This window comes from Flavobacterium sp. (genome assembly GCF_032153895.1).
Lineage (GTDB): Bacteria > Bacteroidota > Bacteroidia > Flavobacteriales > Flavobacteriaceae > Flavobacterium.
This window is the reverse complement of the sequence record NZ_JALDYN010000008.1, coordinates 1-57,671: the sequence shown is the minus strand read 5'-3', so window position 1 is coordinate 57,671 and position 57,671 is coordinate 1. Positions and strand designations below refer to the sequence as shown.

Here is a 57,671-nt window from a genome sequence, read left to right as displayed (position 1 = left end):
AATATCGTGAGATTTACCAGTTCCTTTATCAACAGCAGTTACGTGGATGATACCGTTCGCATCGATGTCGAAAATAACTTCAATTTGAGGCACTCCTCTTGGTGCTGGCGGAATTCCGTCTAAGTGGAAACGACCGATAGTTTTGTTATCGTTCGCCATTGGACGCTCTCCTTGTAACACGTGAATTTCTACTGATGGCTGATTGTCTGCAGCAGTTGAGAAAACCTGTGATTTTTTAGTTGGAATTGTAGTGTTTGCATCGATTAATTTCGTCATTACGCTTCCCATAGTTTCAATTCCTAAAGAAAGTGGTGTAACGTCTAATAATAATACGTCTTTTACATCTCCTGTTAAAACTCCACCCTGAATTGCAGCTCCAATTGCTACAACTTCATCAGGATTTACTCCTTTTGATGGTTTTTTTCCGAAGAATTTCTCTACCTGTTCCTGAATAACCGGAATACGTGTAGAACCTCCAACCAAGATTACTTCGTCGATGTCTGAAGTTGATAAACCAGCATCTTTCAACGCTTTAGCAACCGGTTCCATAGAACGTTTTACCAAAGTATCAGCCAATTGCTCGAATTTAGCACGCGTTAAAGTAACTACTAAGTGTTTTGGTCCTGAAGCCGTAGCCGTAACATAAGGCAAGTTGATTTCTGTTTGTGCAGAAGACGACAACTCGATTTTTGCTTTTTCAGCAGCTTCTTTTAAACGTTGCAAAGCCATTGGGTCTTTACGTAAATCTACACCTTCAGCAGCGTTGAAATCGTTTGCTAACCAATCGATGATTACCTGATCGAAATCGTCACCTCCTAAGTGTGTGTCTCCGTTTGTTGACAATACTTCAAAAACACCGTCACCTAATTCTAAGATAGAGATATCGAAAGTACCTCCACCTAAATCGTAAACCGCAATTTTCTGATCGTGTCCTGCTTTATCCAAACCATACGCTAACGCTGCAGCAGTAGGTTCGTTGATGATTCTGCGTACTTTTAAACCAGCGATTTCACCAGCTTCTTTAGTAGCTTGACGTTGCGCATCGTTAAAATATGCCGGAACTGTGATAACTGCTTCAGTAACAGTTGTTCCTAAATAATCTTCAGCCGTTTTCTTCATCTTCTGAAGCGTCATCGCTGATAATTCCTGCGGCGTGTAAAGTCTTCCGTCGATGTCAACACGTGGTGTGTCATTGTCTCCTTTTACTACTTTATAAGCTACAGTTGATGCTTCTTTAGCGCTTTCGGTATATTTATTACCCATGAAACGTTTGATTGAAGCAATAGTCTTCGTTGGGTTCGTTACCGCCTGACGTTTTGCAGGGTCACCAACCTTAATTTCGCCACCTTCTACAAATGCGATTACAGATGGTGTTGTTCTTTTTCCTTCGGCATTAGCAATTACAACCGGTTCTCCACCTTCCATTACAGAAACACAAGAGTTGGTTGTTCCTAAGTCGATACCAATAATTTTACTCATAATATTAAATCTCCTTTATTGTTCGTTTTGATTGCCCCTCTACGAGTTGGCAGTGTTTTAACACGGTATCTGAAAAGACAAGGATTGTGCCAAGATGAAAATTGATAAAAAATGTCAGATTAGACTAAAAACGCAACTTCAAATACTGACAGGTTGACATTTTTAAATTATTTTTTCATGTCAAACCGATATAAAACCGGAGCAACAACCTTCGAAACATCCAACTGAAAACTCCTGTCATAAAATTTCCAAGGCGAATTTGAAAAGAAGTATAATTTATTTTGGATACTACTTATCAAAGCAGGTTCGTCAAATTCCGGACGATTATTGTCTATCACTTTAAAACTGGAAATTGAATTCTGATTTAGTTGATATTGAACAACCCGAATCGGAAACACGCCATTGTGAACCGCAAAAAGTGAATTATTATGAAATACCAAACCATCAATTCCTTTTGCAGTTACGCCTTTCGGAAATTCCATCCAATTTCTTGTTTCAGGATTTTTCATGTCAATTTGAAGGATTCCCTTCAGATAATCAGCAATAAAAAGCTTTGATTTATAATGATTAAAAGTGATTCCCTGCAAATTAAAAGCTTCCGTTTTTAAATCGAGCCAAACAGACATTTTATCATCCGAAATCTTATAAATCAACGTTTCTCCACTATCGGATATATAAACATTGTCTTGGTTATCAAGAATTAAGTCTCCAAAAATATGATTTCCTTCAACTGGAAAACGTTTTGTAATTTGCCTCGTTTTAACATCAATCTTCAAAATTTCGGCTTTGTTTTCAACCTCTTTCGAGAAACCAATCATTTCTGGCATTGAAGCCGTTGCAACCCAAAGATATTTTCCTTTGCTGTCAGGTTTCATTGCGAAAACGGAGTAATTACTGTCCAAAAACCAGTCGGAACAAACTCCGGTTTTTAAATCAAAAGCAACAATTTTCTTTTTTCGAATGCTGGAAGCTAACCAAATCTTCTGCTTTTCAAGATAAATTACACTTTCCGGATGCAAGTCTTTTTCACTTAATTGAACTACCTTTTGCGAAGTTTCAACTGGTTTATTGAGTTCCGATTTTAATTGAATTAATTGCTGAAAAGTATCCGTTTGTTTGACATTATCGAAATCCGGATCATTTTCAAAATCGACTTTGGTGTTCATCAAAGCAATTTTTTCTAAAATCTTCAGAGCCATTACTTTGTCATCGGTTAAAGCATAAGCCGCCGCCAGATTATAGGTAAACGTTGGATGCATCGGACGAAGACTGTCCAACTTCTCATTAATTTTTAAAAACTCTACGTAATTTTTAGCCTTATAAGCCGTAACACTTTGATTGTATAAATCCTTTTGTGTCTGCGAAAAAGAAGCTGTAACACAAAAAAATACAGCTGAGATTGAAAATAAAAAGTTCTTCATGATTTTTGATTGATATGTCAAATGTACAGTTTTTAAACAAATAGCATTACAATGGTTATTATAAAAATGATAAAGGATAACCAACTCTCAAATTATCGGATTATCTTTGTCTTAAACAAACCAAATCAAACGTTTATTATGGAATGTATTTCCGTTTTTGACATGCTTAAAATCGGGGTTGGACCGTCGAGTTCACACACCCTTGGCCCTTGGCGTGCTGCCGAACAGTTTTTAGCCGAAATCCGTGAACGCAAACTTATCGACAACATCAATAGAATTAAAGTTGATTTATACGGTTCTCTTTCCTTAACCGGAAAAGGCCACGCAACAGATTTAGCTGTAATGTTGGGATTAAGCGGTGCCGATCCGGAATATATTCCAGTGGAAAGCATCGATGTTATCATATCGGCTATCAAAAACAAAAAGGAAATCTTTTTAGGCAATGAAATTATCATTCCGTTTGACGTGGAAACTGATATCGTTTTCAATAAAAATTTCCTTCCTTTTCATGCCAACGGTTTGACTTTTACGATTTTCACTGATTCGGAAGAATACAGTTCTACCTTCTACTCTATTGGTGGTGGATTTGTGGTTAAAGAAGATGCAAACAATTCCAAAGAAAATTCAGAAATCAAATGTGCATTTCCTTTCCCGATTGATAAAGCCGATGAGTTATTAGCTTTCTGTCAAAAAGAAAATAAAAAGATTTCGGAAATCGTTTACGAGAATGAAAAATCGATGCGTTCCGAAGAAGTTATTCATTCTGAGTTACTTCGCATTTGGGACACGATGCTCGAATGTATGTACATCGGCTGTCACACCGAAGGCACGCTTCCAGGCGGATTGAATGTTAGACGACGCGCTTACGATATGCACAAAAATCTGATTGGTGTTTTACCCTACGACAACCCGCATTCTTGGTTACAAATCATTCGTCAGACAGAAGTGAAATTCCGTCAGATTTTGAAATGGGTATCATGTTTTGCTTTAGCCGTTAATGAAGTAAATGCTTCTTTAGGACGCGTAGTTACAGCTCCAACCAACGGAAGTGCCGGTGTAATTCCAGCCGTTTTAATGTACTATATGGTGATTGAAAACCACGAAGCCAATGAAGCGCAAATCAAACAATTTTTGATGGTAGCCGGAGAAGTTGGAAGTATTTTCAAAAAAGGTGCCACCATTTCAGCTGCGATGGGCGGATGTCAGGCAGAAATCGGCGTATCGTCAGCCATGGCAGCAGCAGCTTTGTGTGAAGTCATGGGTGGAACTCCGGAACAAGTTTTAATGGCAGCGGAAATTGCCATGGAACATCATTTGGGACTAACCTGTGACCCAATTGGCGGATTAGTACAAATTCCTTGCATTGAGCGTAATACGATGGGAGCAATTAAAGCAATCAACGCAGCAGAATTAGCTTTAGAAACCGATCCTAAAAACGCAAAAGTTCCTTTGGATAAAGTTGTCAATACGATGTGGCAAACCGCTAAAGACATGAACAACAAATACAAAGAAACTTCGGAAGGCGGATTGGCGATAACCGTTAATCTTGCTGATTGTTAAAATAAAAAAGGAAGCTGTTTAGCTTCCTTTTTACTACATTGTAATTTGTCATAATCTAAACAAAACTGCAAAAATTAAGCGGTTTTCCATTTTTACTAAATCTGGTTTCCAATCTGTAGGCAAAGGTGTTGTGGTATATCCTGTTGGGGAAGTGACACCGCCTGCCCCCGCAAAATACGGAACATTGGCTTCACGATGAACATATTCAATTCTGAAAGTTATATTATCTATTGGCATAAAATCAAAATTTGTAGAGCAATCCCATCCTCTAAATCTATCCCCCGGATTTGCCGAAAAAGGATGCGTACCTTCCGTTTGTGTTGGATCATTAGGATTTGGCAACGGGCTTGCGTCTCCAGTTGGATATAGAACTAAATATCTCCCGGGATTAGTCATCATTCCGCCTCCAACAGTCCATGCAAATTTGTTTTTATTAAACCATACACGATGGTAAATCATACCGCTCAAAAAATACTGGGAAGGTGTTTCTGAATTTCCATTAAAACCTCGCACGCCATCTCCTGTTTCAAAACCAATATCAAATGTTGACGAAAAAGCAATTTTACTAATCCCTTTAGATGTTGGCTGATTAAAATAACGTACTAGTAAACTGTTATCTGAATGAAAGCGTTTTCGGTTGGGCAAACCCGCTGCATCAGTTCCAAAATAATCATTGGTCAAAAGTTTAACAGCTTCAGTAGGACACCATGTCACATTAAACCCTAATCCGGGCATACTGTTAAACTTCCCGTAACTCTGCCATCCGTTAATTAACCAACCTTCCAATTTCAACTTTTTGGTTGGATATATCTGAACACGCATTCCATTAAAAAACCAAGGAGTATTGTCTGATGTAAACGAAGCCTGATACTCCCAATTTTCAACTTGATAATAAGAGTTTAACCCTATATATGACATAAACATTCCAAAATCTACATTTATACCATACCATTTATTAAAATGATATCCAGCATAGGCTTCAGATAAGTAACCATAAACATTGTTTAAGTTATACTGACCACGATAAACACTATAATCGTTTCTGGGAACAACTGTACTTCTAGTCCCAAATTGAAGCATAAGTTTTGCGCGAGCACCTTCATAATTAAATTCTCCGCCGATATTTGCGCTTGATAACTGCATTTCATTGTTTCGAGCCAAGGCTGTTGAACCAACAACGGTGTTATCTACTGGATTGTTAAACGAATGTGTGTAATTTGCATCAATCATTACACTTCCGGTAAAATATTTTGTAGCTAAAACAGAGGGAGAGGTTCTTCTGTCTGAGCCATTCTGCCAACTCATGTCCATCCCTTCAAAAGGAATTTTTAAAGAGTCGGATTGTGTTTGTGAAAAAGCGGCAATGGAAAACAGAGATGCCGCAAGGGTTAAAGTTTTTTTCATTAGTATTTATTTTAATTTGATTTTCGCTCCAATACAACATTTCCAACCGGATGATACACCATCGGAACATTTTCTATGGTTACATCACTTTTATCCAATCCGAAGGCTTTTTCATCGGAAATAGAAAGTCTTTTTAAAATGAAATACGATTTTAAAAGCCAGTCATGCTTAATTGAAAACTCATTTTCAACAGAAAGGAATTTTTCGATAATCACAAATTTGAAATCTGGACTTGGATTATATTTGGTGGAACCGTCAGGACGGATATGAAGATTAAGTTCTTTTCGTTCAACCAATTCCTGCACAATTTTTTTGAAATATAATTCTACTCTTGGCTGAATTCTGAACCCGACATTCAAGATTAGTTTGATTACTTTATCATCCAGAATTTCAATTACTTCATAATTTAAAGTATAAGGTTCATTGGTTCGGTTGATGTGTAAAAACCAATAGACATCGGCTCTTTTCGGTTTTTTAGCGAATATGGATTTGACGATTTTCTCTTCAATTTCGTAAGTTCTGTCTGCTTTAGACAAGTAAATTAAGTGAGTAGAATATTTCTGAATGTTGTCGTCTTCGCTTAATTCATTTAATAGTGGAGATTGCTCGGCAAGATTGATAAACTTCAAATACTTATTGTTGAGTTTTCTTGAATAATACCAAACGTACATCACCATAAAGATGAACAGTTCAAAGAACAAGAACATCCATCGTTCTTTGATTTTTACCACGTTGGCAATAAAAAACGAAACTTCAATGGTTGAGAATATGATAAGCAGTATAGCAACCCAACCAATTTTTACTTTTTTGATAAAAATCAGGTAATAAGTCAAAAGAAAAGTCGTCATCAGCATGGCAATTGTAATGGAAAAACCATACGCCGCTTCCATATGCGCTGAATTTTTGAAGTATAAAATCATCATAACACAACCAATCCATAAAATAGTATTGATCGATGGAATGTAGATTTGACCTTTCAATTCCGTTGGATTTTTTAAGGCTACTCTAGGCCAAAAGTTTAACGAAATAGCTTCATTAATAAGTGTATACGAACCACTAATCAAAGCTTGTGATGCAATAATAGCAGCTGCTGTTGCAATTATGATTCCGAAAAGTAAAAACCATTCTGGCATAATTGCGTAAAATGGATTTCGCCCTCCCAATAATGGATTTCCCTGAGACATTAACCAAGCGGCTTGTCCAAGATAATTCACTAATAATGAAACTTTTACAAAGCCCCAAGTAATACGGATATTCTTTCTTCCGCAGTGGCCTAAATCGGAATATAAAGCTTCAGCTCCGGTGGTACAAAGAAAAACGGCTCCCAATAACCAAAATCCTTGTGGATATTCCACTAAAAGACGATAAGCATAAACGGGATTCAGCGCTTTAAAAATCTCAGGATGATGAACAATTTGCGAAACTCCTAAAACAAAAAGCATTGAAAACCAAACCACCATTGCTGGTCCAAATAAGCTTCCAACTTTTTGAGTTCCAAAACGCTGAAAGAAAAACAAAGCGGAAAGAATCCCAATCACAATAGGAATTGTCGGTATTCCCGGAATAATAACATCCAAACCTTCAACGGCAGAAGCTACAGAAATTGGCGGGGTAATAATTCCATCTGCCAAAAGGGTTGTTGCTCCTAAAATGGTAGGAATCACGAGTTTTCCTTTTCCGAAGCGTTTTACTAAAGCGTAAAGGGAAAATACACCACCTTCACCATTGTTATCCGCAGAGAGCGTTAAAAAAATGTATTTGAAAGTGGTCTGAAACGTCAAGGTCCAGAAAACGCAGGAAATCCCACCGTAAACCAATAATTCAGATATTGGCCGATCTCCTATTATCGATTTCATCACGTATAAAGGGCTTGTTCCGATATCTCCATAGATAATTCCAAGTGCGACAAGCAACGAAGCAGCAGTAACCTTATTTACATTTTGTGTGCTCATTTTAATTTAAAACATTGATTAGAAATAATTTATATTGATTTTAATTTGAAAAATTCAGGCAATAGAAAGACTGACTATGAAACAATTGCTCATAATCCTGAAATGATTTTATGATGATTTAATTAGCTGATGTTGAAACGATACCCTATTCCCGATTCGGTTAAAATATGCTTCGGACGGTTGGGATCTTTTTCGATTTTCTTTCTAAGTTGGGCGATAAAAACTCTTAAATATTGGGTTTGATCGATATAACTCGGCCCCCAAACATCTCTTAAAATATGTTGATGAGTAAGTACTCTTCCTTCATTTTTAATAAATAAAGAAAGTAGCGTGTATTCTGTAGCGGTAAGTTTTAGAACTTCATTATCAACTTTTACGATTCTTGCAGAAAAATCAATTTGAATGTTGTCTATCGAAACAATTGGTTCATTGGAAGCTCCCGCAATATTTCTAAGTACAGCTCTAACTCTGGCAAGTAATTCCTGTGTACGAAATGGCTTGGTAAGATAATCGTTAGCGCCATTATCTAAGGCTTTCACGATTTCTTCTTCGGCACTTTTTACTGATAAAATGATAATTGGATTATTAAACCATTCCCGAAGCTGAACTAAAACATTTTGACCATCATCATCTGGAAGTCCCAAATCTAAAAGAACTACATCCGGCGGATGGCTCGCAGCTAATAGCAGACCTTCTTTTGCATTAGCGGCAAATTCCGTTTTGTAACCATTGGCTTCCAAAGTGATTTCCAATAGTTTACGAATTTGACTTTCGTCGTCTATCACTAAAATAGTTGCGCTATTCATGACTAATCGAATTGGTTTGCATTACTACTGCCGGGAATGAAATGGTAAAAATTGCACCACTTCCTTCTTCTTTATTTGTTACGGAAACTTCGCCTTTTTGAGCTTCTACAAATCCTTTTACTATGGAAAGTCCTAAGCCGGTTCCTCCTGTTTTAGAATCTTTCAAGCGATAAAACTTATCAAAAACCCTATCGATTTCATCTTCCGGAAAACCATTTCCATCGTCTGTAATTGTTATGACACAAGTCTTTACATGTTCATCATCTCCATCAATATTAACATCAGGATTGTATTCGATTCCTATTTCAATTAAAGCACCTTGAGGCGTATATTGAGAGGCATTAAAGGTTAGGTTATAAACAATTTGTTCTGTCAATCCATAATCTAATTTAAAGAGCGGAAGATAATCCGGAGTTTTCACTTTCACCCGATGATGCACCAGTTCTTCTTTAAGATGATTCAAAACATTGTACACCAATTCCTTTACATCACACCAATCCATTTTAGGTCGAATATATCCGGATTCAAGGCGTGACATATTAAGAAGATTTTCAACCTGATGGTTCAGTCTTAAGGACGCTTTTTCCATTTCACTTAAGAGTTTTGTACTGTTTTCTTCGGATATTTTCGGCTTTACCTGAAGTGTTCCAACTGCTCCCATAATGGTTGAAATAGGCGTACGTAACTCGTGTGATAATGAATCTAGTAACGTATTGTAAAGTTTCATGGTTTGTAGCTTCGCTTCTTTTGCATGAGCCAATTGATTGGCCTTTCTGATCTTAAACGTCAACACAGCATTAATCAAAGCAATAATAAAAAAGAGAAGTAATAACAAACCGTCTTTAGCGGTTTCAATGTGAAGTGTATAATAAGGTTTGATAAATAGAAAATCCATTAGCAACGCACTTAAAACTGCCGCTAAAAGTACTGCGTAAATATCCAGGAAAATGGCCAAAATTGATACCAGCACCAAAAGCAAATATCCAATAACCGTATAATCGAGATAATCCCGGGTAAACAATAATAATCCTGAAATCAGTAAAACAGAAAAGAAACTAAAAAAGTATTGGTTTTTAGCTCGCGTATTTTCAATAAATGCCTTCACTTTTTCTCGATGTTTAAATACAAGACAAAGTTAAGTCATAAGTTGTAAGTATTTTATAAGATGAAATGTGAGAAGTATAAAGATTTTATAAAGATTATTTTTTCGGTTTTCTTCGCGTATCAATAATATGAACGATTTTCCAAACGCCATTCTCCTGAATCATCGTAAATGAATTCACTCCGGAATGACTTAGTTTGCCGTTAATGTAGAATTCATAAGACGTCCAAGCGTTCGCCATAGTTCCGTCAATCTGGATGTTGTAGCCTAAAATTCTTTCCTCAAATTTCATGTCTTTTGGGAAAGTTGAAAACGATTTGTAAAATTCTGAGATATTTTCATCGGTTAATCTAGTTCCCTTCTGTCCTTCCGTTATCGACTGCAACATCATTTTCTCATGACAAACCGATTTAATCTTCACGGTATCTTTGGCGTGAAATCCATCGAAAAAAGTTTTAACCGTATTTTCCACATCTGCCTCTTGAGCAAACGAAGCAACTGAAAAACAAATTGTTAGCAATAAAAACATTTTTTTCATAACGACTATCTTTTAAATCATAAGTAGTATTTATCGCGATATTGTTACGCTATTCTGTAAATTGTAGTAATTTTACATTTATTAAACAATTAAAACATAAGTTTACAGTCAGTGCTTTTCAATTCTGACTTTTAACTTCTAACTTTATAGGACCATGTCTGTAGCTAAAAAAGATTACAAAAGAATTACCACAAAATCATTGATTGATATGAAAGCCAATGGAGAAAAAATTTCCATGTTAACGGCTTACGATTATACGATGGCAAAGATTGTCGATAGTTCAGGAGTCGATGTTATTCTGGTTGGTGATTCTGCGAGTAATGTGATGGCGGGACATGAAACAACCTTACCAATTACTTTAGATCAGATGATTTATCATGCTTCTTCGGTGGTTCGTGCTGCGGAAAGAGCTTTGGTTGTTGTCGATTTACCTTTCGGAAGTTACCAGTCTGATCCTCGTGAGGCGCTTCGTTCTTCCATCAGAATTATGAAAGAAAGTGGCGGCCATGCTGTAAAATTGGAAGGTGGTAAAGAAATCAAAGAAAGTATCAAGAAGATTCTTCATGCCGGAATTCCGGTTATGGGACATTTGGGCTTGACACCACAATCCATCTATAAATTCGGAACCTATACCGTTCGTGCCAAAGAAGAAGCCGAAGCTGAAAAATTATTAGAAGACGCCAAAATGCTTGAAAAAATTGGATGTTTCGCCTTAGTTTTAGAAAAAATTCCAGCTGCTTTAGCACAAAAAGTTGCCGAAAGCATTTCCATTCCTGTCATCGGAATTGGTGCCGGAAGCGGTGTTGACGGTCAGGTTTTGGTTTTACATGACATGATTGGTATGACACATGAATTCAGTCCGCGTTTCTTACGTCGTTATATGAATTTATATGAAGATATGACCAAAGCCATCGGGCAATATGTAACCGATGTGAAAGCCGTTGATTTTCCAAATGCGAATGAACAATATTAGTATCGATACGGAAAGAGTCTTTTCCAAACCACTAAATTTTGCTGATGCTTCGTTTATCTACGAATTACTTAATACGGAAGGTTGGAAACGTTTTATAGGCGATCGAAAAATAGATTCGCTTGAAGATGCAGAACTTTATATCGAAAAAATTTTAGATTCTAAAACAGTTACTTACTTCGTAATCATTGAAAAAGTTTCGAATGCTAAAATTGGTCTTTTTACCATAATTCAAAGAGATTTTTTAAAGCACCCTGATATTGGTTTTGCTTTTCTACCAGAATTTAACGGAAAAGGATTTGCTTATGAAACGGCTTATGCATTTATGCAAATTTTGTCTAAAAAGTATAATCATTTATCTGCCATTACAGATTTAGACAATACTAATTCCATAAAACTTCTTGAAAAATTAGGCTTAAAATTCAAAGAAGTAATTAATGAAAATGATCAAAAATTAAACCTTTTTGAAATTGAGTTCGGATCAAAATAAAATAATTTCCACAAAAGATAATCTTCAGGTTTTACACGAAGACAATCACATTATTGTGGTTAACAAACGTGTTGGCGATATTGTTCAGGGTGACAAAACCGGCGATAAGCCCTTGTCTGATGTCGTAAAAGAATACATTAAAGAAAAATACAACAAACCAGGCGAAGTTTTCTTAGGTGTTGTGCATCGCCTTGACCGACCTACTACCGGAATTGTGGTTTTTGCAAGAACTTCAAAAGCATTAACCCGATTAAACGATTTGTTCAAAAACCGTGAAACGCAAAAAACGTATTGGGCAGTTGTAAAAAATCAACCTGCTAAAACAGAGGACAATCTGGTGCATTTTTTGAAACGTAACCCGAAAAACAATACTTCTAAAGCCCATACAAAAGAAATTCCTGATAGTAAAAAAGCTAGTTTAGATTATAAAATCATTAAGAAACTGGATAATTACTATGCTTTGGAAATCAATTTACATACGGGAAGACACCATCAAATTCGTAGTCAGCTTTCTGCGATTGGTTGTCCGATAAAAGGCGATTTAAAGTACGGTTTTGACCGAAGCAATCCTGACGGCGGTATTCATCTTCATGCCCGAAAATTAGTTTTAACACATCCAGTTACTAAAGATATTTTGGATATTATTGCACCAACTCCTAACGAAACCATTTGGAATTGTATCTGATTTTTTGTTAATTTATCGCTTGATATTTTAACATTTACAGATGAAAAAACAACTACTTTTCGGATTTGCCCTACTAAGTCTAACTGCTTTTTCCCAAGAACATTTTTCTGGAATCAACATTTCCAAACGTGGCGGATTGCTTAATGCTTCCATCAACCCTGCTGAATTAACCAACATGAGTAAAAAATACGATGTTAATGTTTTTACTTTTAGTTTGAACTTTTCCAACAACAAAATTGGTTTTAGCGATTTAACTGGCGGTGAAGATATAGAAGATAAAATTTTCAGTGGTTCCGAGCCTACTTCTGCCCGATTGGATGCTTTAATTCAAGGACCTTCCTTTGCAATGAAGTACAAAAAATGGGGTTTTGCTTTTTGGACAGCCGGAAATGTAAAAGCCAATGCTATCGATGTTGATGTTAACTTCGGTAACGCCGTAACCAATTCATTTTTAGGAACAGCCGATATCAATTCCAATCACAATCAGCGTATGAATGCTGCTGCCTGGGGCGAAATCAACCTTTCGGCTGCTCGTGAAATTATCGAAATCGGAAATCATAAACTTAGCGCCGGAGGAACTTTAAAATTATTATTTCCAGGTTCTTATATGAATATGGGAGTTAATCAATTACAAGGAACCGTAACAAACGATCCAGTTACTGGTGATGTGTATTTATATGATGCGACAGCAAGTATAAACTTTGCTTATTCCGGTTCTTTAGCTAACAGTTACGAAGACAGTTCTAATTACAGTAAATTATTTGCCGGCGGATTAAGTGGTTTTGGAGTTGATTTTGGATTCAATTATCAGATGAAAGAAAAAGTTCAGGAAACAACAGATGGTGGCGATTACACGGTTGACGGATATAAATTAAATGCCGGACTTTCTTTCAGAAATATGGGAAGCATGACTTTCAAAGATGACAATAACAATTCATCCAACTATGCTTTAAACATTCCTACTTCTGATCCTTTAAATCTTGCAGATTTTGAAGAAACAGAAAGTATCGTCGATATCGAACAAACTTTAATTGATCGTGGTTATCTAACCAAAGAATCCTCAAACGGCGATTTTAAAGTAAAACTTCCTGCGGTTATCAACGCTTATGTAGATTATCGTATTTACAATAAATGGTCGGCTTCGCTTTATATGCAACAAAAAATTTCAGATGATTCAGAAAATGATTTTACAACCATTCAGAACATTTATACTTTAACACCACGATTTGGCGGCAAAAATTACGAATTGTATTTACCCCTTTCCAGCAATGAAGTTTCAGGATTCACAACTGGTTTTGGTTTCCGTTTAGGAGGCTTTTTCTTAGGTTCTGGTTCTATCGTGACGGCTGCTTTAAACGATTCGAAACAAGCTGATATTTATATGGGATTCCGTTTCGGAATTTAATTTTCACTCTTATTTACAAACAAATGAATTCAAAAATTGATAAATTAAAAAGAGACGGCTATTCTCTAGACTTGGGAAGCATTATTTCCCAAATGTTTGAAAACTACAAAAAAATTGCACTTAATGGCGGCTTGGTGATTCTTATCGCTTCCGTAGCGCTTATCGTTTTAATCTTTGGTGGCGTTGGAATTATTTATGGCTTCAGTGACTTTACCCAAAGCATGATGGATTTACAACCAACTAACTTTTCTTCCGTTGGATTAATTGGTTATATCGTTGGAGCTACTTTAGTTGGGGCTTTAATGTATCCGTTAACGGCAGGATTAATCCAAATGGCACACGAAGCCGAAATGAACAGAGAACCGAATGTTTCAATCGCTTTTGAACATTATAAATCTACTTATTTTAAAGAACTTTTTACCGCAGGATTACTAATTGGTTTCGCTACAAACACGATTTCAGTTTTATTCCAATATATGTTTTTAAATTGGATTGGAATGTTGATTACTTACGCCATTGCACTTTTATCGGTTTTCACCGTTCAGTTGATTATTTTCGAAAAAAACAAAGCAATTGAAGCTATTTCCAACAGTTTTGCTCTGGTTTTGAAACAACCAATTATGATTTTAGTTGCTTTGATTATTGCGATTGTTATTGCCTGTTTAGGGCTAATCGGACTTTGTATCGGAATCTTTTTCACCATGCCAATTATCTATTCCACTTATTATATTTTATATAAAAATGCAGTTGGTATTGATAATAAGACAGAAATTGACGAAATTGGTACAACTTTAGATATGTAACAGAAAAATTTAAAAATATAAACTATGAAATGGCAAGGCAGAAGAAAAAGTGACAACGTTGAAGACCGTCGTGGAATTTCCGGCGGACAAGTAGCCGTTGGTGGTGGAATCATTGGTATTGTAGTGTTACTTCTAAACATGTTTGGAGGAGAAAATGCTAAAATGCTGACTCCTGTTTTAGAGCAAATGCAACAAAACCAAGGGCAAACAACACAAACGGAACAAGTTGAACTTACGCCAGAACAAAAAGAATTAGGTGATTTTGCTTCTACCGTTTTTGCGGATACAGAAGATATTTGGCATAAAGTCTTTGAAGAAAACGGCATGACTTACGAAGAACCTAAAATGGTTTTATTCACCGGACAAGTGCAAACTGCTTGTGGTGGAGCAACTTCCGCTTCTGGTCCATTCTATTGTCCTGGCGATAAAAAAGTGTACATGGATTTAGATTTCTTCGAAGAATTGCGTACTCGTTTTGGTGCTAAAGGCGGAGATTTTGCTATCGCTTATGTAATCGCACACGAAGTTGGTCACCACGTACAAACTATCTTAGGAACTTCGGGTAAAGTACGTCAGTTACAAGCTAGTAAAAGCGAAGCTGAAGCCAATAAATTATCTGTTTGTTTAGAATTACAAGCTGATTTTTACGCAGGTTTGTGGGCGCATTACAATCAGAAATATATTGAAGCAGGTGATATCGAAGAAGCTTTAAGTGCAGCACATGCGGTTGGTGACGATGCTATTCAAAGTAAAATGCAAGGTCATGTAGTACCAGAATCCTTCACACACGGAACTTCTGAGCAACGTATCAAATGGTTCACTCGCGGTTTCAAAACGGGTGACATCAAATTGGGTGATACATTCGCAGAAGAACTAGATTAATTTTACAAACACATTTTATTGGAAAGAGGTAGCTACAATGTAACTGCCTCTTTTTTTTTATCAATATCCTTTACTGAAACTGAGACTGCGACTGAAAGCTACCCAAGCCAACCTTCCCTATCTAAACTCCTATATTGAATAGCTTCTGAAATATGACTGGAATTAACGGTATCAGTTCCTTCCAAATCGGCAATGGTTCGGGAGACTTTTAAAATTCTGTCGTAAGCTCGTGCGGATAAATTTAAACGCTCCATAGCCGTTTTTAGCAGATTTAGTGATGTTTCATCCAATTTGCAATATTCCCGAATGTGTTTAGTAGTCATTTGAGCATTGTAATGAAGATGCTCGAAAGTTTCGAATCTCTTAGATTGTAGTTCTCGTGCTTTTGTAACACGATTTCTGATGTCAACACTGCTTTCTCCGTTTCGGGTATCGGATAACTTTTCAAACGGAACAGGTGTTACTTCAATATGAATATCGATTCGGTCTAATAATGGTCCCGAAATCTTACTCAAATACCGATTCATTTCTGCCGGAGTTGAAGTTACAGGAGCCTCCGGATCATTGAAATAGCCACCCGGACTTGGATTCATACTCGCCACCAACATAAACGATGACGGATAGGTAATTGTAAATTTAGAACGTGAAATGGTAACTTCTCTATCTTCTAAAGGTTGCCGCATGACTTCTAGAACTTCACGCTTAAATTCGGGTAATTCGTCTAAAAAAAGAACACCATTGTGTGCCAAAGAAATTTCTCCAGGCTGCGGATAACTCCCTCCACCAACCAAAGCTGTACTCGACGCGGAATGATGCGGATTTCGAAACGGTCGTTGATTCATCAAGCCTGCCACTTTCACTTTTCCGGCCACACTGTGAATTTTCGTAGTTTCCAAGGCTTCTTTTAGAGTCATTGGTGGCAAAATACTCGGTAATCGTTTGGCCAACATCGTTTTACCAGAACCCGGCGGACCAATTAATACAATATTATGACCACCAGCTGCCGCAATTTCCATACATCGTTTAATTGACTCTTGGCCACGAACTTCGGCAAAATCGAATTCAGGGAAATCTAAGGTTTTATAAAATTCTTCACGGGTGTTTACTATTGTTGGCACTAAATTTCCTTTTCCGTTGAAAAAATCGATGACTTCCAGTACATTTTCCACTCCGTAAACTTCTAAATCGCTTACAATAGCTGCTTCTTTTGCATTAATTTTCGGTAAAAAGAAACCTTTAAAACCTTCTTCTTTCGCTTTTATAGCAATGGATAAAGCACCTTTTATCGGTTGCAGACTTCCGTCTAGCGATAGTTCTCCCATAATCATATACTTATCCACTTCCTCTGATTTTAACTGACCAGAAGCGACGAGAATACCAATTGCCAAAGTTAAATCATAGGCTGAACCTTCTTTGCGTAAATCGGCGGGCGCCATGTTAATGGTGATTTTCTTTCCGGGAAGCTCGTAACCGTTATTTTTTAATGCGGCTGCAATACGATAACTGCTTTCTTTTATGGCGTTGTCAGGTAATCCAACCAAATGATATCCGATTCCTTTATCGATATTTACTTCTACAGTAATCGTTGTGGCGTCTACTCCAAAAACGGCGCTTCCAAATACTTTTGTTAACATGGCGTATAATTTTTTTCAAAGCTACAAAAATATTTGTAAGAAAAATTATATTTTTAATTGGCTGTCAAAAAATATTACCTATAAAAAAACCTCTCATTCGAGAGGCTTACTTTATTTCTTGAAGTTTGCAATTCCATTTTTCAACCAGGATTTATATTCCGCTACATCTGGTGTGTAACCAACTGGTTTTGAAATATCTTTTCCATCAACATCTAAAATCACATAATACGGTTGCGCATTGATATTGTAGCGCTCAATCTGAAATTCTCTCCATTTCTTCCCGATTGTGGTCACTTCACTTCCAGATTTCGAAACATATTGTTCCGCTTTCGGCAATTCACGCTGATCGTCGCCGTACAACGAAATCAACACGATATCATTTTTTAAGATTTTCAGAATCTCTGCATCAGACCAAACATTTTCTTCCATTTTTCTGCAGTTGGCGCAGGCATGACCTGTAAAGTCCAACAAAACTGGTTTATTTACTTTTTTAGCATAAGCCAATCCTTGTTCGTAATCGTGAAAAGCGGTAATTCCTAATGGTCCGATATGCGCATTTTCGGGTAATGCCGACACAGTTGAAGTTGATACCGCATTATTTTGATATCCAACACCATAAGGACTTTCACTGTATGTCATTGGCGGTGTAAATCCGCTTAATATTTTTAACGGAGCTCCCCATAAACCTGGAATCAGATAAATTGTAAATGTGGTTACAAATAGAGCAACAAACAATCTTCCGACAGAAATATGTGTAATTGGGCTATCATGTGGTAAAATCAGTTTTCCGAAAAGATACAAAGCCCAAGCTCCGAAAACGGCAATCCAAATGGCTAAAAACACTTCTCTTTCCAATAAATGCGTTTGCAAAACCAAATCGGCATTGGATAAAAATTTAAAAGCAAAAGCTAATTCCAAAAATCCTAAAGAAACTTTTACTGTATTCAACCATCCGCCTGATTTTGGCAAGGAATTCATCCAACCCGGGAACATGGCAAATAACATAAACGGTAAAGCAATCGCCGATGAGAAACCTAACATTCCTACAATTGGTCCAATTCCACCTTGTCTGGCAGATTCTCCCAGCAATGAACCAACAATCGGTCCGGTACAAGAAAATGAAACTACGGCCAAAGCCAAAGCCATAAAAAAGATTCCAACAACTCCGCCTCTATCGGCTTGTCTGTCGATTTTATTTAAAAAAGAATTCGGTAAAACAATTTCAAAAGCACCTAAAAACGATGCTGCAAAAACAATCAAAATGATAAAGAAAATGATGTTAAACCAAACATTCGTTGATAAAGCATTCAAAGAGTCAATCCCAAAAATCGCAGAAATTATCATTCCCAAACCAACATAAATGACGATGATTGAAATTCCGTAGATAAATGCATTGCGAATTCCGGCAGCTTTAGTTTTACTTTGCTTCGTAAAAAAGCTGACCGTCATTGGAATCATAGGGAATACACAAGGCGTCAACAATGCAGCGAATCCACCTAAAAAGGCTAAAATAAAAATTCCCCACAAACTCTTTTTCTCCTCTTTTTCTGAAACCGGTTCAACTGATGTAGAAGTTGCTTCTTTAACTTCAGAAGTCGCTGTTGTATCTGCAACCGTATTTGTTTCTGTTGTGGCTGTATCTAAAGAAGTTACAGGAGTTGCAACATCCGTTTTAGCATCTGTAGTAGTTGTTGTAGGTTTTACATTCATCGGAGGCAACTTAAACTCGAAAGTTTTGTCATCTTGAACACAAGATTCCTTACAAACCTGATATTCCACATACACCGAAATCGATTTCAAATTCGGGTTCGTGATTTTAACCGTTTGTTTGAACTGCGCTTTGCCTTCAAACATGTATTCGTCAACTTCAAAATCCTTGCTGTAAACTTTTTTGTACGGACTTTCTTTGGTTTTTCCGACTAATTCAAAATTTCCTTTAGCGTTTTTAAAGTTGAAAACTGTTGGCAACGAACCTCCATCTGGCGTAAATTGAGAAAACATATGCCATTCGTGTTCGATATTGGCATCGAAAACCAAAACCACTTCGGTATCTGATTTTTTCTCAACCGATGTTTTCCAGCTAACCGGATTTAAAAGTTGTGCTTGCGAACTTAAAAACGTAAAAAATAAAAGTAATAGGGCGTAAAATCGTTTCATTACTGTAATTCGAATTTTAATATAGTTTGTGTTGTTTTTGTAACTGAAAATCTTTGGTCTGCGCGGCTTCCCACAATCCAGACGATTTCGTTTCCAGAGCATAAAAGCCAAGTGTTTTCTTTATCAATCAACGAAAATTTTTCGTCTTTAAAATGTTTACTGACTTTCTTTTTTCCCTGCATTCCGAATGGGTAAAAATAATCACCTTGCTGCCATTTACGAAATACTAACGGAAACTTTAACGAATCTTTATCAACAAAGATAATCGCTGAACTTTCCGGGTCTGTAACTTTTGTTACATTGGTAATTTTCATTGGCAACGGAAATTCGATTTCAGTTTGATTTTCCGCTACAAAATACGCTTCTGAAGATGGGGTTGCAATCGGTTCCAAAATCAAAACATCGCGGTCTTTCAATAATCTGAAATGCTCCGAAAAAATCTGTTTTCCGGACTGAGCTTCGACTAAATTGTAAATATCATTCCACGCTGTAAATCCAAAAGGTTTTAGCCATTGATACAGATAAGCCTGATAATTCGGTAGTACTTTTAGTTCGGCGAGATGGATTCGTTTCTGATTTTCAACATCTTCCACTACTTTTCTGTACACAATTCGGGAAGCGTCATCAACCATTGATTGTGTTTGTTGCAAGTTTTCCAACGTTTGCTGAAAGGAATTCAAAAAGTTCGGATTCAGTTCTTTCAATATCGGAACAATATCATGACGTAGTTTGTTTCGCAAATATTTATCCGAAGCGTTACTCGAATCTTCTCGCCAATCAATTCTATTCTCTTTGGCATAATTTACAATCTCATCACGTGAAAAAACCAAAAGCGGACGAACAACTTTATCATTCAATTGCGGAATTCCAGTCAAACCTTCCAATCCGGTTACTCTGGTAAAATTGATTAAAAAAGTTTCAACGGAATCATCTAAATGGTGTGCTGTTAGCAAATAATCAAATGCTTCTTCTTCAATTAATTTGTCAAACCAATTGTATCGCAATTGTCGTGCAGCTAATTGAATGGATAATTTATTTGAATCGGCGTATCCTTTTGTATTGAAATGATTTACAAAGAATTCAATGCTTAAATTATTGCATACAGATTTGACAAAATTTTCATCTTCATCACTCTCATTTCCTCTCAAATTGAAATTGCAATGAGCTACTGAGAAACCAATTTCTGATTGCTTCAAAAGATGTAGCAAAACCATACTGTCAACACCGCCGCTTACAGCAAGCAGCAACTTCTTCTCTTTTAAAAAAGAAAGTTTTTGATTGATATGATTTTGGAATTTTGAAAGCATGCTCAAATGTATGAAAATTAACCAAGTAACACTTCACGCATCGCTTTGGCTTTCAGCAAACATTCTTCGTATTCCATTTCAGGCTTGGATGCTGCGGTAATGGCACTTCCTACGGAAAAAGAAACATATTTTTCATTAGAATTGTATAAAATACTGCGGATGACCACATTAAAATCGAAATCGTTCTCCGGTGTAAAATATCCAACTGCGCCGCTGTATAAACCACGTTTGGATTCTTCCAGTTCTTCAATGATTTGCATCGCGGAAATTTTTGGTGCTCCGGTCATGCTTCCCATCGGAAATGTGGTTTTGATAATTTCAATTGGTGAAGTGGCTTCATCAACTTCTGAAACAACCGTCGAAATCATCTGATGCACTTGCTTAAAGGTATAAATGCCACACAATTCTTCTACTTGAACCGAACCTTTTGTGGCGGTATGCGACAAATCGTTACGAACCAAATCGACAATCATAATGTTTTCGGAACGTTCTTTCGGATTTTGTGATAACTCGATTTTAGATTGTTCATCCAATTCGTCATCAAAAACACGTTTTGCAGTTCCTTTAATCGGTTGGGAAATTATCTTGGTTCCTTGTTTTCTCAAATAGCGTTCGGGTGAAGCTGATAAAAGAAAATCAGTGTTGTTTTTGAAAAAAGTAGCAAATGGCGGTTCCGAAATAGCGTTCAGTTTCTGATAAATTTCAAACGGGTGAATTGTTGTGTTTTCCGCATAAAACTCCATACAAAAATTGGCCTCGTAAATATCGCCGCGATGAATATGCTGCAACATTTCAGTTACTTTTTCAAGGTATTTTTCTTGGGAAATACGTTGTTGGATAAAAATCTCTGATTGTTGATTACTAATTGCTAATTGCTGATTGCTAATTGCTATAAAATCTTCCTCCAGCTCATCATCACACATATTCAAGTAACAGATTTCCAATTCATTATCTTTAAGCAGAAAGAGTTTTTTAGGCTGAAAAAAGTACAAGTCAGAGAATTGCAATCCGTCAAAATTATTGGACTTTAATCTTTCCGTATCGTTTTTCAAATCATAAGACAAATATCCAAAAAGCCAGTCTTTGGTTTGCTGTTGGTATTGCTTCAAATCTTCGAAAGCGTTTTGATAATCGGTTTTGATTGAGGTAAATGCATCACAGGCAAGAACACAATCGTAGCTTCCGTAGTGTTGCGGATAGTTGTTGCTGTCGAGAAAAATTACTTCCCGAAATTGTTGCGCCCAACCCAATAGTTGTTCCTTGAATTGTGTTGGATTGTCAATATGTTTAATAACCGAAGTTCGCAATAGATTTTGTAAATAAATTAGTCACAAAGATACTAGCAAATTTAAGCAACTTTTGACAATTCTTTCATTTGTAAATATTTCTTACATTTATAAAACCAACTCTAAAAACCATTACTTATGAAAATTGCAACTATTATTATTCGGGTATTGATGGGAGCCTTACTGTTGTTTGCTTCAATTGCTTATTTTTTCAAACTGTTCCCCGAACCTGAAATTACTGGAAATCTTAAAACTTTTAATGAAGGAATGGCGGCCTCCGGATACTTGATGAATCTTGTCAAAGGCTTGGAATTGTTATGCGGATTAGCGTTAATATCCGGAAAATTCATCCGTTTGGCTAATTTGGTTTTATTACCAATTTCTGTGAATATTGTTTTGGTTCATCTTTGTTTGGATCCGGCTAATATTGGCGCTGGAGCTTTTCTATTTCTTGGAAACCTCTTTCTGATTTACAGATATTGGGATTCGTATAAACAAGTTTTTCAGCCTTAAATAAAAAACCCAATCAGTGCGATTGGGTTTTATTTTTTGAAGAATAACTATCTTATTTCATGGCTTCAACCAACAAATGAGTACCACCGGCTAATACCGTAGTATTACCATCAGCCATATTTGAATAAATACTCACTTCCTGATATGCTGTTAAATTACATAATTTTGACATTGTCACAGTTCTTGTATCGCCATTACCCAAAGAAGTATAGGTTCTTGTTCCTGGGATTTCAGCACCATAGATTCCCAAAAAGAATTCAGGATTTACGGTTCCTGCATTTATTTTTCTCAAAATAACAGTATAGGTAATTTTATAAATACCATCTTTTGTTACCTGAATTTTTGTTGGGTTTGCACCCAAAGTAATATTTTGACTGAATGCCGCAGTACCTAAAACAATTTCTCCGTTATTCAATACTGAATTGGCTGTCTTTGTCACTTCTGCATAGCCTCTGAAAGAAGTAAATTCTTTCCAAGAAGCTTTTCCGTTAGCGTCAGAAACCAACACTCTACCATCAGCCTGAGTACCGTCAACAATTTTCACTGAACCGGCAACATGTAATCTTTCATCGGGCGCATTCGTTCCGATTCCTACTTTGTTATTACTATTTGACGAATCTCCCAAAACAATTGCATTTGCCTGTGCTACCGTAGCGCTTCTACCGATAGCGGTTGAGTTTTGACCGGAAGCAGTTGCTCCATAACCTAATGCAATTGCCTGTTCACCACTCGAGTGAGAAGTATTACCTAAAGCAAGGGAATTATTGGTAGTTGAATTTGCAGAATAACCAACCGCAACCGATAAATTTCCCGACGAAACCGAAGATCTACCCATTGCAATTGAGCTGTTATTTTGAGCACGGGCATTATGTCCTAAAGCCAAAGACTGAAATCCGGATGCATTTGCTGCATATCCTAAAGCGGCTGCCTCATTACTATTGACAGCTCTAGCATTAGTTCCGATTGCAGTTGAATTATTTTCATTGGCTGCTGCATTATTTCCTATCGCAATTCCTCCAAGTGGATGATATGTAGAAAATAAAGCGTTATTAACTTTCATGATCATTGGGAAATAATTATTAGTTCCTAAGTAATCTGAAGCCGTAACATTGTTTCCATTTAAAGCCCAATTGGTTGATGTAGCTGCCGAAACCGTAGACAATGTTTTCCAAGCTGTCCCATCCCAATAACAAAAACCAACTGCTAAAGAAGCACTTGCATTTGTGTTATAAACCAACAAACTTGTTGCGGGAGATGTAATAGTTATAGCATCTGTAGAAGAAGTTAAACTCACTCTTGGAATCAATAATCCGGAATTTGCACTGGTAATATCCAACATCGAAGACTTATCAGGATTTGAATTTCCTATACCTACCTGAGCATTAACATTATAACCAATTACACTTACAAAAAGAAATATGACGTAGTTTTTAATTTTCATTTTATGTTGTTTAAAAAATCAAGCAAAAATATTTAGTAAACACCTATAAAAAAATTGACAATCATCATGAAGAACCTTTAAAACCAAAGCTTCAATATTATAAATACAAAACATTTAAAGCTATTCGAAGAATAAACAATAAGAATTAAGAAATAAATTTAACCTCATTAAAAATTTCATCAAATATTCAGAAAATTCACAAAAATAGCAATTGTTATCATTGTAACATATTAAGTTTTTGATAATAAAAAAGCCTGCTTTTAATAAGCAGGCTTCATTTTTAAAACATTATTTTTCTTACACATGCAACGCTCTGTTCGCTGTTGCAGCTAAAGCAGCTTCCTTAATTGCTTCGGCAAATGTCGGATGTGCGTGTGACATTCTTGAAATATCTTCTGCTGATGCTCTGAATTCCATCGCGGTAACAGCTTCTGCAATTAAATCTGCAGCTCTTGCTCCAATCATGTGGATTCCTAAAACTTCATCTGTAGTGGCATCGGCTAAAATCTTCACAAATCCCTCAATATCAGCACTTGCACGAGCACGACCTAATGCTTTGAAAGGGAAACTTCCTGCTTTGAACGCAATTCCCGCTTCTTTTAATTGCTCTTCCGTTTTACCAACAGCAGCAACTTCAGGCCAAGTGTAAACAACACCAGGAATTAAATTATAATCGATGTGTGGTTTTTGACCAGCTAAATATTCAGCAACCATTACGCCTTCTTCTTCCGCTTTGTGAGCTAACATCGCACCACGAACAACGTCTCCGATAGCATAGATGTTTGAAGCTGAAGTTTGTAAATGATCATTTACTTCAATCTGACCTCTTTCAGTTAATTTTACACCGGCTTTTTCAGCGTTCAATCCGTCAGTGTACGGACGACGACCTACTGAAACCAAAGCGTAATCTCCTTCTAAAACCACTTCGTTTCCTTTAGCATCATCTGCTTTAACAGTAACTGCATTTCCGTTTCTCGACACTTCTTTTACTTTGTGAGAAGTGTAGAACTTCATGCCTTGTTTTTTCAATACTTTGGTTAATTCTTTTGATAAACCTCCGTCCATACCCGGAATGATTCTGTCCATGAATTCTACAACAGAAACCTGAGCTCCTAAGCGTAAATATACTTGTCCAAGCTCTAATCCGATTACTCCACCACCAATAACTACAAGGTGTTTCGGCACTTCCGGTAATTTTAAAGCTTCGGTTGAAGTGATAACTCTTTCTTTGTCAATTTTGATGAATGGCAATGATGATGGTTTTGAACCGGTTGCGATAATGGAATATTTCGACTCGATTTTCTCAACAGAACCGTCTGCTTTAGTAACATTGATAGTCGTAGCATTTTCGAATGAACCCACTCCGTTAAAAACAGTAATGTTGTTTTTGTCCATCAAATACTTAACTCCACCAGAAGTCTGATCTACAACCGCTTGTTTACGGTCAATCATTTTCTGAAGGTTTACTTTTACTTCTCCGGTTACTTCGATTCCGTGATCTGCAAAATGCTGTAACTCTTCATAATGATGCGAAGAAGCCAACAATGCTTTCGACGGAATACAGCCTACATTAAGGCAAGTACCTCCTAAAGTTGCATATTTTTCAATGATTGCAGTTTTAAATCCCAATTGTGCACAACGGATTGCTGCTACATATCCGCCAGGTCCAGAACCAATTACGGTTACATCAAATTGACTCATTTTATATGTTTTATATTGTATTGTTAAAATTTGATTACAAAAGTACGTTTTTTTTAAGTGTAAATTCCCCTAAATTTATATTCAAATTTTAAAAATTCGTTAATTAAACTTCGATTTGCAATTAATCTTCCAAACGGTAGATTTCCATGATTTCTTCTAATGCTTTTGCGAAATCAATATTTAAATCGATAAGTTTTCCGGTTTTGATATCAAAAACCCAACCGTGAATTTTCAAATCTCTTTTTCGAAAAGCGCGCTGTACAGAAGCTAATTTAATCACATTAATCGCTTGTTCTTTTACGTTTAACTCAACTAATCGATCGTAGCGTTTGTGTTCGTCTTCTATGGCGTTCAATTCTTTTTTATGGGTTCGATACACGTCACGAATGTTGCGAAGCCACGGGTTTAGAATTCCCAAATCTTTCGCTTCCATTGCTGCTTTTACACCGCCGCAGGAATAATGCCCGCAAACCACTACGTGATTTACTTCTAAATTCGTAACTGCATAATTGATAACCGTTTGCGCGTTCATATCAATCGCGTTGACTACGTTGGCTACATTACGATGCACAAAAAGTTCACCGGGTTGTAAGCCCATAATGTCTTCGGCAGTTACTCTGGAATCAGAACAACCAATGTAAAGCACATCGGGTTTTTGTCCTTTGTTCAAATCAACAAAATAATTAGGATTGTCTTTGGTTTTGCTGGCAATCCACTTTTCGTTGTTCTCAAATATTTTATTTAAATCCATGATTGTATAGTTATATTAGTTGTGAATCAGTTACATCTGCACATGGTTGCGCACTTCAAACGGTTTCGGAATAGCTTCCTGGTTTTCTCCTAAATTCTGACGTAAATCAATTTCAATTCCACGGGCAATTGTTGAAATCGGTACATCATTCGCAGAGCCTTCAAACGGATTCTCCCCTACGCGACCAATGCGGTTCATGGTAAAGAAAACCCACATCACCACTACAGAAAAAGGAACGGACAGCCAAACTAACCAATCCGGACAATGCATATTTTTCTCTGAAATTTTAGCCGCTATTTCTCCAAACTGAGAAGCCATCGCTAAAGGTAGTATTGCAAGGAAAATCCAGGTAAAATAATACATCAGTGAAGCAAACTGTCTCGGATACGGAAAGTTTTTTATTCGTTCCGATTTTCCCTGATGATTGAACAGTTCTTCTATAAGTTTTTCTAACTCCAAAAAGCAAAATTCCCAAATCAGTCCTTCTTCTTTTAATTTTCGCAAATGATTGGATTGCAGGTATAAAATGGCCGTTTGCTTGTTGGTTTTGTCTTTCAGATAGTTCAAATCTTCTTTTCCTAAATACTGTCCAAGAGTTTGATCGAAGTCTTCATGAAATTCCGGAACGTAAATCATTTTTGCCCATTCTTTATTGGTATGTTCGTTCATTACATATTCCCAACTTCTCGGCTGACGCATCGCATAACGTAAAGCAGTTAACCAAGCAATGTGTCTGTAAATGATTGTTTTGTGAATGTCTTTTAAATCGGTTTCCGAAGCTGGATTTTTAGCATGGTCATTATTGACAAAATCCTGAACTTTCATACCGAATGTACGTGAAGTATTTACGATTCCGCCCCAAATCTGACGGGCTTCCCAGATTCTTCCATAAGCAGAATTACTCTGGAAACCAATGATAAAAGCTACAGCCGTACCGATTAAGGCAATCGGTGTAAACGGAAACTGAATAACCTTATCACTATAAACATAAAGCGCGGTTTCTATAATGGCGATTGTTATGAAAAGCATCGTTTCATATCTGGTCCAAAGCGCCATTTCTTTTAACGGAAATATTTTTCTGGTATACATTACAGTTGAAAATTTAAAGTCTAACCAAGGTAAAACAATAATTTAGAAAGTACAACTCACTAATAATAAACGGTTGTGTTCTTCACTTCGCTAATCATAAAAGTACTGTGTGTACTACCAATATGCTGTAACGTAGTGAGTTTGGTTACCATAAACTCACGGTATTCTTCCATGTCTTTTAAGCAGATTTTCAGAATGTAATCGTAATCGCCGCTTACGTGAAAACATTCCAAAACCTCATGAAGTTTAATCACTTCACTTTCAAACTGATTGATGAATTCAATTTTGTGCTGTGTTAGTTTGATATGACAAAAAACCACAAAACCTTTATCGATTTTATTGCGGTCGATTAAAGCGACATATTTTGAAATTACGCCTTCTCTTTCCAGCTTTTTAATTCGCTCGTAAACCGCTGTGACTGATAAATTCAGTTTTAAAGACAATTCTTTAGTAGTCTGTTTACTATCGGTTTGTAATAATTTCAGAAGTTTTTTATCGATGGCATCAAAAGTCATATTGAAAAAAAATTGGTTGGAAGAACAAATTTAACAACTAAACACGAATAAACAACTACTAAATTTAAAAATAATAGATATAAAATCTAAATAATCAAATATTCATTGACATATTTTCCAATATAACTTTTCTTTGACTCTAATTTAACTACAAAACAACCAAACTAAAAGTATTTTATGGAAAATTTTAACCCAGCAGACAAAATTCAGGATTTGCAGTATTTCGGAGAATTTGGAGGTGTAAACCCTTCAATTTCTGACAGTTCAACGTACACTTTCCTTTCAGCAAAAACCATGTTCGATACGTTCGAAGGTAATGCGGAAGGCTGTTATCTGTATTCCCGCCACTCTTCCCCAAGTAATTTATATTTGGACAAAGCCTTGGCTGCTATGGAAGGAACCGAAACCGCAAATGTTTCAGCTTCAGGTATGGGAGCCATTACGCCTACTTTATTGCAATTGTGTGGCAACGGTGATCATATTGTTTCGAGCCGAACTATCTACGGTGGAACTTACGCGTTCTTAAAGAATTTTGTTCCGAGAATGGGAATCAAAACTACATTTGTAGACATCACTAAATTAGATGTAGTAGAAGCTTCGATTACTCCAAACACTAAAGTTTTATACTGTGAAACAGTGAGCAATCCTTTATTGGAAGTAGCCGATATCGCTTCATTGGCAAAAATTGCGAAAAAACACAATATTAAATTAGTTGTTGACAACACTTTCTCACCTTTATCAGTAGCTCCGGCTAAATTGGGTGCCGATATTGTCATCCACAGTTTAACCAAATACATCAACGGAAGTAGCGATACAGTTGGAGGTGTAGTTTGTGCTTCACAGGATTTCATCAACAGTCTGAAAAATGTAAACGACGGAGCCAGCATGCTTTTAGGACCAACGATGGACAGTTTACGTTCCGCCTCGGTGATGAAAAACTTGCGTACGCTTCACATCCGTATGAAACAGCACAGTCATAATGCTATGTTTTTGGCTCAAAAATTTGAAGCCGATGGTATTAAAACCGTGTATCCTGGTTTACCATCACATCCAAGTCATCAATTATACAAAGGTATGATTAATCCGGAATATGGTTTCGGAGGGATGATGACCATCGATGTAGGTTCTTTAGACAAAGCCAACGAATTAATGGAATTGATGCAGGAAAGAAACTTAGGTTATTTAGCGGTAAGTTTAGGGTTTTACAAAACTTTATTTTCTGCTCCGGGAACTTCTACTTCTTCAGAAATTCCGCTTGATGAACAAAAAGAAATGGGACTAACCGACGGATTAATCCGTTTCTCTATCGGTTTAGATAACGATATTGAGAGAACCTATGCAATGATGAAAGCGTGCATGAAGGAACTTTCGATTTTAAATTAAGTTTTTAGTTTTTTAGTTGAGTAGTCCGCTTTTGAATTTTCATTAGCGGATTTCTTTTTTTGTAACAAATCTTAAAAAAGACTAACTAATTGATGTATCAACTATTTTTTAGATTCTTTAACAGTCTAGGAAAACAACTTTATATAAATTAGCCTTTTAAAATTAAATTGATGAAAAAGTTTACTATGTTCTTTCTTCTTGCGGGTTCGGCGGTATTTGCTCAGCAGAACTTCACCATCGAAGAAACAGTAATGGGAGTACGAAAATACACTCCAACCACACAAACTGCACAACAATGGCGTAAAAATGCAAAATCGGTTACCTATTTAAGTTCTGATTTTGCCAGCTTGTTAGAGAAAAGTGCAGCTACTTCCTGGAAAGAAACGGTTTTAGCCACTAAAGCAGATTTTGAAAGTGCGCTAAAATCTAAAATCAGTAATGATGAATTTTCGGTGAGAATATTTCCATTCGCTATCGACTGGAAAACAGCCAATACTTTTGAAACTGAAGTTGCCGGAAAAAACAACAATTACAAAGTAACGTACGATGTCGTTTCTAAGCAAATTACTAACGTTGTAACCTATTCTAACGAAGGTGCTCAGGCGAAATTTGCTGCAAATGGCAATGTGGCTTGGTTGAAAGATAACAACATCCGCATCACTTCAAACGGAAATGTTATTGAAGTAACCAACGATCAGAATGCTGGAATTGTAAACGGTTCAGATTATGTACACCGTCAGGAATTCGGTATCGACCGCGGTATGTGGTGGAACGAAGCCGGAACGCAATTGGCGTATTACCGCAAAGATGAAACTATGGTGGGCAACTACCCTATCATCAACTGGAACGAGCGCGAAGCTGCTAATAAGGATGTCAAATATCCAATGGCCGGAATGACCAGCGAGAATGTCACTTTAGTAGTTTACGATGTAAAAACCGGAAACAAAGTAACCATTCAAACGGGAGAGCCGAAAGAGCAATATTTAACCATGGTTTCTTGGGAACCAACTGGAAAATTCATCTTCATTGGAATTTTAAATCGTGAGCAAAATCACTTAAAATTCAACAAATACAATGCTGCAACCGGAGCTTTTGTAAAAACTTTATTTGAGGAAAAAGCAGCAACTTGGGTAGAACCACAACATGCGTTGACTTTTGTTCCGAATAATCCGAATCAATTTATTTATCAGACAGATTTCTACGGATTCAACCAAATGTATTTGTACAATACAGATGGTAAATTATTGAAGAACTTAGGTTTCAAAGATGTAGTAGTGAAAGATTTCTTAGGATTTGATGCCAAAGGAACGAAAATCAACTACATGGGAACCGCTAACAATGGTTTGGACAAGCAATTGTATCAGGTTGATATCAAATCTGGAAAAACAGTTCAATTGACTTCGACTTCTGGTATGCACACGGCTTCTGTTTCTTCAGACGGAACGATGGTGTTAGACCAATACAGTAATGTAACTACGCCTAACGAAATTTCTGTTATCGACGTAAAATCGAAGAAATCAACTTCGTTAGTTAAAGCTGATAATCCATTCACTGGAAAAATCAACATGCCAAAAATGGAATTGGTAACGATTACCGCTGCGGATGGCAAAACACCTTTAAACGGACGAATCATCTACCCAGGTAATTTCGATGCTTCTAAAAAATATCCGGTAATGCTTTATGTTTACGGAGGTTCGCACGCTCAATTGGTAAACAACCGTTGGATGGGTGGCGGAGGTTACTTCGATTATTATATGGCACAACAAGGTTACGTAGTTTTCACGTTAGATAACCGAGGAAGTGATTCTCGCGGAAAGAAATTCTGCGATGTAAACCACCGTCAGTTAGGTGTTAACGAAATGGCCGACCAAATGAAAGGGGTTGAATTCTTGAAATCAAAATCATTTGTAGATGCTGATAAAATCGGTGTTTTCGGATGGAGTTTTGGTGGATTCATGACCACTTCTTTAATGACAAGTCATGCTGATACTTTTAAAGTTGGTGTAGCCGGCGGACCGGTTATCGACTGGAAATATTACGAAGTAATGTACGGTGAACGTTATATGGACACGCCTCAGGAAAACCCTGAAGGTTATGCAAAAGCATCCTTATTAGACAAAGCGAAAGATTTAAAAGGACGTTTGTTAATCATCCACGGAGCACAAGATCCGGTTGTTGTTCAGCAAAACAGTATGAATTTCGTAGAAGCTTGTATCAAAGCAGGTAAACAAGTAGATTACTTCTTATATCCGAACCACGAACATAATGTGGGCGGAAAAGACAGAATTCACATGTATGCTAAAATTGCGGATTATTTCAATGTACATTTGAAATAATAGACTTCTTAGATTCTAGACTACTTAGATAAATTAAATCCGTTTTGTTAAATCAAAACGGATTTTTTTGTGGTGTTATTTCTTCGAAGTAAAATTAATCATCCATTCAATACCATATTTATCCCTAAACATTCCAAAATAAGAATCCCACGGGCTGTCCGCCATCGGCATTTCTACTGAACCGCCATCAGAAAGGCCTTGAAATAATCTGTCGGCTTCTTCACGACTATCCACACTTATGGATATTTTGGAACGATTTTCTTCTTCATTCACGCGACCGAACATTTCCGGAACATCATTACCCATTAAAGTATTTTGACCTATCGGCAAGGCAATGTGCATGATCTTATTGGCTTCGCTTTCCGGTATTGGAAATTGAGGGTTGTCTAAATCTTTGAATCGCACAATTGTGGTGATTTCTCCGCCAAATACGGATTTATAAAAGTTGAAAGCTTCTTCGGCGTTGCCGTTAAAGTTAATGTGTGGATTGATGAGTGCCATAGGTTTTGATTTTAAACAATAATAACTGAATAATAATTCAAGAAAATAAAATTGAGAAGTATTAACTAAATTATTCTGTTAAGTTATCTTACATCTCAGTAAGACATAAAGATAAATATTAAAAATAACTCTCTAAAACTTACCTTATACTTACTCCATATATACTCCATATATACTCCGTACCAAAGCCGTATATAGTCCGAGTAAAGCCGAATAAAAAATAAAGCCCGAATTGTTCGGGCTTTTGTATCTATTAATCTTCTATAGTTGCTTCTAATTTGTTGTAGTTGAGTTTGCTGTTTCTATAACCGTAGCAGAAGTAAAACACCAAACCGATTACCAACCAAACTCCGAACCATTTCCAATTGGAAACTGCCATTCCGGTTAGCAAGTAACAACAAGAAATCAAACCTAACAATGGTATTAACGATAAATTCTTCATAAAAGCGATTACTGCCATCACTACACATAAAATAAAGAAAACCACCATCGAAATGTTAGTAGCGAATTTATCTTCAGAAAAATCGAAAGTATCGACAAAGAATGTTGGGAACAAATAGTTCACCAAAATACCCGAAGCTACCACCAATAACGGAAAAATAAACTTAGAATTGATGTATGGAATACGGAACTTCCCTTTGGTTTTACGTTCTATCAATTCGGCTTCGCTTTGTGGTGATAACATCAAAACACCGCCACAAACCAATACGAAGGCAAATAAGGTTCCGATACTGGTAAAGTCTAACACAAAGTTTTCATCGGTAAAGAAAATCGGTAAACCAACTACTAAACCGGTAACAATTGTAGCAAATCCTGGTGTTTTATGCTTCGGATGGATTTCTGAGAATTTCTTCGGCATTAATCCGTCGCGGCTCATGGTCATCCAAATACGTGGTTGTCCCATTTGAAATACCAACATTACACTCGTCATCGCTACTACAGCTGCAATGGATACGATGAATAACATCCATTTCACGCCTTTTAACGCAAAGATTTCGGCTAACGGATCACTTACGCCTAAATATTTATAAGAAACCATTCCGGTTAAAACCAATGCTAAAATGATGTAGACAACGGTACAGATCACCAACGAATAAATCATTCCTTTTGGCAAATCACGCTGTGGATTTTTAGATTCTTCCGCTAAAGTAGAAACCGCATCAAAACCGATATAAGCAAAGAAAACTGCGGAAACTCCAGCCATTACACCTCCAAAACCATTCGGCATAAAGGGAGTCCAATTGTCGATATCTACGTAAAAAGCACCGACGATAATAACCAAAACGATGATCGCTAACTTAATCATAACCATTGCGTTACTAAAGTTTTTAGACTCTTTCGTTCCTTTATAAACCAAGTAGGTAATTAGTAAATTGATTACCACTGCCGGCATATCAAAAATCACTTTCAAACTTCCAATCATTGGAGCGTTTTGCCATGCATTAAAACCTTCTCCCTGCTTATTCTCTAAAAATGCAGCATGTGCAGATTGGTAATTAATCGTCAGCCATTCCGGCAAATGAATATGAAAACTCTCTAATAAATTCGTAAAATATCCACTCCAGGAAAAAGCGATGTAAATATTACCGATGGAGTATTCCATAATCAACGCCCATCCGATAATCCAGGCGAACAATTCCCCGAAAGACACGTACGCATACGTATAAGCACTACCTGAAACCGGCACACGTGAAGCAAATTCCGCATAACACATCGCTGTAAATCCACAGGCTATAGCACAGATAACATACAATAAGGTTACCCCAGGTCCGCCTGAAAAACAAGCATTTCCAATAGCAGAGAAGGTTCCCCCACCAATGATAGCCGCAATTCCGAAAAAGGTTAAATCACGAACGGTAAGTACTTTGTGTAAACCGGTGGAGTGCTCTCCATCACCACCTTGTTTTAATATAGTTGCAGTAGATTTTCTTCTGAATAAATCGGTAAAAGACATAAATAGTTTCTCCTTGGTTTGGTTTGTTAATTTTAGGAAAAACAAATATATAAAACGAGTTGAATTTTAGGACATATCCGTTTACTTTTTATGCAAATGGATGCTATTTAAAAACATCTCTAAACTGATACAACAATCTTTCAATTAATCTTAAATCGTCAGTGATAACATCAGCAGTTCCAGTCATTTCTTGCTGAAATTCAATACTCTTATTATATGATGTTCTTAGCCCTTTTGGCAATTCAACATCAATTAAGAGATTTCCATCTTTATCAGGAGTAAGAGAAATGTTTTTAACTTTTCCTTCAATAACTCCAAACTCCCTGTCTGGATAATTAGCTAATCGAATATTTACCTCCTGTCCAACGGTGATTTTTCCAGAATTTTGCGCTTTGGCTTTTAATTTTCCTATGATTTGTTTTGAATCTATCGGAACAATTGAAAACAATGTCTCTCCAGATTGAATAAATTGATTTTCACTCCATACTTGAAGATAACTAACCTTACCATTAATTGAACTAACAAAAGCATATTGCAATTCCCAGTCTTTAATCGCTTTTTTAAGTTGATAAAAAGACTGTAAAACACTGCGTTCTAAATTCACATTTTCTTTATTCTCATTAATCTTGGTTGCTTGGCTACTTCTAACAAGCTCATTTAAAGATGATTTTAACTGTGAAACTGTGCCTAAAAGTGATTTATATCCTTTTTCGGCTTGAAGATATTGCAAACGTTGCTTTTCAATTTCTTGTGCAGAAATAATTCCTTTTTTATAGAGCTGCTCATATCGATTAAGATCTTTTTTTTGAAGTTCTAATTCAGATTGATTAATATCCTTTTGATTGATCAATAAGTTCAATCTTTCATTCAATTGTCTACCTTCAAATGATTGTGCCGTTGATTCAACGAGAAAAGGCTTTAACTTCTTATTTAGATCACTTGCAATATATTCTTTTTGAAATAGAGCAAATGGCGCTTCTAAATCCCCAAGATTTGTGTTATAAAAAAGATGTAAAGGAAATTCTGTCTTAGTTATTGAGATTGTGTCTAAAACTGATTTCAAACGAAATACATCTTTATAATCTGCCGAATTTTTTAGTACTGCTAATGGGACATTCGTTTGTACTTCTGCTTTATCTTTAACTAATATAACATCAATTTCACCACTTGTTTTCGCAATTATTTTTTCTGGCGGAATAGAAGTGCTAATAATTATCTCAGCATTTATAGTATCTGGATATTTTACAATATAAGACACCATAAACAAAATAAGTATAATACCTAAAATGACTAATGAGCCCCAACGCAAAATCCAATTGGGAATTTTGGTTAGAATATCTTGCACTTCCTCACTTCTCAATTCTATATTATCTAATTCTGGCATATTAACTTCCTAATTGCAATTGGTTTTTAACAAGTTTAAAATAATTTCCTTTTTGGGTTACCAATTCTTGATGATTACCAACTTCTATAATTTTACCTTTTTCCAAGACAACTATTTGATCTGCATTCATTACCGTACTTAATCGATGAGCAATAACAACAACCGTTTTATCTTTGAAGAAAATATTTAATTTCTCCATAATTTCCTTTTCATTATTTGCATCTAAAGCAGATGTTGCTTCATCAAAAAACAACATTTCCGGGTTTTTGTATACAGCACGAGCAATTAATAGTCTCTGTTTTTGTCCAGTACTCATACCAATTCCTTCTTGACCTATTTTTGTGTTAAACCCTAATGGGCAATCTTCTATAAATGTTTTAATATTTGCCACATCAGTAGAATACATAAGTCTTGTTTTATCAATAACATCTTGCCCTATAGCTATATTATGTGCAATGGTATCATTAAAAATATAACCTTCTTGCATTACTGTACCAACATGTGAACGCCATGATTTTTGCTTGATATTTTTAATATCTGTTTTGCCAATTGAAATTGAACCCGAAACTGGCTCGTAAAACTTCAATAGTAACTTCATTAGAGTAGTTTTACCACTTCCGCTAGTTCCAACAATAGCTGTTACTTTATTTGCAGGAATAGTTAAATTTAATTCGTTCAGAACTAAACTATCAGAACCAATATATCTAAAAGAAAGGTTCTTAATAATAATATCTTCATTTGTTGGAATAACACTAGTTTGACGTTGTTCCTGTTCGTTTTCATCTTCTTTCTCATGTATTTCCGAAAGCCTAGCCAATGAAATTTTTGCATCTTGAACTTCTCTTATAAATCCAATTAGTTGCAAAACAGGACCATTTAAGCTTCCAACTATGCTCGCTATTGCCATCATCATACCTAAAGTTATTTGACCATCAATAACCAATTTTGCAGAAAGAAAAACAATAATTATATTTTTAAGCTCGTTAATAAAATTGGAACCAATATTTTGTGTTTGTTCCAGTACAAGACTTTTCATTGAAACTTTAAAAAGACGTGCTTGAATGTATTCCCACCCCCAGCGCTTTTGCTTTTCCGCATTATGCAATTTAATTTCCTGCATACCATTAATAAGTTCAATAACTTTACTTTGTTCTTGCGAAACTTCAGAAAAGCGTTTATAATCTAAAACTTCTCTACGCTTTAAAAAAAGAACAACCCATAAAAAATAAAACGTACTCCCTAAAAAGAAAACAGCAAAAATTTTTAAATTATAATACGCCAAAACACCTCCCATAATAAGCATATTAACCATCGAGAATAAAACCGAAAGTGATGATGTAGTTAATATTCTTTCTATACGATGATGATCGTTGATTCGTTGCATAATATCACCTGTCATTCGAACATCAAAAAAAGAAATGGGCAAATTCATTAGCTTGATAAAAAAATCTGAAATAAGCGATATATTAATCCTTGCTGAAAGATGAAGTAAAATCCAACTTCTTATATATTCTAGACCTGTTTTGGCAAAAAATAATAATAGTTGTGCAAACAAAACCAAATAAATAAAATGAATATTTTGATTTTGAATACCAACATCAACAATGCTTTGCGTTAGAAAAGGGAAAATAAGCTGCAATAAACTCCCCGCCAATAAACCAATTGACAGTTGAACGACATATGATTTATAAGGAATGATATATTTTAAAAGTAATGAAAAACCAAAAGTTTTCTCATCACTATCATCCCATTCATTTTGATAAAACTTTGGTGTGGGCTGCAACAACAAAGCAATACCTTCCTGGGTTTCTGAAGTTGCATTATTACCTATCCAAAATTTTAAAAAATCATCTTGAGAATATTCAATTAAACCATAAGCAGGGTCAGATATAAAATATTTACCTTTTTTAATTTTATACAAAACAACATAATGATTTTTATTCCAATGAAGTATACAAGGAAGAGGTGCTTCGGACAATTTCTCTGATGATATTTTAATTCCTAATGTTCTAAATCCCAATATTTCAGCCGCTTCACTTAAAGACAAAAGATTACTTCCTTCTCGTGTTGTTTCTGAAAGCTGACGCAATGTTTGGATATTAAGATTTTTTCCTAAGTGTTTTGCAATTATTTTAAGACAAGAAGGTCCACAGTCCTTTAAATCTGCCTGTTTATAGAATGGAAATTTTTTAAGCATATTATTTCACCAATTCTTGCATACTATAATATTCTATTGCATTTTTCTTCAATGGATTTGCACTCCATTCTGACCATTCATTAGTATAAGGATTGTAGCCACATTTTAAAGGTTTGGACAAATCGATTTCACCATCAAAATAAGTTTGTTCCGTATAAGCACGACAATCTGTGCAAATGTGACGAAACTCACAATCTTTGCAAACTTCAATCATGTCTTTCGTTACATTCCAGTATTTTTTAAAATCAGGTTGACTTAAAGCCTGTTTCAAAGTAGTATCTTTAATATTTCCAAAGTGTTGAGGCATACTGGGACAATTACGAATGTAGCCTTCTTTATCAATAGATATTTTTTTATTTAAGCAAGTGTTATGATATTGGGATTCACTGAATAACTTAATATTAGAATAAAAATATTCCGAATTTATTACTCCGCAACTTTTCTCATTTAGGACATTTCTTTCTACTAAAACCACATATCCCATATCACTATTTATAGGAGAATAAGATTTATCAAATGGAGCATCATAAATAATAATCGAATGAACTCTATTATTTTCTGAAATAAAAGCATTAAGTTCATCCAAAATAAAGTTTTCATAAAATGGTACTATGAAATCGATATAAACAATTCTTGACTTTATTCTCTCTAAAAACCGAACAATTCTTTTAATATAATTAAGCTCAATTTTTTTATAAAAACGCAACTGAATATAGGAACATTTTAAGTTTTCTAATTGGTGAATTAAGTTTTCAAAATCATGATTCACTTCATCAAAATCAATAATACTATTTGTTATAGAACAGGGTGAACTCCATTCGGTAGAGATTTTTGGAAATAAATTTGGATTTAAACTAAAAAAGCCTAACCTATTGCTTATCAAAAAATCAAAATAGTCGTCAATTATTTCATCATATTCATAATTAAATTCTTTCTTAATATCTTCTATCGTCTTTCCATTACATTTTTCTAAAATATCATACAACGCGTTAGGGATAAAAAAATAGGTGTTATTTTTTGTGTCTGAAATTATACTTCTATTAGTCCCTTTAACTGGAATACAGTCTGCAAAAAGAACAAAATTAGATTTTTTCAAGTTAGAGTATTTTTGAAATGGGTTTTACAAAGGGTTTAGATATATTTTTAGAATTTTGAAAGGAACTTATTGCTATAAGACTACTTTTGAATTTCTCCTTGGTTTCGTTATTCTTTTCAAGCTTAAACTTAAGTCCGTTATGAATATTAATGGGCTTTTTAATCATTATAGGTTAATTTTGACGAAATGATTTTTTCAATATAAAAATTGCAGGCATTATTTATAAAACTGATTTGACCTGTCGGATTTATTTCTAGAAAATAATACTCTTCATTACTAAACATTAAGTCTGCTGATCCGTAATTCATGTTAAACTTTTTAAAGACGTTTATCAGCTTAGATTCAACATCAGTAGGCAATTGAAAAGGAATAATTCTTAAATCATTCATTTTCCATAACTTAGTTCTGTAATCTACATTATTATCAAAATTATAAATACATGCAGAGTACATTCTACCATCGATATAGATTACTCTAATTTCAAAATCTGCAATAATTCTTTCTTGAAAAAGTGAAATCGCAAAATCGTCAGGAGTTTGTTCTAAAATTTCAGGTGTTATTGAAAATGTTAAATTAAAATTATAGGAATATTCATCATCATTGTAAAAATAACCATCTAATATTCGCTTAGATATTATTCCATATTTTGGCTCATATAAAGAATGAAATTTTTTAAGTTTTTGTTTATTACCTGTAATTAATGTGTGAGGTATTTTCAATCCTTGATTTTTAGCCTCTAACATTACATCCAAGCGATTAAATTTAAAATCAGAAATTCTATCACCCAATTTGTAGACTGGTTTTTGTAATAAAAAGGCATCATTCAGAATTTCATAGCATTTATCTTCGTATTCATCACCAAAAGAATTAACAACTCCACCATTAAACCAGATACTTTTAATCTTTTCTAAATCAACATTCTTTATGTATTCATTATTTACAAAATAGGAACTGCTTTCGTTACAAAATTCCATTTTGGATATTTCAATTTTATCAAACTCACTAAATCTAATAAACTCATCATCAACACAATCAATTACCTGATTTACAAAATCATCAACATCTTTACTGTATATCAAAATCATATTATAAAATTACTTTTCATAAAATTCCCAATTGTCAGTAAGTTTCATTACAAGATTGAAATTATCGTTATAAAATTTATCATAGTCCTCAGGGTTTTCCTTATTGTATTCCGAAATAACATAATTATCAGTATGTATAAAAAAACCATTAGGGTTGTTAAAAATAAATTTCATTTTCCTAACCATTAAGTCATTTGAGCCACAAGATTTAGAATTGTATAAATTGCCTTTGTAGATATGAAAACAGGAATTATTATAAAAAAGATTGATTGAACTTCTTTTGCTATCGTATTCAAGTTTTTGTATACTTTTAGTTAGTAAATCATTCAGGAATTCTATATTTTTTGGATTTTGCTGAATAGCATGCCTTATCAATACATGATATTCTGGATATGGATCTAGAACGGTATCTTTCTTCGTATAAACGCCTATTTTTTCTTCAGAAGGAAATCCTTCTTCATTTAGTAAGGCAATTAATTTATCGGTAACTCTTTCTGTAGTGTCATACAATACTTTAGGCTCTTTTCTATTTGACAATCCATAATCAGCCTGATCTTCGTGTAATAGTTTTTCTAATTCTTCTTTGAATTTGTAATTTATAGAGTTATGAGATTCTTTATAAATTGAGTCATACCGTGAACTAAAAATTTTCCACTTCCCATTTCTTTTTAAAGTTTGGAATATTTTTGCATTAAAGTAATTTATACTTACCCCTTTTTTTGCCATCTTTTCACTCCAATAAAAAGTATTTTCATAATCGCGCGAAAACAGAGCACAACGGATAGCATTATGAATATCTCTTGCGAATATAACCGGATATTTTTTCTCCAATGCGATATATTGTTCTTTAGCTTTAGCGTATTGTCTTTTTAAAATATAATTTTCAGCTTCCTCTGTATAGGTGTAGTAATTTATTTCTTTGACTTTATCTTTCCCTTTTTCAGATAACAATTCATTATTAACTATAAGTGTTTTATAGGCAGCGGCTTCCTTTTTTTTAATTTTTTTTCGTTTATTTTTGTTTGGATAATAAACCATCGTTCCCAAATCAAATACTTCTGAATAACAATTATGACCTCCAAAAACCAGAAAAGTATTATTCTTAACTTTTCCTTTAATTTTGAAGTAGCGTTTCCCTTTAGGTAATGTTCTAAAATGGGTATAGTTTTTAAAATAGAAAGCTGGAAATGTATCTAAAATTGTGTTCTCACTAACTTCCACTCCATTCAATTTAGCTTCAATAAATTCTTGATTGACAACTCTATTATAACATAAGTTTTTAATAGTATCTGTTTTTTCTCCAAGAAACACATCAATTCTGTTTCCTATACCTTTCTCTATCAATTCTTTTTGGGCAAAATCACCCCACCCTCCAGATATATGTCCTTCTATTTCTATAATGCTATCTTTTGGATTAAATTTTACTTTTTCAAAATCAACTTTCAAAAAAAACATATGATGACCTTCAATAAAATTAAAAGTCCGAAAATCTTTACTTCGAAATTGTAAACCATAATTAATTAATCCTTTGTAATTTCTATCGTCAACAAAGTACGAATGTATTATTGTGTCATTTTTATTAGGAATGACCATATTCTTATATTTCCACAAGTTATAGGTCTGGTCATAAATTTTATTTTTCTCAAAATCTTTTAAATTAAAATTATTTTTGATTTTATTATTTTGACCGCTAACAGTATGTATAATTAAATTATTTAGAATAAAAAATGATAATAAAAAAATTATTTTTCTCATGAAATAATATTCCTTAATATGAATGTTAATTATAAATTTCTTTACATAAAACATTAAAAAATAAACGTTGATATGTAGAAATATTTTAATAAATCAGATAAACCTAAATTAAAGTCAAATTAATTTAGGTTTATTAATTGAATAGAAAACTTATCAAATAATACTATCCGTTTTGCATTCCATTACATTCTGCAGCTGAAATTATCCTAACATTTGTTCTGTTATGATAAGTAGTGTATGTTGATCCATCAGAATTTGTCCTAATTGCATCATATCCATAATCATAATAATAAACTGTGTTGGGATTAGATGCCGAAGTGCCAGTTCCGCAGCCAGTTCCTGCAGGAGTTACAGTACCTCCTCCATTTAATTTAAACATTTGTTCTTTTTTTAATGTATCACCATTAAATTTTTCTAGTTCTAAACTTTCTAGTTTCATAATAAAAAATTAGTTATTAATAAGATTTTAAACATTGAATAATTTTTTTGCGCGCTTAATTATTAATGCTTCTGCAAACGTAATAGATAAGGTAATATATCGTTTACGGTTTTCGGCTATAAATGACGTGGTTTTTATTATACTAATTTTAATTGTTTTGCCTTTTCAATTAAATCATCATCATTACCTTTCTTTCCGTTTAATAAATGGTATTTAATTTCTTTTTTTCTTTTCTCAATTGAACTTAATGAGATGCCTATTAATTGAGGAAGATCTTTGGTTTTAATTCCTTTATCAATTAATCTTATTAATTCACCATCAATTTGGTCGAATTTATATCTAGAGTTATTAAAATCAGTTAATGATTTTATCATAGTATCTGATATAAATATTTCATTTGCTAAAATTTTAGTAAACGCTTCTGAAAATGTATCGAAGTTAATGTCTGATTTATTTATAATTCCGTCTGCTTCCACATCTCTGAAAGCCTTATTAATTATACAGCCTTCAAAATGCATCGAAATCATTATTACCTTGGATTCTGTAAAATTATTTTTGAATTCTACTGCTAAATCACAACCATCATATATTCTTTTCTCTTTGTATTCCGGTATACTTATATCAAAAATTGCTACGTCAATTTTCTTATTATCTATATAATTCAATTTTATGATGTTATAAGCCTCTTTAGTTCTAGAACTTTTAAGAAAGTTTAATCTATAGCCTTCTAATGTGAGAGTAATCAAATTAATATATGCTTCAATTATAAATGGATGATCATCAACTATTAAGATGTTTAGTTCTTTTTGCATAAATCTTAAATAAACTTTTAAATAACGTTTCGAATTTATTATCGCTAACCTTTGTAAGAATTCAACAGCTTTTTGATTAAAAAGTCTAATGATTTGTATTCATCTGCAATCAGCATAATTACAAATACTTAAAAGCAAATCATAGAGTTTCATACAATTTTGACCTTGAAGCTTTCGAAATTCCAATAATACAAATGTAAGAAATAACTTCAAATAATGAGATCTCAGTTAGTAAAATGTCTATTCAATAATGTTTTGAAGATTTATTTCCTTTTATCAATTACTGACAAGATTTACAGTTAATCAATTTTAAAACACAAGGCTTGAACAATTGAATACTAGATATTCTGAAAAGAAAAAACCCCGTAAATCATAAGATTTACAGGGTTTTGCTACCTTTTAGGATTTTTTCAGCGGAGAAAGAGGGATTCGAACCCCCGGACCTGTTACAGTCAACAGTTTTCAAGACTGCCGCAATCGACCACTCTGCCATTTCTCCAGTAAATATTGCACTACTTCCGTATTGCGAGTGCAAATATAGAAAGCTTTTTTATATCTGCAAACCTTTTTTTTACAAAAAACAGAAATAAATTCAATCTATTAATTAACTAATTCATTTCGTTTGTTTTACAAAATGATTTTTTTACTAGAAATTTACGTATTCTACAATTTCTAAGCCGTAACCAATCATTCCGACGCGCTTTCCTTGATCTGAATTGCTTACCAATCTGATTTTTGAAATATCTAAATCGTGTAGAATTTGTGCTCCAATACCAAAATCTTTACTGTCAATAACAATTTTTGGAGCTTTCATAACTCCTTCCGATTGCAATGATTTCAATTCTGAAATACGATTCAACAAACTAACCGATTGCATATCCTGATTGATAAAAATAACAGCTCCTTTCCCTTGCTCGTTGATTACTTTGAACATATCATCCAATTGTTTATCAGCGTTGTTGGTTAAAGTTCCTAACAAATCGTTATTTACCTGAGAAGAATTGATTCTGGTCAAAACCGAATCTCCTAAATTCCAGGTTCCTTTGGTTAATGCAATGTGAACTTGTTTGTTAGTTGTCTGCTCGTAAGCTCTTAAACGGAAAGTTCCGAAGCGGGTTTGAATGTCAAAATCTTCTTTCTTCACAATCAAACTGTCGTGCAGCATGCGGTAAGCCACTAAATCTTCAATGGAAACCAATTTTAGGTCAAATTTTTTGGCGATTTCAACTAATTGCGGAAGACGTGCCATAGAACCATCTTCATTCATAATTTCGCAGATAACTCCAGCCGGCTTAAATCCTGCTAAACGTGCGAAATCAATAGCTGCTTCCGTATGTCCCGTTCTTCTTAAAACTCCACCTTGCTTAGCAATTAATGGGAAAATGTGCCCTGGTCGAGCCAAGTCATATGGTTTTGTATCCGAATCAATTAATGCTTGAACTGTTTTAGCTCTGTCCGAAGCGGAAATTCCTGTGGTAACGCCATGTCCTTTCAAATCAACAGAAACGGTAAAAGCGGTTTCCATATGATCGGTATTATTAACAACCATTGCTTTCAAATCCAACTCTTTACAACGGCTCTCAGTTAATGGAGTACAAATTAAACCACGACCGTGTGTGGCCATGAAGTTTATCATTTCCGGAGTTGTCTTTTCGGCAGCGGCTAAAAAATCGCCTTCGTTTTCTCTGTCTTCATCATCAACGACTATAATAACTTTTCCCTGGCGGATGTCTTCTATAGCTTCTTCAATCGTATTCAGTTGTATTTTGTTGTCTGTAGTTAGCATTTTAATGGGTATTATCGTTGTCTTCTTCTTCGTTGCTGTTGTTGTCAAAAAAACGTTTGTATAGTTTTTGGAATGGCGCGGTTATCCAATCAAAGTTAACCATCACACCAATATCGTTTGTAGCTCTGTAGGTCAATACTAAAGCCAATGGAGTCAAAATCATAGAAGAAAGCCAAGTCCCTAAAAATGATGGCATTCCGTCTTCCTGAGCTACTTTTTTACCGAAAGTATTCGCAAAGTGGAATGTGATAAAAATAAGAACTGCAAATACAATTGGCAATCCTAAACCTCCTTTTCGGATGATTGCTCCTAGTGGTGCCCCAATAAAGAACATCAACAAACAAGAAAACGCTACCACGAATTTCTCATGCAGAGCAATCCAGTGCTTATTAATATTTTTCTTCTTATTAGCTAAATCGTCTTTACTGGTTTGAATTGAGAAGTCTGTACTATTTATGTTTGCCATAGCGGTCTCTATAATTCGTATCTTCTCGTTTTGCTTAAAGACGTCAAATACATCTTGAGTCGTTTTAAACTCCTTAGCTGTAATTGCAGATTTTTTATTTAATACAAATTCTACATTTTGACTGATATTATCCGCAAATAACTGAACATCTTTCTTGTATGCTAATTCAAGTGAGTCAATGGTGTAACCCAACTCGTTAACATTCAACATCGAATTTGTGTTTACAATTTCGCCTTCATCATCAGATTTATTCAGATTACCTAAGTCTATATTAATAGTATACTTCTCAAAAAAAGCTTTTGCAAAAGGTAATCTCGATTGCTCTTCGTAGTTTTTTGGTTGAATATCTTCGTAATAATATCCGTCTATTAAATCCAATTTCAAAATACTTGAGTTCTCATCACTCTTTAAAACACCACGTTTCGATTTGATAACGGTTTTATTTCCTGAACCTGTATTCGATTTTATGTGCATGGTTACATCTTCCAAAAGCTCGCCATTATCACCAGACTTCTTCCCTACTTTGATATTCGAATTACCAATCGTATTAAACTGTCCTTCCGCAATTGCCATAGCTGGTTTGGTCTGAAGAATTTCTTTTCTAAGGTTGATGAACTTATATTCCGCTTTTGGAATCACGTTGTTGGCAAAGAAAAACGATACAATACTCAATCCTACAATGAAGAAAATCAAACTTTTCATCGCGCGTTGGAGTGAAATTCCGGAAGATTTCATTGCTGCAAACTCATAATTTTCCGAAAAACTTCCGAAAGTCATAATCGAAGCCAACAAAATCGACAACGGTAACACTAACGGAATTAATCGCGGCATCGAGAACATCAAAAACTGAACAATGGTAATAAAATCAAGGTTTTTACCTGCCAATTCCGAGATGAACAACCATACGGTTTGCAATATGAATATAAAAAAAAGGATTACGAATACCGAGGTAAACGTAATCAGAAAGGATTTTAAAATATAACGGTCAAGTATTTTCACCCGAAAATTTAGTCTAAATTGTTGATGTAGTAATTAGGATATTTACTTTGGGTAAAGGTAAAATGATTTTTTGAAATAGGCTGATTCGTTTTAAAAGAATTAACAGTGATCGTCGATTTCGAACCATTTTTATTCACTTCAATCATGTTGTAAATATGTTTCGTCTGCGCATCAATTCCCAATAAAATCTCTTTACGATTATCTTTTGCACTAACCGGAGTGAGCTTGATGTACTGAATTTTTCTGCCTTTCACACTTTGCGAAATATCCCAAGCGTATTTGAAACCAGTATTGAAAAACGTCAGCATTTTTGCCGGAGTTAAAGCGTCTGAACTGTTGTCATCGTGATTGGAAATCGTAATTTCTTCATCTTCAGGAACAATTGTGTAATTCTTTTTCCCGTCGAAAATTTTGGTTACACCCATAAAATTCAACACATACTGATTGCCTTTCAGGGTAACATTTCCTTTACTTTCCTGATTTACATTCTGTTTTAAATTTTGAATGTTATAGGTAAAACCGATTTGAATATTCTCGTAACTTTTCACCTTAGCCGAAACTTCATCTAGCAAACTCTTCGCTTTTTGAGCATTCTGAGCCGAAAGGGAAACCGTAAGCAATAAACATCCGATTAGAAATACATTTGATATAGTTGAAAACAATCTCATTTTAATTATTTTGTTCGTTAGCAAAAAATTGATCCAGAGATGCTAAATCAGGAATGTTCACACTTCTTGCCTTACTTCCTTCAAAAGGGCCAACAATTCCGGCAGCCTCTAACTGATCGATTAATCGTCCGGCACGGTTGTAACCCAATTTTAGTTTTCGTTGCAATAATGAAGCAGAACCTTGTTGTGCAGTCACAATAATTTCAGCGGCTTCTCTGAACATAGAATCTCTTTCTGAAATATCTATATCAAGACTTATGCCACTTTCTTCACCAACGTATTCCGGTAACAGATACGCATTTGGATACGCTTTCTGAGAACCGATGTATTCTGTAATTTTTTCAACTTCCGGAGTATCTACAAAAGCACACTGTACACGGACTAAATCGTTGCCTTGCGTGTACAACATATCTCCTCGACCGATTAACTGATCGGCTCCCTGACTGTCCAAAATAGTTCTCGAATCGATTTTTGAAGTTACACGGAAAGCAATTCGGGCAGGGAAATTCGCCTTAATAATACCTGTAATTACGTTCACCGACGGACGCTGCGTCGCAATAATCAAATGAATTCCGATGGCTCGGGCTAACTGTGCTAAACGGGCAATTGGCGTTTCCACTTCTTTTCCGGCAGTCATGATTAAGTCGGCAAACTCATCGACAACTAAAACGATGTAAGGCAAAAACTTATGTCCGTTTTCCGGATTTAATTTGCGCTGTTTGAACTTCTCGTTGTATTCTTTAATGTTACGAACCATCGCATCTTTTAACAACGAATAACGATTGTCCATTTCAATACAAAGTGAATTCAATGTATTGATTACCTTAGTGTTATCTGTAATAATTGCATCACCACCATCTGGCAGTTTTGCTAAATAATGACGTTCAATTTTGTTGAAAAGGGTCAATTCCACTTTCTTCGGATCGACCAAAACGAATTTCACTTCCGCCGGATGTTTTTTGTACAACAACGAGGTTAAAACCGCATTCAAACCAACCGACTTTCCTTGTCCGGTTGCTCCAGCCATCAATAAGTGCGGCATTTTCGCTAAATCCACGACAAAAGTTTCGTTGGAAATCGTTTTTCCTAAAGCAATCGGCAACTCCATTTCAGCAGATTGAAATTTAGGAGAAGCAATCACGCTTTTCATGGAAACTGTAGTCGGTGAATTGTTCGGAACTTCGATACCAATGGTTCCTTTACCCGGAATTGGCGCGATGATACGGATTCCTAAAGCTGCTAACGACAAGGCAATATCGTCTTCTAAGTTTTTAATTTTAGAAATACGAATTCCGGCTTCGGGCACAATTTCATACAACGTAACAGTTGGTCCAACCGTCGCTTTAATTTGTGCAATTCCGATGTTGTAGTTCTTCAACGTGTCTACAATTCGGTTTTTATTTTCTTCTAATTCTGCCTGATTGATGGTAATTCCGCCAGACGAATACTCTTTTAATAATTCAATCGATGGAAACTGATAATTTGACAATTCTAAGGTTGGATCAAATTCACCAAAATCCTGAACTAATTTCGCTGCAAGATTTTCCTCAACTACATCTTCTTCCTCTATTTTTTCAATCGTAAAACTATCATCATTTGTTTGAATAACTTCTGATTTTGGAGCTTCCGGCGTAACCGAAACTACATTTTCAACCGGAACTGTAACCGGCGGTGTAACCACTGGCGGAACCGTTTTCAGTGAAATTTCGGAAGGATTACTAATAGTCGGTTTTAAAGCATCTTTATTAACTTCAAAAGTAGACGGATTGGTTTTCAGTTCAATGTTGGAAAGAATTTCTTCGTCTTCCGCATCGTTAAAATCTAACGACGGATTGGAATTGATGATTTCCTCATCGGCTACTTCCAAATCATCGACCGGAAGAATTGGTGTATTCACATCATTCTGAACCTGAGTTTGTTTTTCGTTAAACTCATCGTTGAAAGCTCTGCTTCGGCTCTCAAAAAAGTTTTTAATACCTTCAGTAGATACTTTTATCTTCAAAATCAAGTATACCAGCAACCCGAAAAGCAAGACTAAAAACGTTCCTACTTTACCTATATAATCCTGTACAAACAGATTCATTTCGTAGCCGATAACACCGCTTAACTGCGGAAGATAATCCCAGAAGAATCCAAGTAAAACCGAGATTAAAACCATCGCGAACAAGTCCCAAAAAATGGTGCTTTTCAGTTTGCTCAAAGAAACGTCTACTAACAAATAAGCTCCAGCTAAAAAGAACAAACGCACAAACAGAAACGAAGCAGCTCCAAAACCTTTATACAAAAAGAAATCGGATAAATTGGCGCCAACTTTTCCTAACCAGTTATAGGTTTTCTCACTTCGGTCTGAAAAAGAAGTTAAGGCACTTTGGTCGTAATCACCGTAAAAATAATAGGAAACAAACGACAGCAGTAACGCTACCGAAAATAAAACAAGTAAAGCCCCGAAAAGGACTTTATGACGACGCGTAAATAAGGGTTGCTTTTCGCCAGTATTCTTGTTTTGCTTATCTGTTGAAGCTTCTTTTTTTGTTGTTTTGGCCATTAATTGGTTTCTTCGTTTTTACAAAAATAACAATCTGGTTGAATTTATAATAGTCTTGGCAGGTAAATTAGTGCTCCGATTGCCATCGCTGCCATCGCTGCAAAAAATACGGCACCGGCTGCAATGTCTTTGATAAATCCTATACGTTCGTGGTAATCTGGGTGAATGAAATCGGCTATTTTTTCAACAGCGGTATTCAATCCTTCGATGCTTAAGACTAAACCGAAAGCTAAAATCTGAAACATCCATTCTGTTTTGGAAATTTCGAAGTAGAATCCGGCAATAATCATAAGAACCGCAATGGATGATTGCACCATTACACTATGTTCAGTGGTAGCGAGTTTAATTGCTCCACGCACAGCAAATCCGATACTTTTTAATCGGCCGGTAAAAAATGAATTGTCCTTTTGAACTTCCATTAAAGAGCAGCTAAAGCGGTTTCGTAATTCGGCTCATCGACGATATCACCTACTTGTTCCGCATGTGTTACCGTTCCGTTTTCATCTAAAACGATTACAACTCTGGAATGTAATCCTTGCAATGGTCCGTCAGTAATGGTTAAACCGTAATCTTTTCCGAAAGAACCATCTCTGAAATCTGATAAGTTGATTACATTTTCCAAACCTTCTGCTCCACAAAAACGATTTTGTGCAAATGGCAAATCTCTAGAAATGCACAATACTTTAGTATTCGCCAATGAACTTGCTTTTTCATTGAATTTACGAACCGAAGTAGCACAAGTACTGGTGTCAATACTTGGAAAAATATTCAAAACCAATTTACTTCCTGCGAAATCAGCTAATGAAACTGCAGATAAATCTGTTTTTACCAATGTAAAATCTTTTGCTTTTGAACCGATTTGCGGCAATTCGCCTATAGTTGTAACGGGATTTCCCTTTAATGTAATCTTTGCCATTTGTCTTAAAATTAATATTTGTTCCAAAAATAAGGATTTTAAATCGCTCTGCAATAATTTTCGTTATGAAACCAAACAAAAAAAGTCCTCAATGTTGAGGACTTTTAATTTTATCGAATATTGCTATTCTTTACTAATTTTAATGGTTTGTTGCTGTCCTTGACTTTCAAGTGTTATCAGATAAACACCATTCGAATAACCGGACATATCAATCGTGTTTTGATTTGATATACCATCAAACTCAACAAGATTTAGAAGTTGTCCGACTACGGAATACACCGAGGCTTTGGAAAGATTCAAATTATCTAAATGCAGCACATCTTTCACCGGATTTGGATACACTTTAACTGTATCTGCAAGAACTTCTGATGTACTTAGAGTTGTTGAAACACTAAATAAATAAGCCGTTTGATAATTAGTGTTTGTCGGACTGTTGCTTGTCACTTTAAGATAATAAGTTCCTGGCGCTAAAGTTCTTGTGAAAGACAAATTTGCTCCTGAATTATTTTGTGTTCCACCAATTGCGTTTCCAGAACTGTCTAAAACTGAAGCCGTAACCGATGATGTAATTATACTGCTAATCATGACCGTAGCATTCACATTATCTGCGACTACAAATTTGTAAAAGTCATTGTCTGCGTTGGATGAGTTTTCCTGAACGGTGGTGTAACCTTTATACTCTTTATTGGTTGCAATGTCGTATGCTAATTCTTTAATGTTTGGCTCGTCTAATCCTTGCATAATTTGATAATAGTATCCAGGTAATTCGGTGTGATTTTCAATGAAATCGAAAGAAGAATTGAAGAAAAACACTTTTGAAGGATAGGTCAAGGCCGGATAAAAATGATTGATGTTTGAAGAGGGCTCATCCACTACTCCATCGCTGGTTCCGCCTGTTAATCTTCCGATAACAGTTGAAAAATCGATTAAATTGTCAATGGGTTTCTGGTTTAACCCAAGTACATTTTCACCGATAACTCCGTTACAATTTACGTCATAATTGTAAAAATCTGCACCGAACAAATGCTCGTTCATGTTACTGCCGTTATTCACTTCTACTCCTCCAAACAAAAAACGTCCTTGATCTCCACTGTAATAATATGTAGTTTTCAAATCACGAATCGCTTCGGAACGCGTGTCTACACCGGCAAAAACACCTAAACCTGTATCACTGGCATTGCTTCCGCCGTGAGGAGTTCCAACCGTTAAAAGTTTGGCTACGTGATGTTTATTGTCGGGTTGCCAGTTTACAACATTCTGAAGATATTCACGTGAGCACAAACCGCCCATACTGTGTCCGACCAAAACAACTTTGTCTTTTCCGGTTAACTGTAAAACTCTTTCGATGGCTTTCTTTAAAGCAACACCTTGTTTAGCAATAGCCGCTTGGTTACTTAAAACGTCGGTTTCCCAAGAGCCATTTACTTTTACATTAAAATTGACAAAATAGTAATCTCCGTTAATAACCGATGCTTCGAATGCAGCAATGTCTGCTCCCGGAGTTGGATAAAAGTTTTTATTGGTTGTGGAATTGTTACCATCAGCATTTAAGCAAAAATCGAAACGCCCACCATAAGTATAACTGTACTGAGAATCAAAGTAATTCGAAGTAGCTTCCCAAGTTTGAGAACTGGAGTTTAATCCGTGAATGAATATAATAGGATACGGAAGTTTACTTTCAAACGTTTGAATTGATTGATTATTTACAACGCTCTTCAGTACAATTAAGGAATCGTTTTTATAACCGAAGTTTTCAAATTCTGCTGGCCTTTGCTTCCACTCAAACAATGAATTTTCCTGAGAAAATACCGAGTTTCCAAACAAAATAGCCGATAAAATAACACTAAAAGTAATTTTACGCATAAGCAATATTTTTTATCAAAACATCGCTAATATATAAATTAATTGTTAAATTATTATGCAATCATACTATTTTTGAAAACTTTTTTTCACAATAGCCAATAAAAAAGCCTTCCACATAACAATGAAAGGCTTTCCTGTATTTTTTTAACAAAATATTATTTATCAATTGAACCCAAAACACGTTGCATGAAAGTGTTTAAAGCTTCTTTTTTATCGGTTCCTTGTTGTACCATTTTATTAACTTCTAAAGCGCCGTACATATTGGAAATCAATTCTCCAATCACATCTAATTCTTCGTCTTTTAGAGATGGAACTTCGGTTAAAGCTTCTAAAACTTCAATAGTTTCAACGATGTAATCCTGATCGTTTTCCTCAATAAATTGCGTTAAGTGTTTGATTACAGGTAATTTCATACTTATACGATTTCGTTTACCAAATCCGTTAAAACTTCTGCTTTGTTGGTTTGCGTTTCGTTTACCAATTTTCCGTTTACGAATGTTGCGAAAGTTGGCAAGTTAGAAACATTAGCCAATTTTCTTGATTCAGGAGAATTTTCCGCATCAACAATTACGAAAGAAATTGATTCATTTTCAGTAGCCAATTTTTTGAATTTCGGTTTCATAATTCGGCAGTTCCCGCACCAAAATGCTGAAAATTGCACAACCACTTTTTCGTTAGTGTCAACTATATTCTGAAGTGTATCTTCGTTTAATTCGATTAACATAAGGATTTCATTTAGAGATTAAAAAGAAATTCCAAACTTCGATTCCTTAAAAAAGCAACCGTCATTTGGAATTTATATGTGAAAACTTCTTAGTTTTTGCTCAAGTAAGCTGCTGTACTTAAACGGTCTGCAGACATTGCTTCTTTACCGTTTTCCCAGTTTGCAGGACAAACTTCACCTTTAGTCTGAACGTGAGTGTACGCATCAATTAAACGCAAGTACTCGTTTACGTTTCTTCCTAATGGCATATCGTTTACACTTTCGTGGAAAATTTTACCAGTTTCGTCAATTAAATAAGTTGCACGGTAAGGAACATTTGAACCTTCAATTAGGTAATCACCCATTTCTTCGTTGAATACTTCTTCAGCATCTAAAATCCCTAAAGCTGATGCTAAGTTTCTAGTAGTGTCAGCGATTAACGGATAAGTTACACCTTCGATTCCACCGTTAGCTTTTGGTGTGTTTAACCAAGCAAAGTGAACCTCGTTAGTATCACAAGAAGCACCAATTACGATAGTGTTTTTTGCATTGAAATCCGGTAAAGCCGACTGAAACGCGTGTAATTCTGTTGGACAAACGAATGTAAAATCTTTTGGATACCAGAACAATAATACTTTTTTGTTGTTTTTTACTGCTTCATCTAAGATGTTGATTCTTAAGTTATCACCCATTTCAGAAATTGCATCAACGGTAATGTTCGGGAATTTTTTTCCAACTAATGACATAATGTTATAAAGTTTAAAGTTTATTAAATTTTTACAGGGCAAAAGTACTGATTGAAAAGTTAACCAAACATTATATTTGATTATAATTTTTTATCTGATTATAAGATTTCCTTATACTGCATTTTATCGTTTTTAAAACATTATTTATCAGACTACTACAATTTAAAATACTATTTTTCTTATTTTTAAACATTAATCTTTATAAGATGAGTGAAAGTAAATTAAGAGACGACAAAACCTGCCTAAATTGTGGCAATAAAGTGGAAAGTCGATTTTGTCCTGAGTGCGGTCAGGAAAACACGGAAAGCCGGAAATCCTTCCATTATTTATTCACTCATTTTGTGGAAGATCTGGTGCATTATGACAGTAGCTTTTGGAAAACCATTAAGTTTCTACTCTTCCGCCCAGCCCGACTTACCAAAGAATATCTCGCAGGAAAACGCGCCAGTTATGTGGCACCTGTAAAACTTTATATTTTTATAAGTTTCCTTACTTTTTTTACTATTGGAATTATTTCAAGTCTTCCGGATGAGCAAAATCAAAACGACGGGATAAAGTTCAATCAGAGTAATAATCGTTCCAACATCAGTTTTAATAGAATTCCGGAACTAACCGAAAAAGAAGATTCTATTCAAAAAGCCGATTTAAATAAGTATGGATGGTATCAGGACTACAAATCTGTTGCTCAGTATGATTCCATTCAAAATGCCTTACCAGAACAAGAAAGAAAACCAAAACTTATTCAATGGATTGAAAGAAAAATAGTTGCCGTATCTGAGCACAATACCTCAAAGGAGCTAAAAGAAAAGTTTACGGTTCTAATCAAAAAAAATATCTCAAAAGCACTATTTTTATATATGCCGATTTTCGCATTTTGGCTATGGCTGTTTCACGGTAAAAAACGTTGGTATTATTTTGAGCACGGAATTTTTACTTTACATTATTTTTCCTTCCTATTATTAAGTACAGGATTAATGGTTTTCTTAGACTACTTTTTAAGTATGAGCGATTTTGTCGTTTTCAATATACTGCAACTGATAATGATTTTACTGTACATCTTTTATCCGATAGTTTACTTTTACAAAGCCCATAAAAGAATGTATATGGAATCTAAAAGTGTTTCCTTTCTTAAAAGTTCTATTTTGTTTATTATTAATTCAATTTTCATTACTATATTCACGGCTTTACTGATTATTTATACAACGATTTCAATTCATTAAAGTTTATTGAAACATTTACACGGTTTTTGCTACTTATTATTAAACGATTATGTTATGAAAAATAAAATCATTTTTGCTTTTGGACTGTCATTCCTGCTTTTAGGATGTACGGCACAACAAAGTGTTTCTTCAAAAAAGGCTGATGTAGCCGATTATATCTCTAATATTGAAGAAAGCAACTTGAAGCGCAATCTTACTGTTATTGCTTCCGATGAAATGCAAGGAAGAAACACTGGTGAATCTGGTCAGAAAAAAGCCGGTGAATACATCATTAACGAATACAAAAAACTGGGAATTTCCTATCCGAAAGGTGCGGATGGTTTCTATCAAAAAGTTCCATCTGAATACATGAAACGTGGATTCGCTCCAAAACTAAATGATTCCGAAAACATTTGGGCTTACATTGAAGGTTCAGAAAAACCCGAAGAAGTTCTAGTAATTTCAGCGCATTACGACCACGTTGGGATGAAAAACGGCGAAATCTATAATGGTGCAGACGATGACGGTTCCGGAACTGTTGGCGTTATGGAAATAGCCAAAGCCTTCATGAAAGCAAAAAAAGACGGACACGGACCAAAACGTTCCATTTTATTTTTACATGTAACGGGTGAAGAACACGGTTTGCATGGTTCAAGATACTATTCCGATAATCCTTTATTTCCGATAAAAAATACGATTGCCAATATTAATATTGATATGATTGGACGTCGCGACAATTTAAATCCGAATGATAACAATTATATTTATGTAATCGGTTCTGACAGATTGAGTTCTGAACTGCACACTTTAAATGAAGAAGCAAATAAAAAATATGTCAACCTGCGTTTAGACTACAAATACAACGACAGAAACGATCCGGAACAAATCTATTATCGTTCTGATCATTATAACTTTGCAAAAAAAGGCATACCTGCGATTTTCTTCTTCAACGGAATTCATGATGATTACCACAAACCAACAGACGAAGTTGATAAAATCGAATTTGATGCTTTAACCAAACGCGCCAAATTAGCTTTCGCCTTAGCTTGGGAATTGGCCAATCGCGATCAACGCATCGTAGTTGATAAAGACGGAAAATAATTTCATAAAAAAGCTCTCAAAATTGAGAGCTTTTTTTATTGTTTTTCAGATACTATAAATCTTCTTTTACATCTGCATCCGGAGCATTTTTCTTAACCGATTCGATTCCGTTTTCGCGAGCCGAAACTGATTCGTACATTTCACTGTTTCCGATGATTTGTCCGTTTGTTGCTTTCAGATTAAAATACGGTTTTCCGTTTTTTGATTCTAATCGGTCAAAACGAGCATCGTCCTGAGAATTTTTCTTTACTGATTCGATTCCGTTTTCACAAGCTGCTTTAGTTGTATATCCTTCGCTAGCCAATATAACCTGACCGTTTCCGGCTTTTAATACGAATTGAAATTCTCCGTTCGATCTTTTTGTAATTAAGAATGATCCCATGATTTAATTTTATTGATTACTACTTTTTTTTCAATGTGAATCACTAAAATAGTAAGATTATCTCTATTAATCAAACAAAATGTAATTTTTGAGAAATTCTGATTTATGATTTCACAAAACTGTCGATAATTTTATCCGTTTCCGCCTTGGTTGCCGTTGGCTTCAAATTGAACAAATGCATGAATAAAGGTTGCTTATCAACTGTTGTTTCCATATTAACATCTTTATTCAAATCAAAAACTGATTGCCATTTATCGCGAACATTTTTCCACATTGCTTTGTTTTTAGCCCAATATTTGTGAGCAGCAACGCATTTAGAATCATCAACTTTTCGGTAATAATCCATTCCTTTTTCGTAGGCTAATGTTGCATCTTTACCTGCTTCGTTACGCATGATTTTCTCGTTATCTTGCTCGTGTAACCATCCGTACTTTGTGATTTCGTGAATGTTTCTTCTTTTCAAAACATTATAATCGTTACGGATTGTATGCTCTCTTCTTGGTAATGGGGCATCAGCCGTATTCATCCAATATGAACTGTTAGCCGTGTGAACCCAAGCCGCAGTTCCTTCATATCTTGGGCTGTCGTCTACCTGATAAACACGTTGCGTCCACTGCCCTTTTACGTCATTCTTCGGTAAGGTTTTGTATTTCCAGGTTTTGTCTTTGTAAAATTCAAACAACTCTGTGTTTTCAAATTCCCAATCCTGACGCCAGTGTTTCACAATTGAAGTATCACCTACAATCAACAAATGCTGCATTACAATTTTATTGGATTTGTCTTCTACTAATTCCACCCACTCCAAACCGTAATCTTTTTTGGTTGGTGATGCTTTGTAATTCTCATCTTTCGATACTTTGAAAGTTTCCGCGAAGTTGAATTCTACTTCATAACATCCACACATTGATCTGATAGCATCGGCATCTTTCTTCTGTTTTGTTTGTGCCGAAATTGATAAACTGATAGCTGAAAGTCCCAGAATCAGGCAGTTTTTGAGGTTTTTCATTTGATACATGATTTTAAATTCTGTGCTAAAATATTAAATTAATTTAGAATAAATAAAAATAACAAGTATATTTGCACCAATATTTTTTAATAAGTCTAGTTAAAAATAATGAAATTCTACCCTAACCTATTATTACTTACAACATTAGCATCGACAGCAATTTTTTCGCAGCAGAAAGAAAAAGATACTGTTAAGCAAAAACAAATTGAAGAAATTGTTGTGACAGCTCAATTCGAACCTCAATCCTTAAGGAAATCGGTTCATAATGTACGCGTAATTACAAAAGAAGACATGAAAAGACAAGCAGCGACCAATTTGTCTGACGTCTTAAATCAATACTTGAATATTACGATAACGCCAAGCTCCGGAACCGGTCGATCTACCGTTTCCATGTTTGGTTTGGATGGTACTTACTTCAAAATTATGATGGATAATATTCCTATTGTGAGCGATAACAG

50 protein-coding genes and 1 tRNA gene (1 of these 51 running past the window's edge) are annotated in these 57,671 nt (G+C 35.1%); 13 read left to right on the top strand and 38 right to left on the bottom strand.

Going from position 1 to position 57,671, the window contains the following annotated elements; genetic code table 11:
• A protein-coding gene (dnaK, locus tag RUH60_RS04970) for a molecular chaperone DnaK (protein WP_313806042.1) crosses the window boundary here: on the bottom strand, positions 1–1,479 show its 5' portion. The gene continues 408 nt to the left of window position 1, outside the view; only the first 1,479 of its 1,887 coding nucleotides appear in the window; it begins with the start codon at positions 1,477–1,479; its stop codon lies beyond the left edge, outside the window.
• 167 nt (positions 1,480–1,646) lie between these two features.
• A complete protein-coding gene (locus tag RUH60_RS04965; protein ID WP_313806040.1) occupies positions 1,647–2,900 on the bottom strand; it encodes a TPR end-of-group domain-containing protein in 1,254 nt (417 codons plus the stop codon).
• Between the two features lie 138 nt (positions 2,901–3,038).
• On the opposite strand from RUH60_RS04965, the gene RUH60_RS04960 reads away from it, so the two are divergent.
• Positions 3,039–4,460, top strand: a complete 1,422-nt coding sequence (locus tag RUH60_RS04960) for an L-serine ammonia-lyase (RefSeq protein WP_313806038.1) — start codon at positions 3,039–3,041, stop codon at positions 4,458–4,460.
• Positions 4,461–4,508: 48 nt separating this feature from the next.
• On the opposite strand, the gene RUH60_RS04955 is transcribed toward RUH60_RS04960, so the two are convergent.
• The 5 genes from RUH60_RS04955 to RUH60_RS04935 all read right to left on the bottom strand — a co-directional run bounded on the left by RUH60_RS04955 (position 4,509) and on the right by RUH60_RS04935 (position 10,262).
• On the bottom strand, positions 4,509–5,864 hold the full coding sequence (locus RUH60_RS04955) for an outer membrane beta-barrel protein (RefSeq protein WP_313806036.1): 1,356 nt from the start codon (positions 5,862–5,864) through the stop codon (positions 4,509–4,511).
• Positions 5,865–5,875: 11 nt separating this feature from the next.
• Positions 5,876–7,816 carry a KUP/HAK/KT family potassium transporter gene (locus RUH60_RS04950; RefSeq protein WP_313806034.1) on the bottom strand — a complete coding sequence of 647 codons (1,941 nt, stop codon included), beginning with the start codon at positions 7,814–7,816 and terminating at the stop codon, positions 5,876–5,878.
• A gap of 122 nt (positions 7,817–7,938) precedes the next feature.
• Positions 7,939–8,622 (bottom strand): response regulator, encoded by a 684-nt coding sequence (locus RUH60_RS04945; RefSeq protein ID WP_313806032.1) that lies wholly within the window; start codon positions 8,620–8,622, stop codon positions 7,939–7,941.
• Positions 8,615–9,727, bottom strand: coding sequence for an ATP-binding protein (locus tag RUH60_RS04940; protein WP_313806030.1), 1,113 nt, complete (start codon positions 9,725–9,727; stop codon positions 8,615–8,617). The genes RUH60_RS04945 and RUH60_RS04940 overlap by 8 nt, the downstream gene beginning before the upstream one ends.
• Positions 9,728–9,821: 94 nt before the next feature.
• Positions 9,822–10,262, bottom strand: a complete 441-nt coding sequence (locus RUH60_RS04935) for a nuclear transport factor 2 family protein (RefSeq protein WP_313806028.1) — start codon at positions 10,260–10,262, stop codon at positions 9,822–9,824.
• Positions 10,263–10,416: 154 nt separating this feature from the next.
• Here RUH60_RS04935 and panB point away from each other — a divergent pair, with 154 nt between their 5' ends.
• Genes panB through RUH60_RS04905 form a run of 6 tightly spaced genes read left to right on the top strand, consistent with a single transcriptional unit; the run spans position 10,417 to position 15,497 of the window.
• Positions 10,417–11,235 carry a 3-methyl-2-oxobutanoate hydroxymethyltransferase gene (panB, locus tag RUH60_RS04930; protein ID WP_313806026.1) on the top strand — a complete coding sequence of 273 codons (819 nt, stop codon included), beginning with the start codon at positions 10,417–10,419 and terminating at the stop codon, positions 11,233–11,235.
• Complete coding sequence (locus RUH60_RS04925; protein ID WP_313806025.1) at positions 11,222–11,722, top strand: GNAT family N-acetyltransferase; 501 nt, start codon at positions 11,222–11,224, stop codon at positions 11,720–11,722. Before panB ends, RUH60_RS04925 begins: the two co-directional genes overlap by 14 nt.
• Entirely contained in the window at positions 11,697–12,407 is a 711-nt protein-coding gene (locus tag RUH60_RS04920) for an RNA pseudouridine synthase (RefSeq protein WP_313806024.1), read from the top strand. The genes RUH60_RS04925 and RUH60_RS04920 overlap by 26 nt, the downstream gene beginning before the upstream one ends.
• A 40-nt stretch (positions 12,408–12,447) precedes the next feature.
• Entirely contained in the window at positions 12,448–13,812 is a 1,365-nt protein-coding gene (locus tag RUH60_RS04915) for a DUF5723 family protein (RefSeq protein WP_313806022.1), read from the top strand.
• Between the two features lie 23 nt (positions 13,813–13,835).
• Positions 13,836–14,615: a hypothetical protein gene (locus RUH60_RS04910; protein ID WP_313806020.1), complete on the top strand. Its 780-nt coding sequence runs from the start codon at positions 13,836–13,838 to the stop codon at positions 14,613–14,615.
• 24 nt (positions 14,616–14,639) lie between these two features.
• Positions 14,640–15,497: a neutral zinc metallopeptidase gene (locus tag RUH60_RS04905; RefSeq protein WP_313806018.1), complete on the top strand. Its 858-nt coding sequence runs from the start codon at positions 14,640–14,642 to the stop codon at positions 15,495–15,497.
• A gap of 98 nt (positions 15,498–15,595) precedes the next feature.
• Here RUH60_RS04905 and RUH60_RS04900 read toward each other — a convergent pair whose 3' ends face one another.
• From RUH60_RS04900 to RUH60_RS04885, 4 genes are all read right to left on the bottom strand, one after another.
• Positions 15,596–17,131: a YifB family Mg chelatase-like AAA ATPase gene (locus RUH60_RS04900; RefSeq protein WP_313806016.1), complete on the bottom strand. Its 1,536-nt coding sequence runs from the start codon at positions 17,129–17,131 to the stop codon at positions 15,596–15,598.
• A gap of 111 nt (positions 17,132–17,242) precedes the next feature.
• Positions 17,243–19,288, bottom strand: a complete 2,046-nt coding sequence (locus RUH60_RS04895; protein WP_313806014.1) for a protein-disulfide reductase DsbD family protein — start codon at positions 19,286–19,288, stop codon at positions 17,243–17,245.
• Positions 19,288–20,595, bottom strand: coding sequence for a tRNA lysidine(34) synthetase TilS (tilS, locus tag RUH60_RS04890; RefSeq protein WP_313806012.1), 1,308 nt, complete (start codon positions 20,593–20,595; stop codon positions 19,288–19,290). Before tilS ends, RUH60_RS04895 begins: the two co-directional genes overlap by 1 nt.
• A 17-nt stretch (positions 20,596–20,612) precedes the next feature.
• Entirely contained in the window at positions 20,613–21,902 is a 1,290-nt protein-coding gene (locus RUH60_RS04885) for an anthranilate synthase component I family protein (protein WP_313806011.1), read from the bottom strand.
• A gap of 117 nt (positions 21,903–22,019) precedes the next feature.
• On the opposite strand from RUH60_RS04885, the gene RUH60_RS04880 reads away from it, so the two are divergent.
• Positions 22,020–22,394 carry a DoxX family membrane protein gene (locus tag RUH60_RS04880; RefSeq protein WP_313806009.1) on the top strand — a complete coding sequence of 125 codons (375 nt, stop codon included), beginning with the start codon at positions 22,020–22,022 and terminating at the stop codon, positions 22,392–22,394.
• A gap of 52 nt (positions 22,395–22,446) precedes the next feature.
• Here the strand turns inward: RUH60_RS04880 and RUH60_RS04875 are convergent, their stop codons facing one another.
• From RUH60_RS04875 to RUH60_RS04855, 5 genes are all read right to left on the bottom strand, one after another.
• Entirely contained in the window at positions 22,447–23,835 is a 1,389-nt protein-coding gene (locus RUH60_RS04875; RefSeq protein WP_313806007.1) for a hypothetical protein, read from the bottom strand.
• A gap of 297 nt (positions 23,836–24,132) precedes the next feature.
• Complete coding sequence (lpdA, locus tag RUH60_RS04870; RefSeq protein ID WP_313806005.1) at positions 24,133–25,536, bottom strand: dihydrolipoyl dehydrogenase; 1,404 nt, start codon at positions 25,534–25,536, stop codon at positions 24,133–24,135.
• A 121-nt stretch (positions 25,537–25,657) separates the two neighbouring features.
• Positions 25,658–26,287: a carbonic anhydrase gene (locus RUH60_RS04865; RefSeq protein ID WP_313806003.1), complete on the bottom strand. Its 630-nt coding sequence runs from the start codon at positions 26,285–26,287 to the stop codon at positions 25,658–25,660.
• A gap of 30 nt (positions 26,288–26,317) precedes the next feature.
• Positions 26,318–27,376 carry a bestrophin family protein gene (locus tag RUH60_RS04860; RefSeq protein ID WP_313806001.1) on the bottom strand — a complete coding sequence of 353 codons (1,059 nt, stop codon included), beginning with the start codon at positions 27,374–27,376 and terminating at the stop codon, positions 26,318–26,320.
• Between the two features lie 59 nt (positions 27,377–27,435).
• Complete coding sequence (locus tag RUH60_RS04855; protein ID WP_313805999.1) at positions 27,436–27,891, bottom strand: Lrp/AsnC family transcriptional regulator; 456 nt, start codon at positions 27,889–27,891, stop codon at positions 27,436–27,438.
• A 177-nt stretch (positions 27,892–28,068) separates the two neighbouring features.
• On the opposite strand from RUH60_RS04855, the gene RUH60_RS04850 reads away from it, so the two are divergent.
• Both RUH60_RS04850 and RUH60_RS04845 read left to right on the top strand, forming a co-directional pair.
• Positions 28,069–29,274, top strand: coding sequence for an aminotransferase class I/II-fold pyridoxal phosphate-dependent enzyme (locus tag RUH60_RS04850; protein ID WP_313805997.1), 1,206 nt, complete (start codon positions 28,069–28,071; stop codon positions 29,272–29,274).
• 170 nt (positions 29,275–29,444) lie between these two features.
• On the top strand, positions 29,445–31,610 hold the full coding sequence (locus RUH60_RS04845; RefSeq protein WP_313805995.1) for a S9 family peptidase: 2,166 nt from the start codon (positions 29,445–29,447) through the stop codon (positions 31,608–31,610).
• A gap of 75 nt (positions 31,611–31,685) precedes the next feature.
• Here the strand turns inward: RUH60_RS04845 and RUH60_RS04840 are convergent, their stop codons facing one another.
• The 20 genes from RUH60_RS04840 to RUH60_RS04745 form a co-directional block, all read right to left on the bottom strand.
• Complete coding sequence (locus tag RUH60_RS04840) at positions 31,686–32,111, bottom strand: VOC family protein (protein WP_313805993.1); 426 nt, start codon at positions 32,109–32,111, stop codon at positions 31,686–31,688.
• A gap of 253 nt (positions 32,112–32,364) precedes the next feature.
• Entirely contained in the window at positions 32,365–34,065 is a 1,701-nt protein-coding gene (locus tag RUH60_RS04835) for an amino acid permease (RefSeq protein ID WP_313805991.1), read from the bottom strand.
• A gap of 103 nt (positions 34,066–34,168) precedes the next feature.
• Positions 34,169–35,449, bottom strand: coding sequence for an HlyD family efflux transporter periplasmic adaptor subunit (locus RUH60_RS04830; RefSeq protein ID WP_313805989.1), 1,281 nt, complete (start codon positions 35,447–35,449; stop codon positions 34,169–34,171).
• 1 nt (position 35,450) lies between these two features.
• Complete coding sequence (locus tag RUH60_RS04825; RefSeq protein WP_313805987.1) at positions 35,451–37,646, bottom strand: peptidase domain-containing ABC transporter; 2,196 nt, start codon at positions 37,644–37,646, stop codon at positions 35,451–35,453.
• Position 37,647: 1 nt separating this feature from the next.
• On the bottom strand, positions 37,648–38,742 hold the full coding sequence (gene gwsS, locus RUH60_RS04820) for a grasp-with-spasm system SPASM domain peptide maturase (RefSeq protein ID WP_313805985.1): 1,095 nt from the start codon (positions 38,740–38,742) through the stop codon (positions 37,648–37,650).
• Positions 38,743–38,900: 158 nt separating this feature from the next.
• Positions 38,901–39,827, bottom strand: coding sequence for a hypothetical protein (locus RUH60_RS04815; protein ID WP_313805983.1), 927 nt, complete (start codon positions 39,825–39,827; stop codon positions 38,901–38,903).
• 9 nt (positions 39,828–39,836) lie between these two features.
• Complete coding sequence (locus RUH60_RS04810) at positions 39,837–41,582, bottom strand: hypothetical protein (RefSeq protein WP_313805981.1); 1,746 nt, start codon at positions 41,580–41,582, stop codon at positions 39,837–39,839.
• Between the two features lie 163 nt (positions 41,583–41,745).
• The gene (locus RUH60_RS04805) at positions 41,746–42,021 is read right to left on the bottom strand and encodes a hypothetical protein (RefSeq protein WP_313805979.1); all 276 of its coding nucleotides are present in this window, start codon (positions 42,019–42,021) and stop codon (positions 41,746–41,748) included.
• A 137-nt stretch (positions 42,022–42,158) separates the two neighbouring features.
• Positions 42,159–42,833 carry a response regulator gene (locus tag RUH60_RS04800; RefSeq protein ID WP_313805977.1) on the bottom strand — a complete coding sequence of 225 codons (675 nt, stop codon included), beginning with the start codon at positions 42,831–42,833 and terminating at the stop codon, positions 42,159–42,161.
• A gap of 414 nt (positions 42,834–43,247) precedes the next feature.
• Positions 43,248–43,332 (bottom strand) — tRNA-Ser (locus RUH60_RS04795).
• A gap of 147 nt (positions 43,333–43,479) precedes the next feature.
• Entirely contained in the window at positions 43,480–44,619 is a 1,140-nt protein-coding gene (gene ribB / locus RUH60_RS04790; protein WP_313805975.1) for a 3,4-dihydroxy-2-butanone-4-phosphate synthase, read from the bottom strand.
• 1 nt (position 44,620) lies between these two features.
• Positions 44,621–46,084: an LptF/LptG family permease gene (locus tag RUH60_RS04785; RefSeq protein ID WP_313805973.1), complete on the bottom strand. Its 1,464-nt coding sequence runs from the start codon at positions 46,082–46,084 to the stop codon at positions 44,621–44,623.
• Between the two features lie 8 nt (positions 46,085–46,092).
• Complete coding sequence (locus RUH60_RS04780; RefSeq protein ID WP_313805971.1) at positions 46,093–46,752, bottom strand: outer membrane lipoprotein carrier protein LolA; 660 nt, start codon at positions 46,750–46,752, stop codon at positions 46,093–46,095.
• Position 46,753: 1 nt separating this feature from the next.
• Positions 46,754–49,297 (bottom strand): DNA translocase FtsK, encoded by a 2,544-nt coding sequence (locus RUH60_RS04775; protein WP_313805969.1) that lies wholly within the window; start codon positions 49,295–49,297, stop codon positions 46,754–46,756.
• A gap of 44 nt (positions 49,298–49,341) precedes the next feature.
• The gene (locus RUH60_RS04770) at positions 49,342–49,716 is read right to left on the bottom strand and encodes a diacylglycerol kinase family protein (protein WP_313805967.1); all 375 of its coding nucleotides are present in this window, start codon (positions 49,714–49,716) and stop codon (positions 49,342–49,344) included.
• Complete coding sequence (gene tpx / locus RUH60_RS04765) at positions 49,716–50,213, bottom strand: thiol peroxidase (protein WP_313805965.1); 498 nt, start codon at positions 50,211–50,213, stop codon at positions 49,716–49,718. The genes RUH60_RS04770 and tpx overlap by 1 nt, the downstream gene beginning before the upstream one ends.
• Positions 50,214–50,336: 123 nt before the next feature.
• The gene (locus tag RUH60_RS04760; protein ID WP_313805963.1) at positions 50,337–52,076 is read right to left on the bottom strand and encodes an alpha/beta fold hydrolase; all 1,740 of its coding nucleotides are present in this window, start codon (positions 52,074–52,076) and stop codon (positions 50,337–50,339) included.
• A 155-nt stretch (positions 52,077–52,231) separates the two neighbouring features.
• Positions 52,232–52,489, bottom strand: coding sequence for a DUF6952 family protein (locus RUH60_RS04755; protein ID WP_313805961.1), 258 nt, complete (start codon positions 52,487–52,489; stop codon positions 52,232–52,234).
• Positions 52,490–52,491: 2 nt separating this feature from the next.
• Positions 52,492–52,800, bottom strand: a complete 309-nt coding sequence (locus RUH60_RS04750) for a thioredoxin family protein (RefSeq protein ID WP_313805959.1) — start codon at positions 52,798–52,800, stop codon at positions 52,492–52,494.
• A gap of 89 nt (positions 52,801–52,889) precedes the next feature.
• On the bottom strand, positions 52,890–53,525 hold the full coding sequence (locus RUH60_RS04745) for a peroxiredoxin (RefSeq protein ID WP_313805957.1): 636 nt from the start codon (positions 53,523–53,525) through the stop codon (positions 52,890–52,892).
• A gap of 206 nt (positions 53,526–53,731) precedes the next feature.
• Here RUH60_RS04745 and RUH60_RS04740 point away from each other — a divergent pair, with 206 nt between their 5' ends.
• Positions 53,732–54,745: a DUF3667 domain-containing protein gene (locus tag RUH60_RS04740; RefSeq protein WP_313805955.1), complete on the top strand. Its 1,014-nt coding sequence runs from the start codon at positions 53,732–53,734 to the stop codon at positions 54,743–54,745.
• A 54-nt stretch (positions 54,746–54,799) separates the two neighbouring features.
• Entirely contained in the window at positions 54,800–55,825 is a 1,026-nt protein-coding gene (locus RUH60_RS04735) for a M28 family metallopeptidase (protein ID WP_313805953.1), read from the top strand.
• Positions 55,826–55,877: 52 nt separating this feature from the next.
• On the opposite strand, the gene RUH60_RS04730 is transcribed toward RUH60_RS04735, so the two are convergent.
• Both RUH60_RS04730 and RUH60_RS04725 read right to left on the bottom strand, forming a co-directional pair.
• Positions 55,878–56,207, bottom strand: a complete 330-nt coding sequence (locus tag RUH60_RS04730; RefSeq protein ID WP_313805951.1) for a YegP family protein — start codon at positions 56,205–56,207, stop codon at positions 55,878–55,880.
• A gap of 103 nt (positions 56,208–56,310) precedes the next feature.
• Positions 56,311–57,213, bottom strand: a complete 903-nt coding sequence (locus RUH60_RS04725; protein ID WP_313805949.1) for a DUF6607 family protein — start codon at positions 57,211–57,213, stop codon at positions 56,311–56,313.
• A 108-nt stretch (positions 57,214–57,321) separates the two neighbouring features.
• Between RUH60_RS04725 and RUH60_RS04720 the strand changes: the two genes are divergently transcribed.
• A partial coding sequence (locus RUH60_RS04720; RefSeq protein ID WP_313805947.1) for a Plug domain-containing protein occupies positions 57,322–57,671 on the top strand: 350 nt, incomplete at its 3' end.

What these genes read in the sequence shown, in the direction of transcription:
- lpdA (WP_313806005.1), bottom strand. Translation starts at nt 25,536, where the DNA reads ATGAGTCAATTTGATGTAACCGTAATTGGTTCTGGACCTGGCGGATAT.
- RUH60_RS04960 (WP_313806038.1), top strand. Translation starts at nt 3,039, where the DNA reads ATGGAATGTATTTCCGTTTTTGACATGCTTAAAATCGGGGTTGGACCG.
- RUH60_RS04800 (WP_313805977.1), bottom strand. Translation starts at nt 42,833, where the DNA reads ATGCAAAAAGAACTAAACATCTTAATAGTTGATGATCATCCATTTATA.
- RUH60_RS04875 (WP_313806007.1), bottom strand. Translation starts at nt 23,835, where the DNA reads ATGAAAATTAAAAACTACGTCATATTTCTTTTTGTAAGTGTAATTGGT.
- RUH60_RS04810 (WP_313805981.1), bottom strand. Translation starts at nt 41,582, where the DNA reads ATGAGAAAAATAATTTTTTTATTATCATTTTTTATTCTAAATAATTTA.
- RUH60_RS04850 (WP_313805997.1), top strand. Translation starts at nt 28,069, where the DNA reads ATGGAAAATTTTAACCCAGCAGACAAAATTCAGGATTTGCAGTATTTC.
- RUH60_RS04735 (WP_313805953.1), top strand. Translation starts at nt 54,800, where the DNA reads ATGAAAAATAAAATCATTTTTGCTTTTGGACTGTCATTCCTGCTTTTA.
- tilS (WP_313806012.1), bottom strand. Translation starts at nt 20,595, where the DNA reads ATGCTTTCAAAATTCCAAAATCATATCAATCAAAAACTTTCTTTTTTA.
- RUH60_RS04750 (WP_313805959.1), bottom strand. Translation starts at nt 52,800, where the DNA reads ATGTTAATCGAATTAAACGAAGATACACTTCAGAATATAGTTGACACT.
- RUH60_RS04965 (WP_313806040.1), bottom strand. Translation starts at nt 2,900, where the DNA reads ATGAAGAACTTTTTATTTTCAATCTCAGCTGTATTTTTTTGTGTTACA.
- RUH60_RS04910 (WP_313806020.1), top strand. Translation starts at nt 13,836, where the DNA reads ATGAATTCAAAAATTGATAAATTAAAAAGAGACGGCTATTCTCTAGAC.
- ribB (WP_313805975.1), bottom strand. Translation starts at nt 44,619, where the DNA reads ATGCTAACTACAGACAACAAAATACAACTGAATACGATTGAAGAAGCT.
- RUH60_RS04860 (WP_313806001.1), bottom strand. Translation starts at nt 27,376, where the DNA reads ATGTATACCAGAAAAATATTTCCGTTAAAAGAAATGGCGCTTTGGACC.
- RUH60_RS04835 (WP_313805991.1), bottom strand. Translation starts at nt 34,065, where the DNA reads ATGTCTTTTACCGATTTATTCAGAAGAAAATCTACTGCAACTATATTA.
- RUH60_RS04730 (WP_313805951.1), bottom strand. Translation starts at nt 56,207, where the DNA reads ATGGGATCATTCTTAATTACAAAAAGATCGAACGGAGAATTTCAATTC.
- RUH60_RS04745 (WP_313805957.1), bottom strand. Translation starts at nt 53,525, where the DNA reads ATGTCATTAGTTGGAAAAAAATTCCCGAACATTACCGTTGATGCAATT.
- RUH60_RS04900 (WP_313806016.1), bottom strand. Translation starts at nt 17,131, where the DNA reads ATGTTAACAAAAGTATTTGGAAGCGCCGTTTTTGGAGTAGACGCCACA.
- RUH60_RS04905 (WP_313806018.1), top strand. Translation starts at nt 14,640, where the DNA reads ATGAAATGGCAAGGCAGAAGAAAAAGTGACAACGTTGAAGACCGTCGT.
- RUH60_RS04855 (WP_313805999.1), bottom strand. Translation starts at nt 27,891, where the DNA reads ATGACTTTTGATGCCATCGATAAAAAACTTCTGAAATTATTACAAACC.
- RUH60_RS04925 (WP_313806025.1), top strand. Translation starts at nt 11,222, where the DNA reads ATGAACAATATTAGTATCGATACGGAAAGAGTCTTTTCCAAACCACTA.
- RUH60_RS04865 (WP_313806003.1), bottom strand. Translation starts at nt 26,287, where the DNA reads ATGGATTTAAATAAAATATTTGAGAACAACGAAAAGTGGATTGCCAGC.
- RUH60_RS04760 (WP_313805963.1), bottom strand. Translation starts at nt 52,076, where the DNA reads ATGCGTAAAATTACTTTTAGTGTTATTTTATCGGCTATTTTGTTTGGA.
- RUH60_RS04830 (WP_313805989.1), bottom strand. Translation starts at nt 35,449, where the DNA reads ATGCCAGAATTAGATAATATAGAATTGAGAAGTGAGGAAGTGCAAGAT.
- RUH60_RS04950 (WP_313806034.1), bottom strand. Translation starts at nt 7,816, where the DNA reads ATGAGCACACAAAATGTAAATAAGGTTACTGCTGCTTCGTTGCTTGTC.
- RUH60_RS04805 (WP_313805979.1), bottom strand. Translation starts at nt 42,021, where the DNA reads ATGAAACTAGAAAGTTTAGAACTAGAAAAATTTAATGGTGATACATTA.
- RUH60_RS04945 (WP_313806032.1), bottom strand. Translation starts at nt 8,622, where the DNA reads ATGAATAGCGCAACTATTTTAGTGATAGACGACGAAAGTCAAATTCGT.
- RUH60_RS04840 (WP_313805993.1), bottom strand. Translation starts at nt 32,111, where the DNA reads ATGGCACTCATCAATCCACACATTAACTTTAACGGCAACGCCGAAGAA.
- RUH60_RS04935 (WP_313806028.1), bottom strand. Translation starts at nt 10,262, where the DNA reads ATGAAAAAAATGTTTTTATTGCTAACAATTTGTTTTTCAGTTGCTTCG.
- RUH60_RS04845 (WP_313805995.1), top strand. Translation starts at nt 29,445, where the DNA reads ATGAAAAAGTTTACTATGTTCTTTCTTCTTGCGGGTTCGGCGGTATTT.
- RUH60_RS04880 (WP_313806009.1), top strand. Translation starts at nt 22,020, where the DNA reads ATGAAAATTGCAACTATTATTATTCGGGTATTGATGGGAGCCTTACTG.
- RUH60_RS04725 (WP_313805949.1), bottom strand. Translation starts at nt 57,213, where the DNA reads ATGAAAAACCTCAAAAACTGCCTGATTCTGGGACTTTCAGCTATCAGT.
- RUH60_RS04955 (WP_313806036.1), bottom strand. Translation starts at nt 5,864, where the DNA reads ATGAAAAAAACTTTAACCCTTGCGGCATCTCTGTTTTCCATTGCCGCT.
- RUH60_RS04815 (WP_313805983.1), bottom strand. Translation starts at nt 39,827, where the DNA reads ATGATTTTGATATACAGTAAAGATGTTGATGATTTTGTAAATCAGGTA.
- RUH60_RS04770 (WP_313805967.1), bottom strand. Translation starts at nt 49,716, where the DNA reads ATGGAAGTTCAAAAGGACAATTCATTTTTTACCGGCCGATTAAAAAGT.
- RUH60_RS04780 (WP_313805971.1), bottom strand. Translation starts at nt 46,752, where the DNA reads ATGAGATTGTTTTCAACTATATCAAATGTATTTCTAATCGGATGTTTA.
- RUH60_RS04740 (WP_313805955.1), top strand. Translation starts at nt 53,732, where the DNA reads ATGAGTGAAAGTAAATTAAGAGACGACAAAACCTGCCTAAATTGTGGC.
- tpx (WP_313805965.1), bottom strand. Translation starts at nt 50,213, where the DNA reads ATGGCAAAGATTACATTAAAGGGAAATCCCGTTACAACTATAGGCGAA.
- RUH60_RS04915 (WP_313806022.1), top strand. Translation starts at nt 12,448, where the DNA reads ATGAAAAAACAACTACTTTTCGGATTTGCCCTACTAAGTCTAACTGCT.
- RUH60_RS04825 (WP_313805987.1), bottom strand. Translation starts at nt 37,646, where the DNA reads ATGCTTAAAAAATTTCCATTCTATAAACAGGCAGATTTAAAGGACTGT.
- RUH60_RS04895 (WP_313806014.1), bottom strand. Translation starts at nt 19,288, where the DNA reads ATGAAACGATTTTACGCCCTATTACTTTTATTTTTTACGTTTTTAAGT.
- RUH60_RS04775 (WP_313805969.1), bottom strand. Translation starts at nt 49,297, where the DNA reads ATGGCCAAAACAACAAAAAAAGAAGCTTCAACAGATAAGCAAAACAAG.
- panB (WP_313806026.1), top strand. Translation starts at nt 10,417, where the DNA reads ATGTCTGTAGCTAAAAAAGATTACAAAAGAATTACCACAAAATCATTG.
- RUH60_RS04755 (WP_313805961.1), bottom strand. Translation starts at nt 52,489, where the DNA reads ATGAAATTACCTGTAATCAAACACTTAACGCAATTTATTGAGGAAAAC.